The sequence below is a fragment of the Salmonella sp. NW1250 genome, assembly GCF_051812965.1.
Classification (GTDB): Bacteria; Pseudomonadota; Gammaproteobacteria; order Enterobacterales; family Enterobacteriaceae; genus Salmonella; species Salmonella enterica.
Genome location: NZ_JAMNDD010000004.1, coordinates 1 through 51,481, shown reverse-complemented (window position 1 = coordinate 51,481; position 51,481 = coordinate 1). Strand labels below are relative to the sequence as shown.

The window sequence follows — 51,481 nt, the reverse complement described above, 5'->3', positions numbered from 1 at the left end:
TCGCATTCGGTACAGTGACCGTGTCCGCCGTCAGCGAGGCGGCCGCCCCGGTCACCGGGTTGTCCTGCCCGTCCTTCAGCGTCACCGTCACTGCCATATCAGAACCGGACACATAGGTAGTGGCATCGGTGCTGATAGCCGATTTCGCCCCGTCCGGCGTGGCCGCCGTGATGGCATACGCCCCGGACTGTGCCACCGTGTCCCACCCGCCCAGCCTCACCGTCGCCTTCAGATCTGTGCCCACCGTGGTGGCCGTGTAGGTGGCCGTATAGGTCCCGTCCCCGTTGTCCCGCCAGCGGCTGCCGGCTTTAAGGATCGCATTCGGTACGGTCACCGTATCCGCCGTCAGCGAGGAGGCCGCTCCGGCCACCACATTATTGTTCGTGTCCTTCAGCGTCACCGTCACTGCCATATCAGAACCGGACACATAGGCGGCGGCATCGGTGCTAATGGTCGACCGTGCCCCGTCCGGCGTGACGCTGCTGATAGTTACCACGGCTGAGGACAACGTAGTACCGTTGACTACTGGCGTAAGGGTGACATTCTCAGCATCCCTTCCGGCTGTTACTGTAACCGCATAAACTCCTGCAGATTTTCGTGTCAGGGCCGATATCGTGGCGCTTTTCAGGACGCTGCTGTTCAGGCTGATGTCCTTCACATCCATATCTACCGGCTGGTTATTCTCATCCAACAGCATCAGGGTCAGCACCTGCGTACTCTTCCCGTCCGCCAGCAGGACACTGCTCACCGGCGTGAAGGTCGAGGTCTGTTTGTTCACCTCCGTCGCCTGCACGGTCACCTGAGTGTCACTCCGCGAAGAGCGGTTGCCCTTCGTGTCCACCGCCACACCGCTGACGGTGTACGTGTTCACCCCCTGCGCCGATGACTGGTACGCCGGCAGCACCACCGCATAATCTCTTCCATTCTGCACAATTTTACCGCCGGCTGCGTTCAGGTCTGAAGCATCCCAGTCGATGCGTTCCAGTCCATGCCTGCTGTTCACTGATACCCCCAGAGACTTCTGCTCACCGGTATAGCCCGTCACCAGGTCTGCCGTCTTCAGGCGGACAATCTCTTTCTTTCGGTACTCGAGCACAATATTATTGTTACGCTCCACCAGGTCATACTGGCTGCCAGCCAGGCTTCGCATCGCCGCCACCGCGGTCGGGTCCACCTGGGCGCGCCACGGCACCCCGAGGTGGTAATTTATATTCAACGTCAGCCGGGTGTCGTTTTTCCCTGACTGGCCCTGACGCTGTTCCGCCCCCAGGGTGATCAGCGGCACCGGGGTATAGTTAATCCCGACCGTGATGGCATGCGGGTTCCTCTGGCGACTGTCCACCCCGAACAAGGCGACTTCTTTGCCATAGTACTGCTCATACGTGAGCTTGCCGCCCAGCTGCGGCAGCGACGGTACCCAGGCCTGCCCCCGGACATCCCAGCCGTTTGCTGGCCGCTCCTGATAATCCTCCAGATCCGGAGAGTCTTTCCATCCAGACAAACGCAGGTAACTATTGACACCCAACTTCAGGAAGTTTCGCCAGTACTCAAGACCGGCGCCGGCACGCGCATGGTCCCGGGACAGGTCGAAATCCCCGAACAGGTTGCCGCCCAGCATGTATGTGGAGGTGGAGTGACGCCAGCCGGCGCCGAGGCTGGCCTGGGTACGACTGTCGGTACGGTGCAGGCTACCCTGGGTGAACACAAAGTTATCGCCCTGGTCATACAGCGGCAGCAGCAGGTCAAACTGCGAGTTTTTCAGGGAGAAGTTTTTGTCCGCGTCCAGCTGCACGCGGGCGGTGCCGAAGTGGCTCAGCCACTGCTGAAATGCTCCGCCGGCCTCGACGGTGACCATATTGCGGGCCATGGACGCGGCGGCGTCACTTTTTGCACTGCTGGCCAGGAAGCTGCCAGCCTGTGAGGCATACCCGGCCACTTTCTGCGCCTGCTCATTGCCCTCTTCTGCGGAAGCGGACCTGCCGGGGGCGGCTGCATCTGACGCGTTTTTATTATCCTTTGCTGCCATCAGCGGCACATCCACGTCATCCCCAGACTGCAGACCATTGAGTCCGTGCGCGAAGGTGCGCAACTGATTGAGCTCGCGCAGCTGGTTCAGGGTGAGATCGAATTTTTTTGCAACCGAGATGGCCGTCTCACCGGGACCCAGCGTGTAGACCTGCGTGCGCTGCGTGGACAGCGGCGCAGGCTGCGGCAGGAAATGCTGTTCGCCGGCCATCGCCGGGGGGAACGCCACCGCCAGCGGAAAGGCCACCTGCACGGCAATGTTAAACCAGGCCAGTCGGCGCAAAGCCGGAGAGGCAACGGCATCCCCGGACGGATGCGGGAGAGATACAAACTTCATTAAATAGATTCCCTGCTGATACTGTCGTCCACGCCCCTGTAGCCACGGGGTAATGAGGGGGAACACATCACTCTGTGGCTGCAGATAGCGGCTCAAAATTACTGCTACTGGACTTGCAATCCATCTGACAGACATGCAGTCCAGAACCGCTGACTCACATTAGACGCCTGCTTTCTATCATCTCAGGGGAACCGTGGAACTCGACATCATGCGCTCGGGTGCTCAGGTCAAGGTCGGGGTGTTGCACCTGTAGCGAAACCCGTGTTGGTTGTCGGCCCTGAAAATGAACGGTATGGTTGGCGGCTTCACTCTGTCCGTCCAGAATGTGGCGCGACAATCCTGCTAATTGTTTTGCGTGCTGGTCGAATACATGGCCCATCTTGCCAGGCTGGTCCAGAAGCGACATGCTGGCGCCTGCCTCGAAGAACTTGCTGTTTTTAACTGTCAGTTTCTGAGCGTCGGACAAGGTTATTCCTTGTGGGTCACTCCTGGATATTGCTTCCGGCTTACCTTGCTCATTCATGCCGAAAATAGCGTTTAGAGTACTGCCTAATCTGGATACAAACATGGGTAACCTTACCTGGAGATATTCAAGTCACTTCTATGCCATGGGCTGTAATTGGAAACTTTCATAAAATGACTATTGAATTAAAAGTGTTAGTACAGCAGGGCAACTGATTAAAGTTTATGGTGACGCCAAAACGAAAATATTAGGAAGAGTATTACTCCAGAATTATTTTCTGCTTATGTCAAATTGGTGTATACCCTAACCTGACGTCAGACCTGATAATGAAAAACTGTGTCGTGGCAGTTACCACGACGGTTCATACTGCTCTCCAGTCCGTGTGATTTCAGGATAACGCTTACTACTCATGTGCACATCTGCCTAAGCCATTTTTGACGCTGAGGTGTCTGTTAATCCTGTGGTGATTCAGCGCTTTCTTTCGGCTCATTTTCAACGCGATAATAGGTGTCTACATCATAATTCTGTTTACGAAGATCATCGTCACTGTAAACACTCAGCCGTTTTTTTTAAGCCTGTTATCTTAAATACCCATTTTAAGGCATCTTTAATATAGCAAGCATCATCATAAGCATTCTCATCCGGAAACTCTTTATAACCCATACGCAACGCAACAGCACTACCATGCTTACTAGCATAGTTATAACTCATAGCTCCCACTAATATATTATCTTTAATATCTCATATATAAATCATGAAAAAATATATCCTGACAATCTATATCATATGAAAGACAGGGTTTTATTGAACGTGTTCTCTATAATGGCTTGTAATATCCAAAAAAGCAGCACTCGTCATGTAGGGATAGTTTTCAAGTTATTAAGAGTTACAGTAGCCATACTTAATGTCAGCACGCTTCCCACTTAATATTTAAGCTACGCTTTATGTTATTTAAATATAAATAAATTAACTCTTAATTGAACTATTTCAAATTTATACTAAATAAGTTTAAAACTATCTATAAGAAACAATTTGTAGAGATATAGCCTGTTTTTTCAATAAATAATCCTCTCTGCCATGTAAAATAGAAACATTTATTCATAATATGAATATTGTTGTGATAACAGATTCGCGTGAAAGTAAATCGACTGAAGGTGATGCCGATGAATATTCCTTCAGAAAGAACTCAATAAGGTAATCCAGAATCGGCAACGGATTACTGTCATCAACTTAAAAACGGAAATCGCCCCGGCGATTAATGACTTTAACACTGATAGTGACTATCAGTGAAAGGCAACAACAAGGAATGAATTATGTCTACACCCGCGAATTTTAACGGTCAACGCCCTGCCATTGATGCTAACGACGCAGTAATGCTGCTGATTGACCACCAAAGTGGCCTGTTTCAGACCGTCGGCGACATGCCGATGCCGGAATTACGCGCGCGCGCCGCGGCGCTGGCTAAGATCGCTACCTTATGCAATATGCCGGTCATTACTACCGCATCCGTACCACAGGGACCGAATGGTCCGCTGATTCCGGAAATCCATGCGAATGCGCCCCACGCGCAATATGTCGCGCGTAAAGGGGAAATTAATGCCTGGGATAATGCCGATTTTGTACAAGCGGTAAAAGCGACAGGCCGTAAAACGCTGATCATCGCCGGTACTATTACCAGTGTCTGCATGGCTTTTCCAGCCATCAGCGCCGTCGCGGAAGGGTACAAGGTATTTGCGGTAATTGATGCCTCCGGTACGTACAGTAAAATGGCGCAGGAAATTACGATGGCCCGTGTGGTGCAGGCGGGTGTAGTACCAATGGATACCGCGGCGGTAGCCTCTGAGCTGCAACGTACCTGGAATCGGGAAGATGCCGCAGAATGGGCGGATGTATATACCAAAATATTCCCGGCCTATCAGCTACTGATTGAAAGTTATACCAAAGCGCAGGAAGTAGTAAAAAATAATGAACTGCTGGATTCTCAACGCGCATAAATAACGCCCTGAAGAGACTAAATAGCCCCATTAAATGGGGCTATTTTACTTGCCATTTTGGACCTGGGCAGTGCTCGCCAAAACGCGTTAGCGTTTTGAACGCCGCTTGCGGCGGCCCGAAGGGCGAGCGTAGCGAGTCAAACCTCACGTACTACGTGTACGCTCCGGTTTTTGCGCGCTGTCCGTGTCCAAACTGGCTGCGCCAATAACGCCTGGTGGGATAGGCTCTTAATCAAATACGCCATTAATAATCGCCGTGACCACCGCGGTACTGAGCGCGATCAGCACCAGATTATCCCCAACGATTTTCCACTCATAGCCCGGATAATAAGGTAATTGTCCCAGCATAGACGCCGGCACCGTTTTTTTAGCGATTCCCGGCGGCAGCGGTTTTCCTCTCGCCAGATTTTTCGCAATCCCCGGAGGTAAAGACTGATAACCCGTCAGCCCTAAATTCACTGCCAGTTGCCTGGCGACAGCGTAGCTAATGTCCGACTCGACGTGATCCGGTTTACCGCCATTTTTACGGTGTTCCGTTTTTTGCCCGGCATTTCCTTTATGTCCGTTACCGTTATTACCCTGATTAGCCGCGTTATTACCATGACCGCCGCCATTGCCATTTCCCGGATTCGCCAGCACAGGCGTAGCGCTCAGGGAAAACGTAATCAACGTCGCCAGGACGGCGGTTAAACCACGACGATTATTCATGATATTGCCCTTCTGATGTGGGATACCATGAAAATAGCGCCCCGCCATAAAAAGAACAACTACATCGATTCTTATTTTAAGCGGGGCTCGCCAACAGCAGCTTATCGTATCCAGATAGTCAGTAAAATCAGAATGATTGCTATCAGGACAACCTGATAAAAAATTTTGTCCAACCCTCTTTTTTGCATGGCGTCACCTCGTTAGAAAACGATTTGCCAGAGGGCTAAACACAACACCAACAGGCTAATCAGTAAAAATATCAGCGCGATGATTTTATCGGGTGAGCGATTCATCTGGGTGATCCTCAAACATCATTAAAACCACTGGCCAAAGCGTTTGATATAAAAGCGCTTCATGCCTTGCGCCACCAGACAGTAGCTCAATAATGTCGCCACCAACCACGGGAAGTAGCTCAGTGGCAGCGGCTCCAGTCCAACCATCGCGCCCAGAGGTGAGAATGGAATATAAATGCCTATCGCCATAATCAAGCCGGTCGTCAATAATACCGGCAACGTCGCCCGACTTTGGATAAACGGTATTTTCTGCGTCCTTAGCATATGCACGACCAGTGTCTGCGAGAGCAGACCCTCAATAAACCAGCCGGACTGAAAGAGCGCCTGCGCCTCTACGTTATTAGCCGCAAAAACGTACCACATCAGCGCAAAGGTTGTGATATCGAAAATAGAAGACGTTGGGCCAATCCATAGCATAAAACGACCAATATTTTTCGCGTCCCATTTCCGCGGCTTACGCAGGAACTCTTTATCCATTTTGTCCCACGGCAACGACAACTGCGAAATATCGTACATCAAATTCTGGATCAACAGATGAATCGCCAGCATCGGCAGAAACGGAATAAACGCGCTGGCTACCAGTACCGAAAAAACATTGCCGAAATTAGAGCTGGCGGTCATATTCAGATATTTAATGATATTGCCAAAGGTTTCCCGCCCTTTGATAACGCCTTCCTCAAGCACCATGAGATCTTTTTCCAGCAGAATAATATCTGATGACTCTTTAGCAATATCGGCGGCGCTATCGACGGAAATCCCCACATCCGCATCACGAAGCGCGGGCGCGTCGTTGATCCCATCCCCAAGAAAACCAACGGTATGACCATTTTTCTGTAGCGCTTGCAAAATACGCGTTTTTTGTAACGGCGTCAGCCGGGCGAATACTGCGCGTTTCTCCACCTCAGACGCCAGTTCGGCATCTGACATCGCCTCAACCTGGGTTCCGGTCAGGATATCGTGCGTATCAATACCCACTTCCAGACAGATACGCGCCGTCACGACCGGATTATCGCCGGTGAGGACTTTGACCGCCACGCCGTTATCCCGCAACGCGGCAATCGCTTTTCCGGCGCTCTCTTTCGGCGGATCGAGAAAAGTGAGCATCCCTTCGATGGTAAGTTCGGTCTCATCCTCCACACTTAATGTCGGATTGTTCCCGGAACCATCCAGCTTACGTGTCGCTATCAGCAATACACGGAATCCCTGCGCATTGTAATCTTCGGTTTTCGCCAGCAGCAGCTCGCGGCGTGTTTCCGTCAGCGCCACTACACGATCGCCTTCGCGAAGATGGGTGGCTACCATCATCATCTCTTCAACGGCGCCTTTACAGATCAGGCATCTGTCTCCATGCTGCGTATCCTCTACCAGGACCGATACCCGGCGACGTACAAAGTCGAATGGCAGTTCATCGCGTTTAATGAAGCGCGCTTTTGTCGATGGTGCGATGCGGCCCTCGCCAAAACGCAGTATGGCGCGATCCATCACATTCCGTGCGCCGCTCTGGCTGCTACTATTCAGCCAGGCCAGCATCAATACCCGGCTGCTTTTTACACCGCTCACATCCAGATGATGCTCCAGAAAAATATTGTCCTGGGTTAAGGTGCCAGTTTTATCTGTACACAGCACATCCATCGCGCCGAAGTTTTGAATAGCGTTCAGGCGTTTGACGATCACTTTGCGCCGCGACATCGCAATCGCGCCTTTTGCCAGGTTGGAACTGACAATCATGGGCAACATTTCCGGCGTCAACCCCACCGCAACCGCCAGCGCGAACAGCGAAGCCTCTACCCAATCTCCCTTACTGAAACCATTAATCAGCAGGACAACCGGCACCATGATCAGCATAAAGCGTATCAACAGCCAGCTCACGCTGTTGACTCCGCGATCGAAAGCCGTCTGGGTACGCGTACCCACAATGGATTTCGCCAGCGAGCCGAACCAGGTACGGCTTCCCGTCGCAACCACGACCGCTTGCGCTCTGCCGCTGGTTACATTGGTTCCCATCAGACAGATATTGCCCAAATCTAACAGGCTTTTATCTTTGTCAGGCAATTGCTCGCTGTCTTTACCTGCCACATCAGCCATAACATCGTATTTTTCTACGGGTAATGATTCACCACTAAGAATTGACTGACTGATAAAGAGATCGCGCGACGCCAGCAGACGGACGTCGGCGGGCACCAGATCGCCTGCGGCCAGAAAAACCACATCGCCTGGCACCAGTTCTTCAATGGGAATCTCTTCCTGCACCGCGCCTATATTGCCCGGCCCACGACGCAACACCGTGGCGGTGGTGCGAACCATCTTTTTCAGCGCCTGTGCTGCTCTGTTAGTGCGAAACTCCTGCCAGAAACGCAATAACCCGCTCAAACTGACCATCGTCAGAATAATCAGCACGCCGGTGAGATCGGTCTCTTCGCCACGGCGTAACGGGAGCCAGTAATCCGTGATAAAACTGACCCCTGCCAGTGCCATCAGAACGTAAATAAACGGGTTATTGAATGCCTGCAGAAGCTGAACCAGCACCGGAGGAACTTGCTCATGCGCCACTTCATTGCGCCCATACACTTTCAACCGTTCGCTGGCCTCTTCTATCGTGAGGCCCTGACGATGGCTGTTCAGCCGCGCCAGTGTCTCCTCCGGGCTATGAAAAGCTTCCGCTTCGATCGGAAATACTTTTTTATGCTGCTTATCATTTTCTGACGCCGGGCGATTGAGTTTCCGGTTTTCAATGTTCATGTCAGTCATGATGAATCCCCAAAATTAAGGTGTAGTGTTTCCTGCATATCACGCCCAGGGAATAGTAAACTCACGATTTGAAGGTGAATGCCCCGGGAGAATTATCTATGCATAAAAAAGGTTATTGCTTACTCACTATTTTGAGTGGGTTTTATTTTATCGACTCGGGAATATCCATCATTCCCTCCTTATACGCCTGGCGTAATGTTGAAATTGAATAAAAAACTATTATTGACTATCAATGCTCCAGTGAATTGCGGTGATATTATCGTTATCACCTATTCTGGATATAATCAGTTCTCGCGTTTTACGATAATCAGCATGACCCACGAGCTCGGCACGAATTTCTTTATAGCCCTGTTCCTGAGCGGGGACCGAACCTAACCCTTGTAAACAGATCGCGGCCTCTTTTACGATATTCAGTAACCACTGACGAACCGCGCTCTCATCTTCTTTATTACAGGTTACTTTCAGGATATAACGTTTTTCTCCCTCGGCGGATACCGGGAGTTGATTTATACGCTGCGCCGCTTCACGCAATAAAATATTGGCACAAAGAATAATGATCGTCGCCGCCAGCGCATTTTTGAACTGCCCTAAGCCGCATAACACGCCGATGCCCGCTGAACACCATAGCGTTGCCGCAGTGTTCAGTCCGCGCACATTCATCCCTTCGCGCATGATGACGCCCGCCCCCAGAAAGCCAATACCAGAGACAATCTGCGCCGCAATTCTCCCGGGGCTATCTGGCGATGTCGTCATGGAGCTCAGAATAAAAACGGCGGCGCCTGTCGCCACCAGCGCATTAGTGCGTAATCCCGCCATACGTTGACGCCATTGTCTTTCCGCGCCAATCAGCGCGCCCAACAGCATAGCGGCCAGTAAATTCAAAATATAAGGAAACATTAACATACGTTCCTCCATTTTTTCTGGAAGAATAAGTACGTGCTATATTTAGCACACGACAAATTTCTGCCCTGAGGCAATTAGCGTCGTGTTAACGGCGGAGGAAATAAAGCGTGTTTAAACATGAACATGACGATTACCTCGCGACAATGCGCGTGTTGTAACATTATTGGGATGACAATCGTCACAAGGGGAGATTGCTGCCCACCGGTTCGGCAAGCAGCGCAGGAATAGCGTGCGTTAACTTGCCAGATGATTTACGTAAAAGTGACTGTCCAACATATTACTCCTGCATGAATTTGCGCTTATTATAGTCAGTCAATATGTTCTGTAAAGTGCAAAGGCGGGGATAGTGACGATTTGTTTAAGTTTGTTTGATATTTTCCTATGACAAAAAAATGACAATATTATGTCAATAACAGGCTCGTCTGAAATCATTAAACAATAAATTCCTGCTTAATGCTGGCGATAGCTCTGTTATGATGCCTGCACGTAAAAAAATAAAACAACATGACGAGGAAAAAATGGGTTCCACCAGAAAAGGGATGCTAAACGTCCTGATTGCCGCCGTATTGTGGGGGAGTTCAGGCGTTTGCGCGCAGTACATCATGGAGCAAAGCCGTATGTCGTCACAGTTCCTGACGATGATACGTTTGTTATTCGCCGGGCTGATACTGGTGACCTTCTCCTTTATGCACGGCGATAAGATATTTTCGATTCTTAAAAACCGCAAAGATGCACTGAGTCTGCTGATTTTCTCCGTGGTGGGCGCGCTCACCGTTCAGCTAACCTTCCTGCTTACGATTGAAAAATCCAATGCCGCCACCGCGACAGTGCTGCAATTTTTATCGCCGACCATTATTGTGGCGTGGTTTGCATTAGCGCGAAGAACACGACCAGGCATTCTGGTCTTAACCGCCATTCTTACATCGCTTATCGGCACCTTTTTACTGGTGACTCACGGCAATCCAACATCGCTGTCGATCTCTTCAGGCGCGCTGTTCTGGGGTATCGCCTCCGCATTTGCCGCCGCCTTTTATACGACCTGGCCTTCCAGGCTAATCGCCCAATACGGCACGCTGCCAGTGGTCGGCTGGAGTATGTCCTTTGGCGGCCTTATTCTGCTGCCCTTCTACGCTAAAGAAGGAACGCACTTTGCGGTGAGCGGCAGCCTGATTCTGGCCTTTTTCTACCTTGTGGTGATCGGTACGTCGCTGACGTTCAGCCTGTATTTGAAAGGCGCGCAACTGATTGGTGGCCCCAAAGCCAGCATTTTAAGCTGCGCGGAACCGTTAAGCAGCGCCCTGCTGTCGCTACTGCTGTTGGGGATTAGTTTTACCTTGCCGGACTGGCTGGGCACGCTGCTCATTCTCTCGTCAGTGATTCTGATCTCCCTCGATTCCCGTCGACGCGCGCGGGCCGCTTAACGCCGTTGATAATCACGATGACCGGGCGGAAGAGGGAAAAGTTTAATGGCGCTTTGCCTTAATCTCTTCGTCAGAAAGCCCGGTAATCATCAGCACCATCTCTCGCTCGATCCCCTGTTCCAGCATCGTATGCGCAATACGCAAGGCTTCCTCCTGCTTACCTTGATGTATACCTTGCTGTATGCCTTGTTGCACGCCTTCACGCTTACCTTTTCTGCGCCCCGATTCACGTATTCTGTCTACGATCGTCATTAATCTCTCCTTGTGTTGGGGAACACGACGCGTCACCTCGCGAATAAACTTGCCAAAACGAGGCGTGCTGCCATGCTGTATTAGCAAATAATTAAACAGCGCTTTTAGCTGACTGTCATTAGCGTTTCCCGTAATCAGAAGTACCGCTAAGCGCTCGACCAATCCCATCAGGTCGCGCTGACGTATATGCTTTTGTACCAGCTCCAGCATCGCGATACGTCGATGCTGCATAATCTCGTTATCCGGCACCACCGTAATGTCTACCAGTGGAAATGCCGTCGCATAAAGCTGACGCGCCAGTGCAGGATCGTCAAACTCATCCAGCCAGCACAGCGAAAAGGGATACGGGCTTTTCGCGCCATGGTAAAACAGCATGGGAATCACCAGCGGTAACGTTTTATGGCCAGCATCCAGATGGCGCTGCATCGCGGCAGTCGCGTAACGCATTAACCGAAACGCCATATGCGCGTCCGGCGTACTCTGATGCTCTATAACGACATAGATATAACCGTCGCCTTCACACGTTTTTAGCGACCAAAGGACGTCGGAATAAAACGCGCGTAAATTTTTCTCGATAAAACTGTCCGGCGCCAGTTTTAACGTCGTCAGATCGCAACGTATTCTTAGCGAATGGGGAAGATGAATATTGAGAAAATCCCGCGCGGTATCCGGATGGCGTAAAAACGTTTTGAATACCGCATCATGAGGCGTGGACGTGGGGCTTTTTTTCATGGCGATCCGTCACCTGAGGAATAAGATGACGCCACTGTACTCGCCAAAAATACAGACAGCATTCAGGAAAATTTAACCCTGCGAGGAGGCTCGAAAGGGAATCACTGACGGCTGCAATACGTACATTTTTTGCCCAGCCTGCTACGCATTATCGCCCGGTAGCGTAACGCTAACCGGGCCTACAAATACACGTCATCTGTAGGCCCGGTAAACGTAGCGCTCTTCGGCGATAAATCTCACACCAGCGCTTTGACTATCTCCATCAACCGAATGACGTCTTCGGGGCGCGTATTGCCGGTTTGCGGATCGATAATCGAGCTGTAAACATGCGGCATAACGCGCGGCACGCCTGCTTCCAGGCAGGTTTGCAGGATAATACCGAAATTATCCAGTGAGATACCGCCGGTCGGCTCGATAAGCGTCATGCCGTGGCGGGCGGCGGTTGTCGCCAGCGCATAGAGTTCCGGTAACGACTTTTCGCCGCCCATCGGGAAAAACTTCGCCGCATGTGCGCCCATATCCTGCATCATGCGTACCGCCGCTTCACAGGAAACGCGGGCTGGCGTTCCCTGGCTGCTGCTGACGCCGGTAGAAATCAACACCTCGCCAGGCGTTCCCGTCGGGCTGACCAGGGCGTTGATATGCGTTTGCTCGCCGCCCGTCGCCGCCAGCGCGCCCGCCGCGAAGCCGCTGCCGGTAAAGGTCTGGTTGACATGGGCCGGGTGAGTATGGGCGGCAATCATCGCCGCTTTGTAGTACTGCGCCGGGTCGCCTGCGCCCAGACCCACTGAGATAGACGGCACCTCCGCCATCCAGCGTTTCACCTCCGGCACGCCCTCTTCTACCGTAGCGAACTGCGCGGAAAGTACGCCAATGACCGCATGGCCTTCGGCGGCTTCATAGATAGCCTTCGCGTTGGCGATATCCTTTGCCAGTACGTTAATCGCTACCCGCTGACGATAAAAATTAATCTGCTGCATGTTCTGCAATCTCCCTGAGTCGCGCCACAATCAATGCCATTTCCCCTTCAGCTACCGTGCGTGGATCGAGGCTAAAAACCCCCTGATGAAGCTGATATTTGCGGGCGTAAATCGCTATCTCGCCGCCGCGCAACTGCGCTTCGACGTCCTGCGCGTTCAGCCCCAATTCAGATGCGTTCACCCGCACACGAATACGCCAGATTGCACGCCCGGCCTCATCCTGTTCGATATCGGCATAAAGTCCATGGATGGCGGAAATCGCTTCCGCGACCGGCTGTAACTGTGCGGCGGTCACGGTCGTCTGGCCCTGGTGGTAATTCTCCAGCGCATACACCAGCCCAACCATGTTTTCCTTGCCGATTTTCATCGCCCTGGCAATCCCCTGGTGCTGCGCTTTGCAGGCGGCAATCCACGTTTTCTTACCAGTGATAAACCCGGAGGTTGGCGCATTAAAGGCTTTCGCGCCGCTATAGATAACCATATCCGCGCCGCTCGCCACCCAGCCGTGCAAATCCTCTTCCGCCGCGGCATCGACAATCAATGGCAGGTGGTTGGCCTGCGCCACCTGTACAAAATCGTCAATGCTCAACATGCCTTTCTGTACGCAATGGTGTGATTTCACATACAGTAGCGCGGCGGTCTTTTCGTTAATGGCGCTTTCCAGTTGCCAGCGGGCCGCCAGATTGCTCGCCCCCACTTCCACTATGCGCCCGCCGCCAAGACGAATGGCGCTGGCGACTGGCGCGCCGTAGTCCACATTATGCCCGCGCAGCATCACTACCTCATTGGCCATACCGGTACTGTCCGGCATCAGGGCGACGCGCGCCCGATCGCCGTGGGTGATAGCGGCAGCGACGGCAATGGCAATACCCGCCGAGGCGCACGAGGTGATATAGCTATCTTCAGCACCCGTATAGCGCGATACCAGTTCGCCGGTTTTTTCCACCAGCGCGTCAATCTCGACGAAAGCGGAAGCCGCGCGCGCGGTGGCCTGCATGACCTCCGGCGCGACGCTTGAGACGCCCAGAATGGTCATTTTGCCGCAGGCGTTAATGACCTTTTTCAACCCCAGTTGTTGATAGATATTCGGCGTCATGATTTACAGCACTCCCAACAACGAACAGACTATGCTCAGTGCGACAATCGACAGCAAAATGGTGGTGTAGCGCGGCCCTTTTTTTACCAGATAGAAGTAGATGGCGAATACCGCCGCCAGTGGCAGTAAGCCCGGCGCGATAGAGTCGAGGATCTGCTGAACCACCACTTCAGATCCTTTCAAGGCGCTAATTTTTAACGGCGTGGTGATTTTGACGTAGCTGGCGGAAAGCGCGCCCATCATGATCAAACCCAGCACGTTGGCCCCGTAGATCAGTTCTTTGATTCGCCCCCCTTGCAGCAGGCCGATAATCGAATCACGCCCCAGCGTATATCCCTTGTGGACCATGCCGTAGCTGATCGCCAGGGTGATCGCCGGGTAGAGAATCAGCGGGATAATACCGCCCATCGCGCTGCCATTTGCCGCGAACGGAATAAAGATCGCTATCAACAGCGGCATCACCGCCGCCCAGATAATCGAGTCGCCCATCCCGGCAAGCGGCCCCATCAGGCCCGTTTTAATGCCGGTGATAGACGAGTCGTTAATCGGCTCGCCGCGCGTTTTTTGTTCTTCCATGGCAATAGAGATGCCCTGAATCACCGCGCCGAAGGTCTGCTCGGAGTTAAAGAAGTTAAGGTGGCGTTTTAGCGCTTCTACCTGCTCCTCTTTTTGTGGGTAAAGTTTTTTGATGATCGGCGTCATCGAGGCGCAGAAAATCAGGCTTTGTAAGCGCTCATAGGAGCTGGAAACCTCGGCGCCCAGCCAGTAGATAAACCAGGCTTTGGTGATATCTGCTTTGGTCAGCGCCCCGCTTTCCCGCGCGCGCTCAACCAGTTCATGTTGCATTACGTCACTGCTCATCATGCTGCTCCTTCATTTTTCGCCAGGCCTTTAATCAGGAAGGCGACACAGGTGCCGAAGATGGCCATCGCCATGATGTCGACCTTGAGGTATAACACCGCGAAGAACCCGCCGATAAACCACGGCAACAGGCTCTTTTTACCGATCACCATAATGGTGATGGCAAAGCCCAGCGCCGGCAGAATGCCGCCCATGATTTCAAAGGAGTGGGTTAACCAGTGCGGCATCAGTTTAAGGAAACTTTCCACCACATCCTGGCCAAAGTAGTTAGCGGCAAAGACCACCGGGAAGCGCAGCACCAACCCCAGCAATGCCGGGTAAAGAAAGGCGCAACGCATGATGCCCGCCATGTTTGCCGTTTCCGCGTGTTTATCCGCCATATGCACCCAGGCGGCATTCAGCGTGCGCCTCAGCTGATCGAGAAACACGCCAATCACGCCAAACGGGATTGCCAGCGCGATCGCCAGGTTTGGGTCCATACCGGCCTTCACCGCGATAGGAATGGAGATACAGGCCGCCAGCGCCGGGTCCGACGGCACGTTGCCGCCCGGCGTTGAGGTCACGCCCAAATAAACGAGCTGCATCCCTGCGCCGATAATCATCGCGGTCTGCATATTGCCAAGCAAAAGCCCGACAAATACCGCGATCACCACCGGTTGTAACAGCATCGCGGAGAAGGTGTAGCCGAGGCGTAAACGGGCAAACCAGTAATACAACCCCATCAGGCTTGCAAAGAGTAAGGTATCCATAGTGTTATCCTATACACTTCATCCTTCAGGCTGCCTCTTTGTTGGCTGCCTTCGCTCACCCCAGTCACTTACTTTAGTAAGCTCCAGGGGATTCACTCAGTTGCCGCCTCGATGCATCCAGAATGATTTTGTGTCTATTAGAGGGTTAGAATTTTTTCAGGATATCGTCGAGCGGCTGCGGCTTATCTTCCGGAATGGTCTGGAAAAATACCTGAACGCCACGGTTTTTCAGGTCGTTAAGAATGCCGACGTCTTTTTCATCCAGCGTAATATTCTGAAAAACCGCCTTGCGGTTTGGCCCGCCGCCGAGACCGCCAACCTGAATGCGGGTGACGTCAAAGCCCAATTGTATGGCGTCCTGCACCGCCGCCAGTGAGGGAAAAAGCACCAGCACGTTACCGTCGCCAAGCTGATTTTCTTTCCATGCAGCGGCAAAACTCTGGTTGCCGAAGCAATCCACTTTGATATTTGGCGGCGCCGCCATCAGGTAGATATTTTTCATAAACGGATCGGCGTCCAGTTCATCACTCACAACGGCTATCCGGTTCGCCTGAGATTGTCCGACCCACTTCGTGACAACCTGTCCATGAATGAGACGGCTGTCGATGCGGCATAAAACGATATTGGCCATGATGTTTTCCTTAGAGTGATTGTTGTAGCTGACGTACATGGGCGACCACATCCAGGCAGCTACTACGCCCGACCTCAACTAACTCATCCACGCAGGCGGTTAGCATCCCTTGTTCGCGCCTGTCCAGCGCCTCCAGCAGTAGCGACGCATTCAATCCGGCAATCACCGCCACCGGATAATCGGCGCTTAGCCGCGCCGCGACGTTGGACGTCGTGCCGCCGACAAAATCCGTCAGGATCAGCGAGCCTTCCGGCAGCGTTTTCACCACGGCCTCGACGCGTTGATAAAACTCGCCCAGCGTATCGACAGGCATTAGCGCGATTTCCGTCACGCCTTTAATTTCGCCCGTGACCATACGCAGGCTGTTGCAAAGCGGTTGTCCCCAGCCGCCATGCGTCAGCAGCAGGATGTGGGGCAACGGTTGTGTGGTAGTCAAAATAATGGCCTCCTGGCGCAATTACATGAGAACACCGGCATATATTGCCCGGTGGCACTGCGCTTACCGGGCCTACAGGACGCTCCCGGTAGGCCGGATAAGGCGTTTACGCCGCTATCCGGCATAACGCATCATCAGAAGAGCAAAGGTTGTGCCAGAATTTGTGTCACGCGAGGAAGAAGAAAGGTCTGGCGAGGCGCGAAGCCCCGCCAGTAAAAGGATTAGCTATAGAGCAGTTCGTAGATATAAAAATATTCCGCATCCGATAAACGGATGGCGTAGGCGTCTTTGATCGGCAGAAAAGCGGATTTGATGACACTAAACGCGCGCGCGTCCAGATTCGGCTGACTTTCCAGCGCCATCTGTAACGGTTTTCGGTTAATCACAATACGCTCTACCATACAGCAGCAGTGGATCAGGAAGCGCAGTGTCACCTGGCGGCTTGGTTTCAGGGAAAGCGAAGACGTCAGATGGTTAAAAACGCCCTCCATCTCTTTCAGAATACGCTGCGGGTTAAGCACGGAAATATGGTTGATGATGCTCTCCATCGTTAGCGCGCTGATAAAGCGCATGGCGCTGCGCTCCATCTCCAGACGGCGTTCAGCGTTGGACAGATCGGGCGTTAACAGGCTCAACACCAGTTCAGGCCCTTGTTCGGAGAAAAGCTCTTCCAGCGAAATAAACGGAATATCCGGCAACCCCGGCTGGAAAGTGCCGACAATCCCCGCCAGCCGCTCGCTGGCATTCAATGCCTGCTGAACGCGCTCCAGACTTCGTACCTCGTTATAATCAAGGATCACCATCCTGGTATCTTGCGACATCAGTTCGCCAAAGCTCTCCTCCAGCACCTTTTTGATTTTTTCCGCCGTTCCCATGCCGGTAATACAGGAGATGACCAGCACTTTGCCGCCGTTCTCCTGCTGCGGCGTACAAAGCTGGCAGGGGATATTTTTACTCTGCAGGAGCGCCGTCAACTGTGGTAAGTCGCTGGTTTCATAGCTTAAATCCAGCCCGACTTCCAGCAGACTGGTCAGCGTGATGTTCGGCATGAGCAAAACATCTATCTGGAATAACTTACTGATCGTACTGCCGAAATGGATCAATGAACCGATGTCCACCAACAGGATAAGCCGCCGATATTGGCGGGTTTGAATCATTTGAGTCAGCGTTTCCAGCGTGTCATGCACCGACTGTTCAAACGGCATGTCGATGGCGCTGAACAGCTCGCGCTCCAGCACACGATTGACATATTGCGCCTGACTGGTGGCGGTGGTCGCGCCGTGGGCGATCAAAATGACCCCGCAGTCGGGGCTGGCATCGATGCGCTGACGATAATGGCGGCACTCTTTCAGGAACAGGCATAGCCAGACCACTTCCGTCGCCGGACACTGAATATGCAGCAGTTCGTTGATTTTCCGACACAGCAGCGCGGCGTTGTCATATTCGTCTTTGCAGCGATCCAGGATCAAACTGGAAGAGTAAAGCTGCGGGATCAGGCCGCGCTGCACGTAGCCTATCAGCGCCAGGAAGTGTTTACGCAGTGGGTTAACCAGATTTTCCGGCAGCGAAAAGCCCAACACCTGCTCTACGCAGCCAATCAGCAGCGTCACGCGCTCTTCAATCTGGTCGCCATAGCGCGGCGGATGCGCCACGCTGTCGCGGCTGTAGAGACCGTATTCAAAAATCGAGCTGAGTTTATTTTTCAGGATCGCCAGCGTCTCCGCCGGGGGGACGTTACTGTTGCGCAAATTAACATACTCGCGCGTCAGGAAGCTGTAAAAGAGGTCGCTCTCTTCAATTTCCGCCCCGGTCGCCAGCGACGTCTTCAATGCGGGCAGCGTGCGCGCGTCTATATTTAGCCGCGCTTTACCGTCAAACAGCGTATCCACCAATAGACGCTGTTCCGGCGTCGGGTTAACCGACATCTCCGCCAGCCGTTTATCCAGCTGTAGCGTGTCGTTATGCTCGGTCATTCCCGATGCCCACGCCTGAGCGCAAAGAAACTGAATATCGCTTTTTAGCTGACCGATATTGCCTTCCAGGGGTTTATTCAGCAACCAGAGCAACAACGGTTTATCAATGCTGACTGTGCGTTCTATTTTGCGGCTTTCCCGCTGTAAGAACCCCACGATCAGTTCGATCTGTTCTTCAACGGAGCGCTGGCGAATGCCCGGCAAATCAATGCATACCTGAATACGCCGCTGGAAAGTACGTAACAGCGCCGACCCGACCGGCTCGGTAGTGGCGCAAATCAGGCGTACCGAAATTGATCGCGGCTGGCTGCTCACGCCAAGCGGACGGTACTCGCCTTTATCCAGAATAGAGAACAGCTTTTCCTGCCCTTCATAAGACAGACGGTGCACCTCGTCCAGCAGCAGATAACCACCGTCCGCCTGCTCCACGAGGCCTGTTTTATGTTCATTCGCGCCGGTAAACGCCCCCTGCCGATGACCAAACAGATGCGAGGAGAGCAGTTCCGGGTTATGGGCGTATTCCGCGCAGTTAAAGTAGACCAGCGGCGGGATAGCGCCGCTCGCCTGTTCACAGGCGAAACGGTGCATCAGTTCCGCAAAAAAGGTTTTACCGACGCCGGACGGTCCGGTAAGCAGAACGTGTAAACCGTGCGGATAGAGCACCGCCGCACGGCCTTTTTCTACCGCATCGCGCAGGCTGCGATCGTAACCAATCAGGCTGGTAAACGGATCGTCGGGCGCGTAATGCTCTTCATGCGGCAGCACATCCGCCACCGACCGCACCTCGCGTTCAGACTCTTCCAGCTGTCGTCCCAGCAACGTTTCCAGCGCCTGGCGATGCAGAAAATAGACCGGGCGGCCACGGCTTTTGATTGCCAGGCCGTCATTCCATAACTGATTGAGATCTTTGCTGACGGAGTTACGCGCCAGCCCAAGATTGAAACCTATCGCCTCCGCCGTAAACGCCGTCTCCTGCGCCAAATCGGCAAGACATAGCCCGCGCGTCAGCCGTTCCAGCTCTCCCAGTACGATCTCAATACGTCTCATTACACTACCGCTTACGAAATAAAAGAGTAGTCAGAACATACACTATTCTGCCACGCAAGAAAGTGAAGGCGCAGCGAGAAACCGCCTTCCCACTTTTGCCTGACTTCAACGCCAACGGATAGCACGCCCCGATGAGTGAACGTCGCACGGTCTACACTTACTCTTGAAAAAGTGCAAACCGATAAGGATACCGTTTATGAAACGAAAAACGCTTCTGCTTATTGCCTCGCTTGTCGCGCTACCTGGCGTCACGTATGCCGACTCTCCGTTTAGCTCACTCCAGTCGGCGCATGAAAAAACCACGATTTTAAAGGATTTGCGCAAAATGTGTACGCCCAAAGGCGCGCTAACCGATGAAGCCTGGGAGAAAAAAATCATGGCGAGCGAGGGGAACCAGCAGCATATTCGGGAGGCGATGATCGCGATAGAGCGCAACAATCAGCATAACTACTGGCAGGCTCTCGGCAAGGTGGAATGCCCGGAGATGTAGCACCGCTTTTCCGCTTTTTGGTCGCGAAAATGCGGACTGTAACCGGTTTCTGTTCGCTAAAAACGCGTATTCTGGAGCGAATTTACGCGATCAAGGAGTACGACAATGCGATACCGTTTTCCCGATAACTTCTGGTGGGGCAGCGCCTGCTCAGCGTTGCAAACCGAAGGGGATAGTCTGAATGGCGGTAAAAGCCAGACCACGTGGGATGTGTGGTTCGAGCGCCAGCCGGGTCGTTTTCATCAGGGCATCGGTCCAGCGGAAACCTCAACGTTCTATCGCCACTGGAAGCAAGACATCGCGCTACTGAAACAGTTAAAACACAACAGTTTTCGCACCTCGCTAAGCTGGGCGCGGCTCATTCCAGACGGTGTAGGCGAGGTGAATCCACAAGCGGTGAGCTTCTACAATCACGTCATCGACGAGCTACTGGCGCAGGGCATCACGCCGTTTATTACGCTGTTCCATTTTGATATGCCGATGGTCATGCAGGAGAAAGGCGGCTGGGAAAATCGCGACGTCGTAGAGGCGTTTGGTCGGTACGCGCAAACGTGTTTTACCTTGTTTGGCGACCGCGTGAAGCACTGGTTTACTTTTAACGAGCCGATTGTGCCGGTGGAAGGCGGCTATTTGTACGACTTCCACTATCCCAATGTGGTGGATTTTAAACGTGCGGCCACCGTGGCGTACCATACCGTGCTGGCGCACTCGACCGCCGTGCGCGCCTGGCGCGCCGGGCGCTACGACGGTGAAATCGGCGTGGTGCTGAATCTGACGCCGTCCTACCCACGCTCGCAGCATCCCGCCGATGTGCAAGCCGCGCATCATGCGGATCTGTTATTCAACCGCAGTTTTCTTGACCCGGTATTAAAGGGAGAATACCCGGCGGACTTGGTGGCGCTGCTGAAAACCTATGACCAGCTGCCTGCCTGTCAGCCAGGCGACCGTCAGCTTATTGCCGACGGCAAAATCGATTTACTGGGGATTAACTATTATCAGCCGCGCCGCGTGAAATGCCGTGATACGGCGGTGAATCCGCAAGCGCCGTTTATGCCGGAGTGGTTATTTGACTATTACGACATGCCGGGGCGCAAGATGAACCCTTACCGCGGCTGGGAAATTTACGCGCCAGGAATTTACGACATCATCACCAACCTGCGGGATAATTACGGCAATCCGCGCTGTTTTATCTCCGAAAACGGGATGGGCGTTGAGAACGAGCAGCGTTTTGTGCAAGCGGGACAGATTCACGATGATTACCGGATTGACTTTATTTCTGAGCATCTTAAATGGCTGCATAAAGGCATTAGCGAGGGCTGTCACTGTCTTGGCTACCACATGTGGACCTTTATCGATAACTGGTCATGGCTGAACGGCTATAAAAATCGCTATGGTTTTGTACAACTGGATTTAGCCACCCAAACGCGCACGGTGAAAAAAAGCGGAGAATGGTTTGCCGCCACCGCAGAGCATAACGGTTTTGATTAAGCATTTATTATTGCCGGATAACGACTAACGTCGTATCCGGCCTACAAATGGCAGCAATATCAACTCATTGGCGTAATACGGACTTTCGCCGCCACGACTAACGCCGTCAACAGCATCAGACCACCGGAAAGCGCCAGCGGCGAAAGCAGCCCGAAATTGTCGAGCGCATAACCGCCCACCGCCGCGCCACAGGTATTTGCCAGTTGAATCACCGCGACCTGGATGGAACCGGCTTTTTCCGCCTGATCGGCAAGGGAACGAGTGATCCACGTTGACCATCCCACCGGCACCAGCGCAAACGCCAGTCCCCAGATAATCGCTATTGCCGCCGCCACGGTTTTGTCGCTTCCCCACACAATGAGCGTCAGCGCGCTCAGCGCCAGTAGCAGCGGCGCACCGGCCAGCGCCAGTTTTACCGAACGTTTCAGGACATAAGATGAGAAAGAAGTGCCAACGAAGCTGGCAATACCAAAACTGAGCAACACCAGCGTCAGACCATCAACGTCAAAGCCCGCCAGATTCATATAGACCGGGCGAATATAGGTAAAGAAAGCGAACTGCCCGGCAAAAGACATAAAGATGGCGATCATCCCGGCCATCACGCCAGGGCGTTGCAACAGGCTAAACATATTCTGTTTCTGGTGAGAAGGTTCGCCCGGCAGCGACGGCAGTGATTTCACCACCCAGATGACGCACAGTACGCCCATCACCGCAGCGGCGTTAAAGACATTACGCCAGCCAATAATACCGCCCAAAAAACTGCCCAGCGGCGCGGCGATCACTAACGCGATGGAAACCGCGCCAAAAATCACCGACAGCGCTTTCGGCACGGTACGCGCGGGAACCAGTCGCATGGTCAGCGACGCCGACATCGCCCAGAATCCGCCCAGCGCCAACCCAAGACAGGCGCGGCCCAGCAACAGCAGCGTAAAGCTGTTGGCAAAGGAGACCATCAGACAAGAAGCCGTCAGCAAAACGGCGAACAGAATAACGATATAACGCCTGTCGGTCGCCTGAATAATCTGGGTAATGAACAGGCTGGAAAACATCGCGACAAACGCCGTAACGGTGACCGACTGACCGGCGACGCCCTCGGAGATCCCCAGATCCTGCGCCATCGGCGTCAACAGACTAACGGGCAAAAACTCAACGGTAATCAGGCAGGCGACACAAAACGCCACGGCAAAAACGGCTGACCAGTTAGGCCTGGCAACCCCATCAGCGCGGAATTTTTCTGCGATATTTTCATTCATTGTGGTTACCTGCGTCGTTTTAGTGCGGAAAATTCATGCAGTGTAACATTACAAAATGTGATCTGATTAACGTTTTAGCAACTGACATTGTTGCGCTGCATTTTGCGAGGCTGGTCGAGCGTTGAGAATTATCTTCTCTCGCTGCGTGTAAAATCAAAAGGTAAGACATAGTGTATCACCTGGTGCTATACTTTAGATTACAGGATGTCAACCTGATGCGAATCTTCAAAACCAGGTGGTTTAACAGAGAAGCGAAGTCCCACACGATAAAAGATGACGAGTTAAGCGAGGCCATCAACGCCGTACTGCAAGGAAAAGCAGATAATCTTGGCGGCGGAGTTTATAAAAAACGTCTCAATCAAAACCGCGATCGCGCAATCGTGTTGGCAAAGGGAGGCGAACATTGGTTTTACACCTTCCTGTATGCCAAACAGGATATGGCCAACATTAGCTATCGCGAACTCGCGGGTTTCTGTGAGTTAGCAAAACACTATGCTTGCCTGACCGAAGATCAGATAACGGCACTCATTAATAACAAAGAACTGGTAGAGGTGCACCATGTCAGCAAAAACTAAATTCAAAAGCCCTGCCTTTGAAGCGATTCATAGCGCGGCATCTGGATTATTTAGCGTGGATGCCATTCCCCAGGAGACAATGCGCAGTTTTGACACGGCCTGCTTAAGCAGCATCAAAGACCTGCAGCCACTTGAAATAAAAGCGTTACGAGAAGAACTCAATGTTAGCCAGTCGGTTTTCGCTCGGTACCTGAATACCAGCGTATCAACGGTTCAAAAGTGGGAAAGCGGCGCCAAGCGTCCCAGCGGGATGTCACTGAAACTACTTAATGTTGTCCAAAAACACGGGCTAAAGGTGCTGGTATGAGGGTTTTACCGATGGTCTGTTAAGGCTAAGTCGGATGTCTGGGGGTGGGCAAATTCAGTGTGCCACTACAATGTTTTCATGGTGCGCGCCTAAACATTTAGAGTTGTCTATAGACAATCATGTACAACTTCGAGTTTATGATAAGAAATTTTGAGACAGGAGGTATGGCAAGGAGTCACAGTTTTAGTGTTCAAAACAAGATCACATTTCTGTGATATATGTCACGGAAATGATGAGCTACAAGTCTCTGACGTTTTGGCGTCGTTAGCGGTTATTCGGTGCGTTACTTCTGTGGTTCACCCTTAGCAAATACGATGGCGGCTACGCTTTATTTAGTTAACGATGAATCGCGCTATCCGACCGTTAATCGTGGCTCTCCGCCCTTGCCAGCCTCATTCATCTCGTCTTTTGTTATCGAGATAGTGAAGAGTATCAATGCAGCCAGTGGACACCCTCTTCCGGCTGAAAAAAGGCGTTATAGCGCAGTTGAAACGCGTTGATCTCCTGCATATCGGGTTCCATTTCGCGCAAAAAGCCCAGCGCCAGCCGTACCTGTGTATCGGTGATCGGCGCGGCTAAACGCGCTTTTTGCAGCAACCGATGCCACCGCTGCAAATTCTGATCGCCGCCATCGACAATCACCATTTGCCAGATCAGTAACACCTGAGCGGCATTTTGCAAATGCGACTCATCAGGGCGATGCAGATACTGTAAAAATTCACCGCCCGCCGTTTTACCCATCTGATCAATCATCGATTCTATCGGCACTACATCAATATTCAGACGTTCGCTCAGGCGGCGAATCGCCCGGCGGGTATCCGATGTCAGTACCCGAAACCCCACAATAAACACCACCACAAACGTGGCCAGAATCAACCAAATCATGCGCACATCCGTCACCAAACAGGATGCCCATCATAACGGTAAATTTATAACTGTCGACGTTCTGGCCTGTCAGGATGTGATTTATTAACGCCTGTCTTCATTTACGCCAGACGCCGGATGTCCTGTCTGACGAACGCAAGGCATAAAAAAGCCCGGCGTTAAGCCGGGCAAAACGTTACCAAATGCACACATTTAAGCGATATTAACTTGCTGAATTTTTTTCTCACGGCGGATTTTGCGCTCTTCCATCACGGCGACCATCGCCATCAGGCAGATACAGCCGATCGCGGCGGCGTCCAGCGCAGCGAAGGTACCCGCCCAGCCGGTCAGACCAAAAACGGGGGTGCCGTCGGCAATCATGCCCAGACCCAGCTTGGCAAAGCTATCGCCGATAAGATAAGCGAAGGTTCCTTTGATACCGTCCGCAGCGCCGATGGCTTTTTTCGGTACGAAACCGACAGCCGCCACGCCAATTAATAGCTGCGGCCCAAACACCAGGAAACCGAGCGCGAACAGCGAGGCCAGATAGACATACTGGTTGCTGGCGTGCTGGTAGACGCCGAGGGTGGCGATGATTAACGCCAGCGCCACACAGGCTACCAGCGCACGACGACCGTTCGCCAGGTCAGAGAGCCAGCCCCACAGCAACGTGCCGACCAGCGCGCCCACTTCAAACAAGGTAAAGCCCTGAATCGCCACCTCTTTAGAAAGTTTCAGTTCCTGGAAGGCGTAGACGGTTGACCACTGGTCGATACCAATACGTACCACATACAGGAAGATATTGGAGAAGCACAGCAGCCAGATCACTTTGTTTTTCAACACATATTCAACAAAGATCTGCCACTTGGTCATTTCATTTTCTTCAGTCTCTTTGTCCTCTTCGCTGATCTCTTCGCCGAACAGCTCTTCAGCTTTGCCCAGACCGTAAGATTCCGGGGAGTCGCTGCCAAAACGCAGACCGATAAAGCCAACGATCAGCGCGATAATCGACGGGAAGATAAACATGCCGATGACGTGACCGTCGAACAGGTAGTTGGCGCCGAACAGCGCCACGCCTGCCGCGCCCGCGCCGCCGAGGTTGTGGGAGATATTCCAGAAGCCGAGAAAGGTGCCGCGTTTACGACGCGGAGTCCATTTGGTGATGGTCGAGTAGCTGCACGATCCGCCGGTACTCTGGAAGAAACCGCTCAGGGCATAGAAAGCGATCATCAGAAACAGACTGGTTGACCCCGCGCCCATGCTGGCGCTGAAGCCGAGCATACAGATAGCGGAGAGGATCAACATAAACGGTAGAAACTGCTTGGTATTTTTACCGTCAGCGTAGTAGGAAACCAGCGTTTTCCCCACGCCATAGGTGATCGAGAAGCCCAGGCCAATCATCCCCAGCTCGGTCATGCTCAACCCGTAGGTAGAGATCATGTCGTTCTGCGCGATATTAAAGTTTTTGCGGATCAGGTACATGGTCAGGTAGCCGATAAAAACCACCAGATAGGACTGCATGAACGGCTTGAACCACATTTTACGCCGCACATCGAGCGGCAGATCCAGGGTCGGCTTGCGCACCTGGTTTAAGAAGGCCAGCATGGATTACTCCTGAGCTAATTTTTATACCTGCGAATGGTAGGCATTGTAAAAATCCACAGGAAAAGGGGCCTGCGACAGCGTCCAGGCAAAACCGGGAAAATTTCTTAGTTTTGCCCCATTCAGCGCAAAAAGGTGAGGTGCATCACGCTTCGTGGGTCTCGCGTGGGGCCTGGGCGTTCAGAAATGGCAGCAGCAATAGCGCGGAGATCCCCGCCGCGATGGCGATGACCACAAAAAAACCGGTCCAGTGCCAGATCTCCAGCACTTTCGCTAACGGCCAGCCGGAAAGCGACGCGCCGAGATAGGCGAACAGGCCGACAAAGCCGGTGGCCGCGCCCGCCGCCTCTTTATGCGAGCACTCCGCCGCCGCCATGCCAATGAGCATCTGCGGGCCGAAGACAAAGAAACCGGTGGTGAAGAAACAGGCCGCCTGCATGACGTAGCTGGCGAACGGCATCAGCCACAGCGAACCCACAGAGAGCAAAATCCCGGCAGCGAAGATTAAATTCATCGGTCCGCGGTTACCGTTGAAGAGTTTGTCCGAGCCCCAGCCCGCCACCAGCGCGCCGATAAATCCCCCCAGCTCAAACATCGATACTGCCGTGTTGGCCGTGACCAAATCCACGCCCAGCGTCTCAGACATATACAGGTTGCCCCAGTCGTTGATCGCCGCGCGCACCACGTACACTAAGACATAACATAGCGAAAGCAGCCAGATATAGGGATTCAACAGCACATATTTAGCGAGGATTTCTTTGCGACTTAGCCCCGCGCCCTCTTGCTGTTGGGCGACCTCCAGCGCATCGTGCCGCCAGTCGCCTACCGGCGGTAAACCAATCGCCTGCGGACGGTCGCGCAGCCGCCAGCAGAGGACCATGCCCACCCCGATGGCAAGCAACCCGGCCACCATCATTCCGACGCGCCAGCCATAATGCAGGGCGACAGCGGCCATAACGAGAGGGATCAGCGCCCCGCCGACATTATGCGCGGTGTTCCATAACGCCCACCAGCCGCCGCGCTCGGTACGCGAGTACCAGGCGGTCAGCAAACGGGCGCAAACCGGCGATCCAAACCCCTGGAAAAAGGCGTTCAGCGCCCATAGCAGAGCAAAGGCCCACAGCGAGGTCGAGAAGCCGAACAGAATATTCACTACGCCGGTCGCAATCAGCCCGATGCCCATAAAATAGCGAGCGTTAGAGCGATCGCTAACGATGCCGGAGACAAATTTCGACACCCCGTAGGTGATATAAAACAGCGTCGCCAGCAGGCCGATATCGCTGCGACTCAGTATGCCGCTGGCAAGGATTTCCGGCGCGGCGGCGTTAAAGCTTTTACGGGTGAAATAGAACAGCGCGTAACCCAACCAAATGGTGATCAGGATATGCCGCCGCCAGTAGCGATAGCGGGCATCAACCTCGTGCTTATCGGTGATGAGCGGCGCGTTGGCCGGGGCTTTTAAAAACGAAAGCATTATCCTTCCTTAAACGTAACGCTGGGGCAACGAGACGCTCACCCGCGTACCGTGGGTACAAGAGATGGTTAGCGTCCCGCCGAGCGCCGACACGCGTTCGCGCATTCCGGTCAGGCCGAAGCCCTGCTGCTGAGAGCCCGGCGGCAGGCCGCTGCCGTCATCCTCAATCACCAGCATCAGCCGCTCATCCTGCTGCCAGCCCTGGAGCGTCACCGCGCTGGCATTGGCATGTTTTACGATGTTATTCAGCCCTTCCTGACAGACGCGAAACAGCGTCACGCGCTGACTTTCACTCAACGCCGTTTCGTCAATTCGCCAGTCGAGGTGACTGACAATACCGCGGCTTTCCAGCTCCATTTCGCGCAGCAGCGAACGGATGGCTTGCGCCAGCGTTAAGTCGTCTAGCTGGCGCGGGCGCAAGCGCCCCAGCAGGCGACGCACGGCGTCATACACGCCCAGCGAAAGCTGCTCGATAAGTTGCCCGCTCTGCTTCACGCCGCCGTTATCCGCCGCCAGTCGTTGCACAATGCCCGCCTGGGTTCGAATCGCGGTGATGGTCTGCCCGATGTCATCGTGCAGCTCACGCGCAACATCGCGCCGCACGCTCTCTTCGGTCTCCAGAAGACGCTCCGCCAGCCGATGGTTGCGCGCCAGCTCCTTTTGCAACGACTGGTTCAGCTCGCGCAGACGCTGAATGCCCGCGCCAAGCAGTAGCCCGGTCAGGCTTTGCGCCAACAGCGAAAGTAATAAATCGACGGGATGATCGTGCCAGGTCTGGCTGGCGATCAGCGCGATAGCATTCATCAGCGTGGCAATGAGCGCGCCCTGCCAGCCATAATGCCAGGCGAGCGCGATAATCGGCAACGCCAGGCAGAACGGCGTAAAGCGCGAAAGTTCAGCAGGTAAACCCAGTTGCAGCCACAGACTGACGATAAACAGCAGCAGATACCAGATCAGATGCCGCCCGCGCCAGTTTACCGGCTGCGATACCAGCGATGGTCCCAGCGGCAGCCAGGTAGTGCTGGTGAGATAGTGCCAGAAAACCAGGCAGATGGGGGCCAGCGTCAGACCACCCGTGAGGGTCAGCAGTAGCGCGTTCCATGCCGCTTCCCCCTGCCCCAGCCAGGGCAGGGATTGCAGTAGCGCCGCGGCGGTGAGGGCCGCGCCCTGAAGCAATAACGTGCGCCAGTCGCGCTGATGGCGGTAACGCGAAGTCAGCGCCACGGGCAGTAGCGTCAACACACTACCGATCATCAAAAGCGGCAGATGGGCCAGCGCAACTTCCTGCGCTAACCAGTACACCAGCAGCCACTCCGCGCCCAGCAATACTGGCCAGTATCCGCGCGGACATTGCAGCATAAGTCCCAGGCGCAGGCCGAAGGGAAAGAGCAGCGCCGCCAGCTCCGGGCGCTCTACCAGATGCAGGCTGATGCTCCACAGGCAGAACCACGCGGCGGAGAAAATAAAAAAGCAGGCAACAACGGTGATTAAACGGGAAAAAAAGGTGTTCATTACCAACCGTCAAACATGCGATGCGCCAGTTCAACGTCATTGCTGACGCCTAATTTTTCCAGCAGATTCGCGCGATGGACATGCACCGTTTTTGGCGACAGCCCCAGCTCGGCGGCAATCTCTTTTACCGCCATACCCTGGGCGAGTTTTTCCGCCACTTGACGCTCGCGTTTGGTCAGCGGATCTTGCCGACCCGCCGCCAGTTTCACGGCAATATCGGGGGTCAAATAGCAGCCGCCCGTCGCCACCGTATGCACCGCGGCGATCAGTTCATCCGGACTACAGCGTTTAGAGAGGAAACCGCGCGCGCCGGCGTTCAACGCCTGTTCCACCAGCGCCGGGCTATCGTGAACCGAGAGCATGATCGTCGCCATCCCTTTTGGCAGTTGGCTTAGCAGCTCCAGTCCGGAAATATCCGGCATCGAGATATCGCAGATACACACCTGTACGCCGCGCCCCGGTAAGCCTGCCAACGCTTCGCGCCCGGAACCAAACTCAGCGACCACCTGCAAATCGGGTTCCAGCCCCAGTAGCTGTGCAAAGCCGGAGCGGACGATAAGGTGGTCGTCGATAAGGGCAACGGTAATCATGGGTTCATCCTGGCGCTAAGGCATGCCTGATGGCGCTGCGCTTATTAGGCCTACGGGCAGGTGCCGTTGTAGGCCGGATAAGGCATTAATGCCGCCATCCGGCAAAAGCACTTACCTTAACGATAAGTGCCTGGGTGTTCAAGCCTTGAGCGGTCAGACAATGCCTGTCGTGACGGTGAACGTCCGGGTTTGCTGCGGTTCCAGTTGAAGCAAGGTTCCATTTCGCTGCGCCGCGAGAAAACCTTCAGGCCGACAGGTCGCGGGCAGGGCAAAGGCGGCTACCTGCTGATCGCCGTTATAAAGAATCCAGCGGGTCACGTAATTCAGCTCCGCGCTGGCGAAACGTGTCACGAACGTGGTGCCATCCGGGGCGATCATACTAAATTCCGGGGTATCCGTATACCTGTCCAGTTCATCGGCGAAGAACACGATTTCCGGGTCGTAAAAGCCAGGCTCGTTGAGCGTTGCCAGCGAGGCTTCACCCTGCAAAAGTCGTTGATTAAACGCCAGCCACTGCGCCGTGGGTTTGACATGCGCCGGCACCGACTCGCGTAGCTTCAGCGCGGTATCCGGGATATTCTGGCGGAACGTGGCGTTCGGCACATAGGCATAGTTCATGTGGCACATGTACTGTAGCGGCATGGCGACTGAAGCCAGGTTAGTCACGGTCATCTGAATATCAAACAGCGCGCTTGCTTTACGCATTACCACCGCAGGTTGCGCCTGATAATGATGACCGAACCCCATCACATACTCGTAGCGCCCGGTCACGCGCAGACTGTCGCCCTCTAACTCCAGCCAGGCGTCGTCCATAGCAGCGCAGGGCATCTCGCCGTGCAGCGGATGTGTATCTTCCGGCGACGGGCAGCCATTCGCCAATAGTCCGGAATGGAAAGCAAAGCAACCATACGTTGCCACCACTTCCGCAGCCGGCTTCGGCTGGCGGAACATGTTGCGCATAGTCAGATCATGACCGTCAAACTGCGCGTCCCAAATCATCTGCCCCATCCAGGGCAGAATCACCAGATGACCGCGGCTGTTTTGTATTTTCAGTCCTTCCACGCCGCTGGCGTAACGAAACGCCGTAACCGTAAAATCATCATTTTCCAGCAAGATACGCGGCTGCTCGCTAAAAAGCTCCCGCCATAATGTAATACGTGTTGTCATGGTTGATCTCCTCAGGACGCGGCGACTTCAGCCAGGTTGCCGCGTACTTTGCTTTCGCGCCAGAAGTAAACGCCAACGTAAACAAAGCACAGCATGGAAACCAGGAATGAGAGCTGTAGCGAGTGGAACATGTCCGCCACGTAGCCCTGAATCGCGGGAACCACCGCCGCGCCGACAATCGCCATCACGATGACCGCCCCCGCCATTTCGGTATGTTCGTTATCGACGGTATCGAGCGTTCCGGCATAAATGGTCGCCCAGCAGGGGCCAAACAGAACACTGACCAGCACCGCCACGTATACCGCGCTAAAGCTGGGCGCCAGCGCCACATAGGCCAGGAACAGCGCGCCGATCACAGAGTAAAGGATCAGGACTTTTTCCGGGTTAAAGCGTGTCATCAGAATGTTGGCGATAAACTTGCCGATAAAAAAGCAGGCGAAGCTGTAGACCATAAAGGTTGAGGCATCGCGCTCATTGATATCGCCTAACTCCAGCGCCAGACGGATAGTGAACGACCAGACCGCCACCTGCATTCCCACATACAGGAACTGCGCCACAATACCGCGACGGAAGCGGGCGTTGCTGGCGAGATAGCGTAGCGTATCCAGCGCCGAGGGGCGTTTATGACTCGCGGTTTGCGCGACTTTACAGGTCGGGAAACGCGTCAGCAGGAACAGTACCATCACCACTACCAGAACCATAATCATGTACTTATAGGGTTCCAGAGTGTTTTCCAGCATCAGCACCTTGAAGTTGTGGACTTGCTCGGCATTCATGCCCGCCATCTGTTTTTCCAGGCTTTCCCCTTCGGAAAAGACCAGATACTTACCCAATAAAATGCCTGCCGCCGCGCCGATCGGATAAAAGGTCTGGCTGATATTCAGCCGCAACGTGGCGTAGGCTTTCGGCCCGATCATCGAACTGTAGGTGTTCGCCGCCGTTTCCAGGAAACTCAGGCCAATCGCAATGGCGAAAATCGCCGCGAGGAACATGGTGTAGGTCGCCATGTGCGACGCCGGGAAAAAGAGCGTACAGCCGACAATGTATAGCGTCAGGCCGATAAGTATCGCCACTTTATAACTGGTTTTTTTAATGACCAGCGAGGCCGGAATAGCAATTAAAAAATAACCGCCATAAAAGGCGCTTTGTACTAATGCCGAAGCAAAGTTGCTCAGCGAAAATACACTTTTAAATTGCGTAATCAGAATATCATTTAACGCGGCTGCGCATCCCCATAATGGGAATAAACAGGATAACAAAATAAACTGGAACAGAGGTGTCTTATTCAGATACCCGTCGGGCATCTGAACGATGTTTTTATCGTTCATAGTGCTACCTTTAACAGTGCAGGGTGATTGTTATTCGTTCAACGAAAGATACTCATTAAATTGCTCAATGCTTGGATAAGAGGATTGGGTGCCTTTCCCGGTGACGCTGAAAGCGGCAAAGAGGACGGCTTTTTTCATGGCGGCTTCCACATCCCCGCTCTGGACGTAGTAATGCGCGAAACAGCCGATAAAGGCATCGCCCGCGCCACTGGTATCAACAGCGTTCACTCTAAACGCCGGGACATGGACTTCCTGGTCACGCGTCATCCACAGCGCGCCTTTCTCACCCATGGTGACGATAATATTGTTCAGCCCTTTATCCACCAGCGAACGTGCCGCTGCGCGAATATGGTCATAGGTATCCACTGGCATACCGGTTAATATTTCCAGCTCGGTTTCATTGGGTACAAAGAAATCGCATTTACAGGCATAAGACATATCTAATTCCCGTAATGCTGGCGCAGGGTTTAATAACACTTCAATCCCGTGTTTCTTGCCAAATTCTATTGCGTGATAAACCGTTTCAAGCTGAACTTCCAGTTGCAGAACAATAAGCTGGCATTTTTTTAAATCTTCCGCCGCGCGATCGATATCTTCCGGCGAGAGAAACTTGTTGGCGCCTTTGATGATCAGAATGCTGTTGCTGGAGTTGGCGTTGACGAAAATCGGCGCTACGCCGCTGCTGGTACACGGTACTTTTTCTACATACGTCGTATTGATCCCCCAGGATTCGAGATTACGAATGGTGTTGTCGGCAAAAATATCGTCGCCCACTTTGGTCAACATCAATACTTTTGAATTGAGCTTAGCGGCCGCCACGGCCTGGTTCGCCCCTTTCCCGCCGCAGCCGATTTTAAACGCCGGCGCTTCCAGAGTTTCCCCTTCTTTGGGCATCTGGTTGGTGTAGGTGATAAGGTCCACCATGTTAGAGCCAATAACCGCGATATCCATTTTACTCCCTCTCAGAAATCGTCACACGACAATGATATTAAAATAACATTATCATGTTACTTCCGTATCATTTGTGACTATGATCGCGATTAGAGGATCATTTTGCCATTTACTTCGTGAACAACCCCTGGCGGAACATACGCGCATTAAATCATTTTTAGGGTTACAATTTACTGAAAATTAACTATTTATTGTTATAAAACGCGAATAAACCCACTTTTATTTCCTGACGGCCGGACGTATAGTAGTGCCACACTGTAATGTTCTCAGAAACACATAAATGTTACTGATGGAACATAACAACATGATTTGCGGAGAGGGTGAATGGAGACCAAGCAAAAAGAACGTATCCGACGCTTGATGGAGTTACTGAAAAAGACCGATCGAATCCATCTGAAAGACGCCGCGCGGATGCTGGAAGTTTCGGTGATGACCATTCGCCGCGATCTCAGCCAGGATGATGACCCTTTACCGCTGACGCTGCTCGGCGGCTATATCGTCATGGTAAATAAGCCTGCGTCTTCAACCAATATGCCGCTGCCGGCGAAAAAGACGCATCATCGGGACGACCTTCCCGTTGCGATCCTGGCCGCAGGGCTGGTGCGTGAAAACGATCTGGTTTTTTTTGATAACGGTCCGGAAATGCCATTAGTTATCAGCATGATACCGGATGATATTACCTTTACCGGGATTTGCTACTCGCATCGGGTATTTATCGCGCTGAATGAAAAGCCTAATGCCACGGCGATTTTGTGCGGCGGCACCTATCGGGCCAAGAGCGATGCCTTTTATGATGCCAATAATCCTTCGGCGCTGGATTCGCTCAATCCGCGCAAAGTGTTTATTTCCGCCAGCGGCGTACATGAACATTTTGGCGTGAGCTGGTTTAACCCGGATGATCTTGCCGCCAAACGTAAAGCGATGGAGCGCGGTCTGCGCAAAATTTTGCTGGCGCGTCACGCCCTGTTTGATGAGGTCGCGCCTGCCAGCATTGGTCCGCTTTCTGCCTTTGATGTCCTGATTAGCGATCGCCCATTACCGACAGATTATGCCGTTCACTGTCGGAATGGTTCCGTCAAAGTCATCACGCCTGATTCGGAAAGTGAATAACTTACTCAAAAAAGACGGCAATTTTATTGAACATGGTGGGATCGGACTGGTTTCGTACCACCTTCGCCACGTCTTCCAGTTTATCGATCTGACTGATCATCTGTTCAAGCCGCTGATCGTCATTGACCAGAAGCCAGATGCGGCTCTGATCGCTACCCTGAATCGGTAAACAGAGAATACCCTCAACGTTGAAAGCGCGTCGGGCGAACAGCCCGCAGACGTGGGTCATCACGCCAGGATGGTTGCGAACGGTCAGCTCCAGAATAACGTTATCATGTGATTGTTTCTGCATGGCTTATTCCCCCACCATCTCTGTATTTGCCGCGCCCGGCGGCACCATCGGATACACTTTTTCTTCCGCATCAATGCGCACGTGGATCAACGCCGGTCCAGGACGACGAATGATAGCCTGCAACGCCGCCTGCGGATCGGCTTCGTTATTCAAATCACAGGTGTCCAGACCAAACCCGGCGGCAATCTGCATAAAATTGATGCTTCCCGGATAGGTTGCCGCAAAAACGCCCTGTTTATAGAACAGACTCTGTTGCTGATGTACCAGTCCCAGCGCGTCGTTATTCATCAGGATGATTTTCACATCCAACTGGTTTTCGCTGGCGGTAGCCATCTCCTGAATATTCATCATCAAACTACCGTCACCGGAAAAACACAGCACCTTGTTGCCCGGATTCGCCAGCGCCGCGCCAATCGCCGCGGGCAGACCAAACCCCATGGTGCCCAGCCCGCCGGAAGTCAGCCACTGACGCGGACGGTTGAGCGGATAAGCCTGCGCGGTCCACATCTGATGCTGACCTACGTCAGTGGTAATAATCGCGTTGTCGTCCACACAGGCGGCGACCGCATTAATCAGCCCATAGTGACTAAGCGGGTTATTTTCCTGGGGAATACTGCAAGGGAATTCTTGCTGCAAGTCCGCCACCAACTGATGCCATGCTTCCCGCGGCTGTGCCTCGATATGGGGAATTAACTGTGCCAGTACATCATCGACATCCGCCTGAATAGCCACATGCGGCTGCTTGATTTTGCCTAACTCGGCGCGATCGATATCCACATGGATGATTTTGGCGTTCGGACAAAACTGCTCCGTTTTGCCAATCGCCCGGTCATCAAAACGCGCGCCCAGGACAATCAGTAAATCGGCCTCTTGCAGAATAAAATTGGTACTGCGCGCGCCGTGCATCCCCAGCATTCCTAACGACAGCGGATGCGCCTTAGGCAGCATTCCCAGCGCCATTAAGGTCATTGTCGTCGGCAGTTGCGCTTTTTCCGCCAGTTCGCGCACGCGTGTCGGCGCATTGATCACGCCGCCGCCCAGATACAGCACCGGACGCTTCGCCGCGTTAATCATTGCGGCGGCCTCGCGGATACTCTCCGCGCTAAACTCCGGCGGGGGTGATTTTTCCGCCGGCGACGGCAACGCATCCAGCTCAATTGTCGCCGTCTGCACATCTTTAGGAACGTCTATCCACACCGGGCCAGGACGCCCCGACTGCGCCAGACGAAAAGCATCGCTCATCACCTGAGGCAGCTCGTTGATATTTCTGACCAGATAGTTGTGCTTGGTGATGGGGATAGAGATACCGTAGGTATCCACTTCCTGAAACGCGTCAGTACCGATCATGGACGCCGGAACCTGCCCGGTAATACAGATTAACGGAATAGAATCCAGGCGCGCATCGGCAATGGCCGTGACCAGATTGGTCGCGCCCGGCCCGCTACAGGCCATACAAACAGCAGGTTTACCCTCCGTCCGCGCCATCCCCTGCGCAATAAACCCCGCGCCTTGTTCATGGCGCGCCAGAATATGACGGATTTGCGTGCTTTGGCTTAACGCGTCGTAAACGGGGAGGATCGAACCGCCGGGAATGCCGGTGACGATACGAATCCCCTGGCGCTCCAGAAAATGAACAATAAATTCCGCGCCCGTAAAGCGCTGAGGTGTAGATGTTGTGCCCGAACTTGCCATGCTCCATTCCTTTTATTCTGAGCCGACGTTCCGGGAAGGTGTCTTAAACAAAAAACCCCGCCCGGTTTGCGCCGGCGGGGTTTTGGAATCGTGTGTGTTCCGGACCCTACGGCGCATTGCCGACGACGACCACCACACGCACGACGACCACTGCGCGAGATGGCGCAGTTGTTAGTAGGGTCGCGTTCAGCATGGAAGGGTTCATTAGGGGCCTTGTCTGTTTGTTATTAACACGTTTTATACAAGCACAGCGCTTTCAGCATGACAACGGAAAAATTTTCATCTGCACAAAAATGCGTCAGCGATCACATTTTTCTACGAATTTACACGCTTTGAGTATAGGCGTGATAAGCGTAGCGCCCTCCGGTAATCGCCGGGATTGATGATCACGCATTTCACAATGCCGGAAAACAAAAAACCTCGCCGAAGCGAGGTTCTTACAGCGTAATGCGGGTGGTAGCCGCGAAGCACACTGTGTTATGTCAACAACAGAAGTATACGCGTTCTGTGCAGAACGCGCAATTTCGGCGCGAATTTTGATGAATTTGAGTATGGATCAGAAGCTCCGTTCTGTCTATAAATTACTGTTCATTTATACAGTACTTAACTATAATGTCTTTGACACAATGTGTTATGCGGGGGCCGCATCGTAAACCGGCGCAACGAAGTCCTGGCTGAAACGGGTGGTGCCGTCAGCGCCTTAACCCCCTCGTGAGCACACTGTGTTATGTCAACACGCACACTATTCCTCGCAAAAGGGATCGCGTGCGCAACAGCTGGCAACAGGCAGCGGAAAGGTACGTCGGCTGGCAGTGCTCCTTAACCACAGGAGACGCGTATGAGCGTAGTGGATATCACCATTCTTATCCTGAAACTCATTGTTGCAGCACTGCAACTGCTTGATGCTGTTCTGAAATACCTTAAGTAATTCAGATTCAAGCCGCACCGAAGGGGAGCGGGCAACCGCTCCCCTTTCACCTTATCCGCTGGTCTTTCGCTTCTCGGGTATGTTACGTTTTTATGACACCCTCAACGACGCCTGACGCTATGACCCTTTCCGTTTTCTGCATTTTGCTGTTCGCCGCGCTGCTACATGCCAGCTGGAACGCCATTGTCAAAGCGGGAAACGATAAGCTCTACGCCGCGATCGGCGTCAGCGGTTCCGCGGCGGTCATGGCATTGATCCTTTTGCCCTTCTCGCCGCAGCCAGCTCACGCCAGTATCCCTTTTTTAGCGGCCTCTACCGCGCTCCAGGTGGTGTATACCGTCCTGGTGGCGAAAACCTATCAGGTCTCGGACATGAGCCAGACCTATCCTCTTATGCGCGGCACCGCGCCGCTGCTGGTGGCGCTCATTAGCGTTCTGTTTCTTGGCGACAGCCTGTCGTCGATGGCCTGGGTCGGCATCGCAGTGATCTGCATGGCGATACTTGGGATGGCCTGTAATGGCCGCGCCAGCTCTCAACGTGGTGTCGTGCTGGCATTAACTAACGCCTGTTTTATTGCCGGATATACGCTGGTGGACGGGACCGGCGTAAGACTCTCCGAAACGGCGCTGGGCTATACGCTATGGTCATTTTTTCTCAACGGCGCCTGCCTGTTAACCTGGGCGATGATTGCGCGGCGGCGGGAAGCGTCGCGTTATCTGGCGCAACAGTGGAAAAAAGGCATTTTTGGCGGGATTGGCACTATGGGATCTTATGGGCTGGCGCTATGGGCCATGACTCAGGCGCCGCTGGCGGTGGTCGCCGCGCTGCGTGAGACGTCGATTTTATTCGGCGCGCTGATAGCCTGGCTGTTGCTTAAAGAGAAAGTGGCCGGGCTACGTCTGGTGGCGGCAGGCGGGATTGCCCTCGGGGCGATTTTACTCCGTCTGTCATGATCGCCCAATAACAGCCGCAGACGTAACACATTCTCGGCAACATTTGTTGCCGCTTTTGTTTACATATCCTGCCGTTCCTTCGTCTGCCATTGCTGGTTGCTGTCTGGCCTTCTTTTTCTGGTGTGATAGATTCCTCTCGCATTTATGGGAATGCGCAGCAAGTTATTCTTATTTTTTCTTTTTTTGAAAAGTAATCAGCGAAATGAAAAGGCAGAGAAACGTCAATTTGTTGTTGATGTTGGTGTTACTGGTGGCCGTAGGGCAGATGGCGCAAACCATTTATATTCCCGCCATCGCCGATATGGCACAAGCGCTAAACGTCCGGGAAGGCGCCGTCCAGAGCGTAATGGCTGCTTACCTCCTGACCTACGGCGTCTCGCAACTGTTTTACGGCCCGCTTTCCGACCGGGTTGGGCGCCGCCCGGTAATCCTCGTCGGCATGTCTATTTTTATGGTAGCGACCCTGATCGCCATGACCACGCATAGTTTGACGGTGTTGATTGCCGCCAGCGCCATGCAAGGGATGGGAACCGGCGTTGGCGGAGTAATGGCGAGAACGCTCCCGCGCGATCTGTATGAAGGAACGCAACTTCGTCACGCCAATAGCCTGTTAAATATGGGGATTCTGGTCAGCCCGCTGTTAGCGCCGCTGATTGGCGGTCTGCTGGACACCCTGTGGAACTGGCGCGCGTGTTACGCTTTCCTGCTGGTGCTTTGCGCTGGCGTCACCTTCAGCATGGCGCGCTGGATGCCGGAAACCCGCCCCGCCGGCGCGCCGCGCACACGGCTGATCGCCAGCTATAAAACGCTGTTTGGCAACGGCGCATTTAACTGTTACCTGCTGATGCTAATCGGCGGGCTGGCTGGCATTGCGGTCTTTGAAGCCTGTTCCGGCGTGCTGATGGGGGCAGTATTAGGTCTCAGCAGTATGGTGGTAAGCATTCTGTTTATTCTGCCGATTCCGGCGGCGTTCTTCGGCGCCTGGTTTGCCGGACGCCCGAATAAACGCTTCTCAAACCTGATGTGGCAGTCAGTTATTTGCTGTCTGCTGGCAGGCCTTATGATGTGGATTCCCGGCTGGTTTGGCGTGATGAACGTCTGGACGCTACTCATCCCCGCTGCGCTGTTTTTCTTCGGCGCCGGGATGTTATTTCCACTGGCCACCAGCGGCGCGATGGAGCCGTTTCCGTTCCTCGCAGGCACCGCTGGCGCGCTGGTCGGCGGGCTGCAAAATATTGGTTCCGGCGTACTGGCGTGGCTTTCGGCAATGCTGCCGCAAACCGGTCAGGGCAGTCTGGGATTGCTGATGACCCTTATGGGATTGCTGATCCTGGCGTGCTGGCTGCCGCTGGCGTCACGGATATCGCATCAGGGACAGACGGTTTAACGTTCCCCTCGCCCGGCTTTTTGCCGGGCGTTTCACATTCCGGCGCGATCATCGCATTGAGCAGGGGCTCCTGCGCCGGACGCCACGCTCCTTCTTCGCCGTCATAAAACTGAGTGTCCGCGTTTATCGCATACGGAATATGCGCTTTTTTCAGCTCGCAGGCCATAAAATGGGCAAACGCGAACTGTGAAGCGACCGGCGTGATTTTTATCGACTCTCCCGGCGCCCATCCTCCCACCCAGCTTGCATGGCCGGTCTTATGCTGCCAGCGAACCGCAGCGTTAATCCGAGCCCGAATTGCCGCTTTTTCCGCCGCCGTGCCTGATGTCCACGGATATTTACCGCCGCTTTTCAGGGGGCCCCACGGAAAGATGTGCCACTCCGCCAGTACATAGTTCTGGCTTTGCGCCGGCAGTTTAAGCGCCGACAAATCCTCCGGCGCGGCGCGCATTCGGGGGGCAACGAAAATCATCCGCTGTGGGTCAATGGCGTGAATCAGGCGGATGGTTTTGTCATATACGCGATTCAGCGACGCCATATTATGATTGAGTTTGTCGGCAGGCTCATAAATGAGATCGAACCCCAGAAGCGGGGATGTCTGACCAAAATAGCGCGCGACCACGCTCCACCAGTTGATCAGCTCCTTTTCATGGCTGGCGCTGGGATCGGTTTTATACGCATCCGCCTGATAGGCAATAATGGGTATGACGCCATAGTATTCGCAGGCCTCTACCAGCTTACGCAAATGGATGAGGCGCGCTTCCGTCGGCGCGCCTGCCACACGAATACGGACATGCGTTAACCCTTTTGCCTTAAAATCCCGCACGACCAGCGGATCAAACTCGCGGATACCCCGTTCCGTTCGCGCCCAGTCAACATCCATCCCAACGCCAAGCTGCTGCGCATAGCGCGCCGCCGTCAAAGGCATCGGTTTCGCATAGACGACCGCGCTGGTCAGCATGAGAGAGGCAATAAGCGGTTTAAACACGACGCCCCCTAAAATTTTTACCACGGTGATAGCACGTATTTAGCATATTCACTCCCGGCAGGTGTAGCGGCAAAGCGTAATAAATCTTCACACCTGTTCCTGCAACCAGCGAATAAATGCCTCGATTTTCGGCCACTGCCTGCCAGGCAGAGTGGTGACATAATAATGCTGATGACATTTCAGCCTCATGTCACCAAAAGGCGCAATCAGTTCACCGCTGTCGAGACGCTTTTGCACCAGCCGTTTACGCCCCATCGCCACGCCAATGTGGTTCATCGCAGCAATCACCGCTAAATCAGAACGATCGAAGCCAATGCCGGATGAATCCGGCAAATTTACCGCAAAATGCTGCGCCCAACTGTGCCACTCATCAGTGCCAGAATCGTTACTCCACGCCTGTCTGTCGTGTAAGAGCGTACAGTGCCGCAAGTTATTCAGGTTGTCCTGCAAGGCGAAACGACGGGCGTAATCCGGGCTGCAAACGGGCAAAATTGCCTCATCCATTAAAAAATGGTGCGTGAGCTGCGCCGACGGCGCATCGTCAAAATAGATAGCCAGGTCAATGCCGGCACGCTGTAGGTTAACGTTATCGTTGCCGGTCAGCATAGTGAGAGAAATTGACGGATAGCGACGGGTAAAGTCCCCCAGCGCGGGCACCAGCCAGCACTGGGCGATAGAGGGACGTGAATACACGGTTAGCGTGCCAGACAGTTCCTGATTTTTGATATCGAGGATTTCCTGATTCAACGTATCCAGCGACGATTTCAGCGCCCAGAATACCCGTTTGCCTTCATGGGTAAGCTCCACTTTACGGTGAGAGCGGACAAATAGCTGGATTCCCAACTCGGCTTCCAGTTGATTGATACGATGGCTTACCGCACTTGGGCTTAACGACAGCTCATCTGCCGCCAGAGCAAAGGACTGGTGTCTGGCCGCGACTTCAAAAGTATAGAGTTTGGATAACTGCCAGCCGTTGAGTAAGCGGTTTCGGGTATCGCGAAGGGGTTCCATGGCAACCTCAGTCATCTTTTAATTTCCCGAAGTGTAAAAAAACACGCTGAAAAAATCCGCACATAGATGAAGCAAAATGAACCATATCGCAAAATAAAGGCAATATTAGATGGAAATCACATAGTTGATTCAATTTACATCATGTGAATGGCAAATTATATCGTTTGTCAGGAGGTGCTGTTTTTCTGTCCAATAAGAACAGATTAATCACAGGGTAGGTGAGATATGCACGCTCAAATCTGGGTAGTGAGCACGCTGCTGATCAGCATCGTGTTAATCGTATTGACCATCGTGAAGTTTAAATTCCACCCCTTCCTGGCGTTACTGCTCGCCAGTTTCTTTGTCGGCGCGATGATGGGCATGGGGCCGCTGGAGATGGTCACGGCGATAGAAAACGGAATAGGCGGTACGCTCGGTTTTCTGGCCGCCGTTATCGGTCTTGGCACCATCCTCGGCAAAATGATGGAAGTTTCCGGCGCGGCGGAACGCATCGGGCTTACGCTCCAGCGCTGCCGCTGGCTCTCTGCTGACGTGATCATGGTACTGGTGGGGCTGATTTGCGGTATCACGTTGTTCGTGGAAGTGGGCGTCGTGTTGCTCATCCCACTGGCGTTTTCTATCGCTAAAAAGACCCATACCTCGCTGCTGAAGCTGGCCATTCCGCTGTGTACCGCGCTGATGGCCGTCCATTGCGTGGTACCGCCGCATCCGGCTGCGCTGTTTGTCGCAAATAAACTGGGGGCGGATATCGGCTCGGTGATTGTCTACGGTCTACTGGTCGGGCTGATGGCCTCATTGGTCGGCGGCCCGCTGTTCTTAAAGTTTCTGGGTAATCGTCTGCCGTTCAAGCCCGTACCGACAGAGTTTGCGGATCTTGAAGTGCGCGCCGAAAACACCCTGCCGTCGCTGGGCGCAACGCTGTTTACCGTTCTGCTGCCGATTGGCCTGATGCTGGTGAAAACCGTCGCTGAACTGAATATGGCGAAAGACGGCACGTTGTATACGCTGCTGGAGTTTATCGGTAATCCGATCACCGCGATGTTTATCGCTGTCTTTGTGGCGTATTACATACTCGGTCTGCGCCAGCATATGGGGATGAGCGCGCTACTTACCCACACCGAAAACGGCTTTGGCGCCATTGCGAACATCCTGCTGATTATCGGCGCGGGCGGCGCGTTCAACGCCATTCTCAAAAGTAGCGGGCTGGCGGACACGCTGGCGGTGATCCTCTCAAATATGCATATGCACCCGATTCTGCTGGCATGGCTGGTAGCGCTGATTCTGCACGCGGCGGTCGGCTCTGCGACGGTGGCGATGATGGGTGCCACCGCGATTGTTGCGCCCATGCTGCCGCTCTATCCTGACGTCAGCCCGGAGATCATTGCGATTGCCATTGGTTCCGGCGCCATTGGCTGCACGATCGTGACCGATTCCCTATTCTGGCTGGTCAAGCAGTATTGCGGCGCTACGCTGAATGAAACGTTTAAATACTATACGACGGCCACGTTTATCGCATCTGTCGTTGCACTGGCTGGCACATTCCTGCTTTCCTTTATCATCTGATCGTAAAGAGACGTACTATGGAAAACATACAAAAGCTCATCGCCCGGTATCCTTTGGTCGAGGATCTGGTCGCCCTCAAAGAAACCACCTGGTTTAACCCGGGCGCCACCTCTCTTGCACAAGGTCTACCGTATGTCGGCCTGACGGAGCAGGACGTAAACGCCGCCCATGACCGTCTGGCGCGCTTTGCGCCATATCTGGCGAAAGCGTTTCCGCAAACCGCTGCCGCTGGCGGCATGATCGAATCTGACGTGGTCGCTATTCCGGCCATGCAAAAGCGGCTGGAAAAAGAGTATGGGCAAACGATCGACGGTGAAATGCTGTTAAAAAAAGACAGTCACCTGGCAATCTCTGGTTCCATTAAAGCGCGCGGCGGCATCTACGAGGTGCTAACGCACGCGGAAAAACTGGCGCTGGAGGCGGGTCTGTTAACCACCGACGATGACTATAGCGTGTTGCTTTCGCCGGAATTTAAACAATTCTTCAGCCAGTACAGTATCGCCGTCGGTTCAACCGGCAATCTGGGGCTATCGATCGGTATCATGAGCGCCTGCATCGGTTTTAAAGTGACGGTACATATGTCTGCCGACGCCCGCGCCTGGAAAAAAGCGAAGCTGCGTAGCCACGGCGTGACGGTCGTAGAATACGAAGATGATTACGGCGTGGCGGTTGAGCAGGGCCGAAAAGCAGCGCAATCCGATCCAAACTGTTTCTTTATCGATGATGAAAACTCCCGCACGCTATTTCTGGGCTATGCGGTAGCGGGTCAGCGTCTGAAAGCGCAATTCGCGCAGCAGGGACGCGTCGTCGACGCCAGTCACCCACTGTTTGTTTATCTACCGTGCGGCGTTGGCGGCGGCCCTGGCGGCGTCGCCTTTGGCCTGAAACTGGCGTTTGGCGATAACGTCCACTGTTTCTTTGCCGAACCGACCCATTCACCCTGCATGTTACTCGGCGTTTATACCGGTCTGCACGATGCCATCTCAGTACAAGATATCGGTATTGATAACCTGACGGCGGCTGACGGCCTGGCGGTAGGTCGCGCTTCGGGCTTTGTTGGTCGGGCAATGGAGCGTCTGCTTGACGGCCTCTATACCTTAGACGATCAAACAATGTATGACATGCTGGGCTGGCTGGCGCAGGAGGAAGGAATTCGACTGGAGCCATCAGCTCTGGCGGGGATGGCCGGGCCACAGCGCATTTGCGCCGCCGCCGCGTATCAGCAAAGGCATGGATTCAGTCAGACGCAGCTCGGCAACGCGACGCATCTGGTATGGGCAACCGGGGGCGGCATGGTGCCGGAGGATGAAATGGAACAATACCTGGCGAAAGGACGCTAATACTCGCTCAGTGCCGGAAAGACGGCAGCGCCATCCGGCACGCCATCGCCTGATGGCGCTACGCTTATCAGGCCTGTGACGTTAACGCAGCATCGCCATCAATTCCTCCGGCGAGCGATGCTGTTTCAGTAAATCCCGCATCACCCGCATATGCGGCGAGGAGTAGTTAAAAAAGGTCTGGTAGCCCTCGCAAAGCTGATTTTTCCCCTGGCTATCCCGATGCTCAGGGCATCCGCCGCCGCAAAATCGTAATAAAGAACACTTCTGACATTCAGCGCTTAGCGGCGCCTTGTCCGGCGTTTTAGCACCATTCCTGCCGCCGCACCACTGCTGTAGCGTCTCATCAAAAAGGCGAACCGAGATACGCTGAATATCTTCACGTACCCAAATATCAAATACGCTATTTAAAAACCGCCCCCAGTCTGCTGAACACAATGAATCCTCGGTCAACATTCCGTTCCGGTCATGTTCCAACAATGGGATAAAATGGACATTGCGAATGCCGAGCCGTTGTAAGTTACGGTACAGTTGCTGAGGGCGCTGGCTATTCTGGCGATTTACGACGACCTGAATCTGGTCATCACTCACGACAATGTCCTGACGTCCTGTCATATAAAATTCCCGATAAATGCAATAAGTTGGCGAATATGGGTAACAGCAAACAGGATTGCGAGCGACAACACCGCGAGGGAGATCAAAAATTTGTCACGCACGACATGAGTTTCGGAAAAATCGCTATGCGCGACATCCATCAAATTACGACTCAGGGTATAACGCCAAAGAATCACCGCCACTATCGCCAGAACGCTGATTGACACCCAGAGCAAGAACCCCGCCTGATGCCAGTGGTGCCTGACGGCTAACGCCATTAACGCCCCGTATCCCAGCAGCGTGCGAAACCAGGCCAGCGACGTACGCTCCGGTTGCAGTCCCGGATCGTTCTGCCGACGGGCTTTACGACTATCCGGCATACAGTACCAGCCCCATCACTATCACCGCGACAATCATCAAAATAACGCTGATGATCAACAGGCTATGGGTATAGGGCAAATCCTCTTTCAGACGCATCGCTTTTTCATTACGTAACCAGCGTAGATAGCCATAAATCGCCAGGCCGCCCGCAAACAGACACAACAGTAGCGCCAGCAGTTCACGGATCACCGGCGTGGCAAAATCCGGGGCGAGCTGATCAAGACCGACGCCTGCCGCCAGAAATCCCAGCGAGGTGCGAATCCACGCCAGAAAGGTACGCTCATTTGCCAGCGAGAAGCGATAATCCGGCGCTTCTCCGAGGCGGGAAATCTTCATGACGACTCCTTTTACGTTCTTATGTATTCCCGTTCGTTTTCAGAATACCACTCACGTTGTTGCTGATATGCTTCACATTATCCCGCAGCAAGGGAATCTTATTGCAAAATAACTGTAGTTCACTGGTGATGCGTTTCGGCGCAACCGCGCTCATTGCCGCTATTTTTCATTTCAGTTGCGACCTTTTTCAACGCCACCGCCAGGAAAGGCATTATTGCCGAATTAAAAGCTGAAAAACCACCCGTCGCGACGAAAAAAAAGGCGATGAAGATTGATAACAAACTGAAATAAAATGGAATTATGCTCGTTGCCATTACGCTGATTAGCACGTTCATTGAGGAAGGAGATAAGAAGAAGAGCAGAAGTGTGACCGGTGCGGCGCGCGTTATCCAGCCTGGATTTAACACAGTGCGTAGGCTGGATAAGCAACGCGCCATCAGGCGCTAACCCATTCCCCAAAAAATCACCGCCAGCAGTTGTGGCGTGATAATACGCAGGAACATCACTAACGGATAGACGGTCGCGTAAGAGAGCGCCGCCGCGCCGCTGGTGGCATGAAGATTGTTGGCAAATGCCAGCGCTGGCGGATCGGTCATCGAACCGGCCAGCATCCCGCACAGCGTCAGATAGTTCATTTTGGCAAAAATCCGCGCCAGCAGACCGACGGTAATCAGCGGAATAGCGGTGATGAAAATACCATAGCCAATCCAGCTTAATCCTTCGCCCTGCGTCAGCGTATCGACAAAATCGCCGCCGGATTTCAGCCCAACGACCGCCAGAAACAAAACGATGCCTAACTCACGCAGCGCGAGGTTGGCGCTCGGCGGCATAAACCAGTACAGCTTACCGATGCTGCCGATACGCCCCAAAATTAGCGCCATGATCAGCGGCCCGCCGGCCAGCCCCAGTTTTAACGCGACCGGGAATCCCGGCACAAACAACGGGATTGACCCAAGCAGAACCCCTAATCCGATGCCGATAAACACCGGCAGCATCTGCACCTGCTGGAGTTTTTGCTGCGCGTTGCCGACCACATTGGCTACCGCATCAATCGAGGCTGGACGCCCCACCAGATTGAGAATGTCGCCAAACTGCAGGCTGGCGTCGCTACTGGCGACCAGCTCAACACCCGCGCGGTTAAGACGGGAGATAACCACGTCATAACGCTCTTTAAAGTGCAAATCGCGGATACGTTTGCCGAGCACTTTTTCGTTGGTGACGACCACACGCTCGACACGTAAATCCGTGCCACGCGTCGACAACGAGGTGTCCACTTCCTTACCGATCACCAGTTGCGCGTTATGCAGGTCGGTAGATTGGCCGACGAGGTGCAGCAGGTCGCCTGCCTGGATAATCGTCCCCGGCGACGGCACCATCAGCGTGTCGTCGCGTTTCAGGCGTGAGCAAATGATTTTATCGCTGTTCAGGATCGGCACATCCTGGATAGCCATATTATTGAGGTTCGGATTCTCGACACGGATATTCATTGTCTGAATTAATGAATGGCCGTTAGCGAGAGAGGATTCGTGCTTCTGCGCCTCCGCCTCGACGTTAACGCGAAAAATCAGCCGCATCAGCCACATGGTGAGCAAAATACCGCAGATGCCAAACGGATACGCCATCGCATAGCTCATCCCCATCTGATCCACCAGATCCACTGGCGTTCCCAGATCGCGCAGGATTTGCTGACCCGCCCCTAACGCAGGCGTATTGGTGACTGCGCCGGAGAAAATCCCCAGCACCACCGGCAGCGGAATAGCGAAAATTTTATGCAGAATCGCGGTGACCAACCCGCCCATAATCACAATCAGAATGGCAAATAGATTCAGACGTAGCCCGGAGACGCGCAGCGAGGCGAAAAACCCCGGCCCCACCTGTATGCCGATGGTATAAACAAAAAGGATCAGGCCGAATTCCTGGATAAAGTGCAGCATATCGCCGCTCAGCGTCACCCCAGCCTGATCGACGAAGTGGCCGACGATAATACCGCCGAACAGAACGCCGCCAATACCAAAGCCGACACCGCGCACTTTAATGTTGCCGATCCATAAACCGACAACCGCCACCAACGCCAGAACGCTGACCGTCAATGCGATATCACTCATCTTCTCTTCCCTGTGAGTAACATTTCAATTTATAGGGATTATGACTGAACCGTTAAGGCATATATACAGCATGGCGCACATTCTCATGTTACAAAACCGCCCAGACGTCCTGACTTCGGCAGCGTCTTACCCTTTTTCGTGGCACAAAAAAGCCCCGCCATCTCTGGCGGGGCAAGGCAAGGAGCTCATTAGCTATTTAATGCGGAGCGTTCGTTAATGGCGATACGCTGCGGCGCAATGGTTTCCGGCTCGTTACGGGTTAAATCAATATGCAGCAGGCCGTTGGTAAAGGTCGCGCCGGAAACTTCCATATTTTCAGCCAGCGTAAAGCTCAGGCTAAAAGGCTGCATGACCAGGCCCTGATGTAACCATTTGGGCTCGTTTTCCGGCTGTTCCGGCGTGCCTTTCACCGTCAGGCGCGTGCCTTCCAGTTGAATATCCAGATCTTCCTGACGGAAACCGGCTAACGCTAAGGTAATGCGATAATGGTTATCGTCGCTTTTTTCGATGTTATAGGGCGGGAAGCTCTGGCTTTCGCCGCTGTTTTGCAGCGCATTGGCCAGCTTGTCAAAACCGATCCATTGACGCAGCAGTGGGGATAAATCGTAGTTACGCATAATCATTTCTCCTTCTAAGAAGCGAGTTTTTACCTTCACACTTTACGTGCGAATATGCTCCCTGACGGCGAGCATGGGATGACAGGCCGCGCAACGCGACCCGACGGAATCAGTTAATTTCGATACGGCGCGGTTTGTTCGCTTCCGGAATCACGCGCTCCAGTTCGATATACAGCAGCCCGTTGACCAGGTTTGCGCCGCGAACGTGAATGTTCTCCGCTAACTGGAACTTACGCTCAAAGTTACGCTCGGCAATGCCCTGATACAGGTAAGTACGTTCTTTCTGCTCGTCCGCATGAGCGCCTTTTACCACCAGTAAATTATCCTGGGCGGTAATCTCCAGTTCGCTTTCCGCGAAACCGGCAACGGCAATGGCGATGCGGTAGTGGTTTTCGTCTACCAGCTCAACGTTGTACGGAGGGTAGCCGCCATTACTTTGGCTTTGGTTATTTTCAAGCAGGTTAAACAGACGGTCAAAACCAATGGCAGAACGGTACAGCGGGGATAAATCAAAGTTACGCATAATCATAAACTCCTGAAATCAGCGAGAATGTCAGACCTTCCATCATGGACAGGCCAGGATTGCCAGAACACCCATCAGGCGTGCCCTTCTATTCACTACGTCTTATAAATGGGTCTGAATACGTACTTTTCAAGTATTTTAATCCGACTTTTTTTTGCAGTTTATTGGCTATTGCATAGACTGGTTGGGACAGCACTGATTGTTAAAGTGCGATTACCGCCACAGTGCCACGTACTGGTGATGTTATTTTTAGCAACGGATCGCTATAACTCATCATGCAAATAACGACAACCAACAGATGAATGAGTGATGATAAAAAACGTGTGGTTAACGCTGATAATATGGAATGGGATGCTTTTATTAAGCGGTTGTTCAAGCGTCATGTCGCACACCGGCGGTAAAGAGGGTACTTATCCTGGCACGCGCGCCAGCGCTACGATGATCGGTAACGATGAGACAAACTGGGGCACAAAATCGTTGGCCATCCTGGATATGCCGTTTACCGCCGTGATGGATACGATCCTTCTGCCGTGGGACATCTTCCGCAAAGACAGTTCGGTAAGATCGCGCGTCGAGAAAAGCGAGGAGGAGACGAAAATGACCAATGCCGTCATCCCCCCGGCGAAGATGCCTCCTCCCTGATTTATCGCCCGGTTTCCGTCACCCATAGCTGACGGAACCCTTTCACCTCTTCCATCCATGCGACGTGTCGCCCATCCGGTGAAAAAACGACGGCGTCCGCAGACGGCGGGTTGTCGTGCCTGGCGGTTAAGAAGTCGATCCTCCCACTTTGTGCGTCGCAGCAGGCAATCCGGTTTTCCAGCACCAGTCCCAGCCATTTACCCGACGGATGCCAGTTAAACGCTGACTGTACGCCGGTCGCATGATGCGTTAACTGCCGGGGCTCGCCTCCCTGAGGCGATATCAGCCACAGTTGCGCTACGCCGTTATCGTCCCGCATCAAAAAGGCGATCGCCGTCGCCTGCGGATTACTGCGGACCCAGTGGCGTGGTTCGTTAGTGAGTCCAGGATAAACACGCTGGTGAGTAAAGGTAAGACGCCGCTGAACGACGCCCAACGGCGGCGATGGCATTGTTGATTCGGTTCCCGTCAGCGGCGTGTCGCCTGCCTGTTTCCAGCCGTTTTCATGACACGGTAAATCGACAATAAACAACTCCGGGACTTTTTGGCCCGTCAGCGACAGCGTATCGCCAATAAAGGCGATCTGGCGGTTGCCCACCCAGCCCTCTTCATAGGCGCGGTTAATGTCATCGCTGCCAGGTCTCGGCGCCGGCGTCGTGCGGCTAACCAGTACGCACCAGTAGCTACCGCTGTATTCGCGCGGATGCTGAACCGGCACCGTTACCGGCCCATACGGCACGGCCACGCCGACATTACGTAGATCCAGCGCCGGATCTCGCTCATGCAGAACGTGGTCATTATAGGTAAAACTCACCAGCTCGCCGTTCGGGCTAAACACATGGACGTGGCTGCCGCCGCGCAGCGCGCCGGGAGTATACGGCGCAGTAATATCCATCGCATCGAGGTTAGTCACGCCCCCCGGCGTTGCAATAACGCCCCGACGGTGGTGGAAATCGTAATGCCACGTCTCATCAGGGTTTTCAGGGCCATGAATAAACACATAGTGATTGTCGGCAGGATGCACCGTCACCACACCGACATGCGCGCCCTGCACGGCGCGATAAATCACCGCCACGTCGCCGGTATGCACATTGACACGCTCAATAGTCTTGCCCGTAAATGACGCGCCTGAAGGCCGCACATCAAAGACCAGCCACTGGCTGTCAGGTGTCCAGGTATTGGTGTTGGTAAGCTGGTGATGGCGCGGCGTAAAGGTGATTTGTTTCATAGGATGTCCTGATAAGAGACGATGCTCGTCATCATACTTCACACGGGCTTCACTTTCAGGCTTTAGCGTATCGTTGGGATAGCCAGGCCCGATGGCGTCACGCCACCGGGCCGTCAGGGTCTTATTTCTCCTGCGCCAGCCGGATACTGCGCTCTATCACCGCCCGCCGGGCGTCACCCGCCGGCAGCAGTTTCAGCATCATCTCCCAGGCCGCCACCGCCTCGCCAAAGCGCTGCTGCTCAAAGGCGTTAAACGCATACAGGCTTAACACCCGGATATCCGTGTGGTCGCGGCTCACCAGCCGGCGCAGCAGCTCCCCGCCACGGCGGTTATCCTCCGGGTCGGACGAGCGCGTCAGCGCCTCCGCATAGCCCAGCGCCGCATCGCTGTTTTTCGGGTCCAGGCGGTAGGCGTTCGCATAGGCCCCGGTGGCGGTACCGGCATTACCCAGTACCATACCGGTGCGCCCCAGCATGAGCCAGCCCTCAACATTGCCGGCATCATTCTGCAGGCGGGTGCGCAGCCCCAGCGCCAGCCGCGCCAT

51 protein-coding genes, 3 pseudogenes and 1 other annotated feature are annotated in these 51,481 nt (G+C 53.7%); of the genes and pseudogenes, 15 read left to right on the top strand and 39 right to left on the bottom strand.

Annotated features, from left to right (window positions below; all coding sequences use genetic code 11):
- The 3 genes and pseudogenes from NBA72_RS08170 to NBA72_RS08160 all read right to left on the bottom strand — a co-directional run.
- The coding region (locus NBA72_RS08170) for an inverse autotransporter beta domain-containing protein (protein ID WP_439004988.1) at positions 1-2,362 on the bottom strand (2,362 nt) is incomplete at its 3' end.
- A gap of 154 nt (positions 2,363-2,516) precedes the next feature.
- On the bottom strand, positions 2,517-2,930 hold the full coding sequence (locus NBA72_RS08165) for a hypothetical protein (protein ID WP_023202917.1): 414 nt from the start codon (positions 2,928-2,930) through the stop codon (positions 2,517-2,519).
- 362 nt (positions 2,931-3,292) lie between these two features.
- Positions 3,293-3,536 (bottom strand): annotated as a pseudogene (locus NBA72_RS08160) (hypothetical protein); the annotation flags it as partial.
- Between the two features lie 602 nt (positions 3,537-4,138).
- Here NBA72_RS08160 and NBA72_RS08155 point away from each other — a divergent pair.
- Positions 4,139-4,819 (top strand): isochorismatase family protein, encoded by a 681-nt coding sequence (locus tag NBA72_RS08155; protein WP_000106461.1) that lies wholly within the window; start codon positions 4,139-4,141, stop codon positions 4,817-4,819.
- 228 nt (positions 4,820-5,047) lie between these two features.
- Here NBA72_RS08155 and cigR read toward each other — a convergent pair whose 3' ends face one another.
- From cigR to NBA72_RS08130, 5 genes are all read right to left on the bottom strand, one after another.
- Positions 5,048-5,527: an anti-virulence regulatory inner membrane protein CigR gene (gene cigR / locus NBA72_RS08150; protein ID WP_001065324.1), complete on the bottom strand. Its 480-nt coding sequence runs from the start codon at positions 5,525-5,527 to the stop codon at positions 5,048-5,050.
- A gap of 101 nt (positions 5,528-5,628) precedes the next feature.
- Positions 5,629-5,715, bottom strand: a complete 87-nt coding sequence (mgtU, locus tag NBA72_RS08145) for a magnesium transporter protection protein MgtU (protein ID WP_252515021.1) — start codon at positions 5,713-5,715, stop codon at positions 5,629-5,631.
- 12 nt (positions 5,716-5,727) lie between these two features.
- Positions 5,728-5,820 (bottom strand): protein MgtR, encoded by a 93-nt coding sequence (gene mgtR, locus NBA72_RS08140; RefSeq protein ID WP_001082117.1) that lies wholly within the window; start codon positions 5,818-5,820, stop codon positions 5,728-5,730.
- A 21-nt stretch (positions 5,821-5,841) separates the two neighbouring features.
- Complete coding sequence (gene mgtA, locus NBA72_RS08135; RefSeq protein WP_023205353.1) at positions 5,842-8,568, bottom strand: magnesium-translocating P-type ATPase; 2,727 nt, start codon at positions 8,566-8,568, stop codon at positions 5,842-5,844.
- A 219-nt stretch (positions 8,569-8,787) separates the two neighbouring features.
- Positions 8,788-9,483, bottom strand: a complete 696-nt coding sequence (locus NBA72_RS08130; protein WP_000392699.1) for an MgtC family protein — start codon at positions 9,481-9,483, stop codon at positions 8,788-8,790.
- A gap of 506 nt (positions 9,484-9,989) precedes the next feature.
- Between NBA72_RS08130 and NBA72_RS08125 the strand changes: the two genes are divergently transcribed.
- The gene (locus NBA72_RS08125) at positions 9,990-10,892 is read left to right on the top strand and encodes an EamA family transporter (protein ID WP_000535970.1); all 903 of its coding nucleotides are present in this window, start codon (positions 9,990-9,992) and stop codon (positions 10,890-10,892) included.
- Between the two features lie 42 nt (positions 10,893-10,934).
- On the opposite strand, the gene NBA72_RS08120 is transcribed toward NBA72_RS08125, so the two are convergent.
- From NBA72_RS08120 to dagR, 8 genes are all read right to left on the bottom strand, one after another.
- Positions 10,935-11,876 carry an Rpn family recombination-promoting nuclease/putative transposase gene (locus NBA72_RS08120; RefSeq protein ID WP_042948587.1) on the bottom strand — a complete coding sequence of 314 codons (942 nt, stop codon included), beginning with the start codon at positions 11,874-11,876 and terminating at the stop codon, positions 10,935-10,937.
- A gap of 236 nt (positions 11,877-12,112) precedes the next feature.
- Entirely contained in the window at positions 12,113-12,856 is a 744-nt protein-coding gene (dagF, locus tag NBA72_RS08115) for a 2-dehydro-3-deoxy-phosphogluconate aldolase (protein ID WP_001186140.1), read from the bottom strand.
- Positions 12,843-13,952, bottom strand: a complete 1,110-nt coding sequence (gene dgaE, locus NBA72_RS08110) for a D-glucosaminate-6-phosphate ammonia lyase (protein ID WP_042948588.1) — start codon at positions 13,950-13,952, stop codon at positions 12,843-12,845. The genes dagF and dgaE overlap by 14 nt, the downstream gene beginning before the upstream one ends.
- 3 nt (positions 13,953-13,955) lie before the next feature.
- Positions 13,956-14,816: a PTS system mannose/fructose/sorbose family transporter subunit IID gene (locus NBA72_RS08105; RefSeq protein WP_001526325.1), complete on the bottom strand. Its 861-nt coding sequence runs from the start codon at positions 14,814-14,816 to the stop codon at positions 13,956-13,958.
- The gene (locus NBA72_RS08100) at positions 14,813-15,562 is read right to left on the bottom strand and encodes a PTS mannose/fructose/sorbose/N-acetylgalactosamine transporter subunit IIC (RefSeq protein ID WP_000380259.1); all 750 of its coding nucleotides are present in this window, start codon (positions 15,560-15,562) and stop codon (positions 14,813-14,815) included. Before NBA72_RS08100 ends, NBA72_RS08105 begins: the two co-directional genes overlap by 4 nt.
- 145 nt (positions 15,563-15,707) lie before the next feature.
- Positions 15,708-16,193, bottom strand: coding sequence for a PTS system mannose/fructose/N-acetylgalactosamine-transporter subunit IIB (locus tag NBA72_RS08095; protein WP_001284295.1), 486 nt, complete (start codon positions 16,191-16,193; stop codon positions 15,708-15,710).
- Positions 16,194-16,203: 10 nt separating this feature from the next.
- Positions 16,204-16,629, bottom strand: a complete 426-nt coding sequence (locus tag NBA72_RS08090; RefSeq protein WP_000214107.1) for a PTS sugar transporter subunit IIA — start codon at positions 16,627-16,629, stop codon at positions 16,204-16,206.
- A gap of 221 nt (positions 16,630-16,850) precedes the next feature.
- The gene (gene dagR / locus NBA72_RS08085) at positions 16,851-19,649 is read right to left on the bottom strand and encodes a transcriptional regulator DagR (protein ID WP_042948591.1); all 2,799 of its coding nucleotides are present in this window, start codon (positions 19,647-19,649) and stop codon (positions 16,851-16,853) included.
- 196 nt (positions 19,650-19,845) lie between these two features.
- Here dagR and NBA72_RS08080 point away from each other — a divergent pair, with 196 nt between their 5' ends.
- Complete coding sequence (locus tag NBA72_RS08080; RefSeq protein ID WP_042948593.1) at positions 19,846-20,139, top strand: YicS family protein; 294 nt, start codon at positions 19,846-19,848, stop codon at positions 20,137-20,139.
- A 105-nt stretch (positions 20,140-20,244) separates the two neighbouring features.
- Entirely contained in the window at positions 20,245-21,627 is a 1,383-nt protein-coding gene (locus NBA72_RS08075; protein WP_001270479.1) for a glycoside hydrolase family 1 protein, read from the top strand.
- A gap of 59 nt (positions 21,628-21,686) precedes the next feature.
- Here NBA72_RS08075 and nepI read toward each other — a convergent pair whose 3' ends face one another.
- Entirely contained in the window at positions 21,687-22,880 is a 1,194-nt protein-coding gene (gene nepI, locus NBA72_RS08070; RefSeq protein WP_001004798.1) for a purine ribonucleoside efflux pump NepI, read from the bottom strand.
- A gap of 215 nt (positions 22,881-23,095) precedes the next feature.
- Between nepI and NBA72_RS08065 the strand changes: the two genes are divergently transcribed.
- Complete coding sequence (locus NBA72_RS08065) at positions 23,096-23,455, top strand: type II toxin-antitoxin system RelE/ParE family toxin (RefSeq protein ID WP_042948595.1); 360 nt, start codon at positions 23,096-23,098, stop codon at positions 23,453-23,455.
- A complete protein-coding gene (locus NBA72_RS08060) occupies positions 23,439-23,762 on the top strand; it encodes a helix-turn-helix domain-containing protein (RefSeq protein WP_001274842.1) in 324 nt (107 codons plus the stop codon). Before NBA72_RS08065 ends, NBA72_RS08060 begins: the two co-directional genes overlap by 17 nt.
- 432 nt (positions 23,763-24,194) lie before the next feature.
- Here NBA72_RS08060 and NBA72_RS08055 read toward each other — a convergent pair whose 3' ends face one another.
- The 5 genes from NBA72_RS08055 to uhpA form a co-directional block, all read right to left on the bottom strand.
- Complete coding sequence (locus NBA72_RS08055) at positions 24,195-24,647, bottom strand: DUF1198 domain-containing protein (RefSeq protein ID WP_001519640.1); 453 nt, start codon at positions 24,645-24,647, stop codon at positions 24,195-24,197.
- A 192-nt stretch (positions 24,648-24,839) separates the two neighbouring features.
- The gene (gene uhpT, locus NBA72_RS08050) at positions 24,840-26,231 is read right to left on the bottom strand and encodes a hexose-6-phosphate:phosphate antiporter (protein WP_000879181.1); all 1,392 of its coding nucleotides are present in this window, start codon (positions 26,229-26,231) and stop codon (positions 24,840-24,842) included.
- 142 nt (positions 26,232-26,373) lie between these two features.
- A complete protein-coding gene (locus tag NBA72_RS08045) occupies positions 26,374-27,702 on the bottom strand; it encodes an MFS transporter (RefSeq protein WP_042948597.1) in 1,329 nt (442 codons plus the stop codon).
- Between the two features lie 9 nt (positions 27,703-27,711).
- The gene (uhpB, locus tag NBA72_RS08040; protein ID WP_001727812.1) at positions 27,712-29,214 is read right to left on the bottom strand and encodes a signal transduction histidine-protein kinase/phosphatase UhpB; all 1,503 of its coding nucleotides are present in this window, start codon (positions 29,212-29,214) and stop codon (positions 27,712-27,714) included.
- Positions 29,214-29,804: a transcriptional regulator UhpA gene (gene uhpA, locus NBA72_RS08035; protein ID WP_000633672.1), complete on the bottom strand. Its 591-nt coding sequence runs from the start codon at positions 29,802-29,804 to the stop codon at positions 29,214-29,216. Before uhpA ends, uhpB begins: the two co-directional genes overlap by 1 nt.
- Before the next feature lie 22 nt (positions 29,805-29,826).
- On the opposite strand from uhpA, the pseudogene NBA72_RS08030 reads away from it, so the two are divergent.
- A pseudogene (locus NBA72_RS08030) lies at positions 29,827-30,012 on the top strand (hypothetical protein); the annotation flags it as partial.
- On the opposite strand, the gene NBA72_RS08025 reads toward NBA72_RS08030, so the two are convergent.
- From NBA72_RS08025 to rbsK, 3 genes are read right to left on the bottom strand one after another with little or no spacing between them, the layout of a single operon-like run.
- The gene (locus NBA72_RS08025; protein WP_000213206.1) at positions 29,958-30,971 is read right to left on the bottom strand and encodes an aldose 1-epimerase family protein; all 1,014 of its coding nucleotides are present in this window, start codon (positions 30,969-30,971) and stop codon (positions 29,958-29,960) included. The pseudogene NBA72_RS08030 and the gene NBA72_RS08025 sit on opposite strands and share 55 nt — an antisense overlap.
- An 11-nt stretch (positions 30,972-30,982) precedes the next feature.
- Entirely contained in the window at positions 30,983-32,299 is a 1,317-nt protein-coding gene (gene fucP / locus NBA72_RS08020) for an L-fucose:H+ symporter permease (protein ID WP_000998359.1), read from the bottom strand.
- Positions 32,300-32,329: 30 nt separating this feature from the next.
- Entirely contained in the window at positions 32,330-33,250 is a 921-nt protein-coding gene (gene rbsK, locus NBA72_RS08015) for a ribokinase (RefSeq protein ID WP_000350272.1), read from the bottom strand.
- Positions 33,251-33,574: 324 nt separating this feature from the next.
- Between rbsK and NBA72_RS08010 the strand changes: the two genes are divergently transcribed.
- Positions 33,575-34,360, top strand: a complete 786-nt coding sequence (locus NBA72_RS08010) for a DeoR family transcriptional regulator (RefSeq protein ID WP_000448638.1) — start codon at positions 33,575-33,577, stop codon at positions 34,358-34,360.
- 1 nt (position 34,361) lies between these two features.
- Here NBA72_RS08010 and ilvN read toward each other — a convergent pair whose 3' ends face one another.
- The 3 genes from ilvN to ivbL form a co-directional block, all read right to left on the bottom strand.
- Complete coding sequence (gene ilvN / locus NBA72_RS08005; RefSeq protein WP_001171826.1) at positions 34,362-34,652, bottom strand: acetolactate synthase small subunit; 291 nt, start codon at positions 34,650-34,652, stop codon at positions 34,362-34,364.
- Between the two features lie 3 nt (positions 34,653-34,655).
- Positions 34,656-36,344, bottom strand: coding sequence for an acetolactate synthase large subunit (gene ilvB, locus NBA72_RS08000; protein ID WP_000168439.1), 1,689 nt, complete (start codon positions 36,342-36,344; stop codon positions 34,656-34,658).
- 106 nt (positions 36,345-36,450) lie between these two features.
- Entirely contained in the window at positions 36,451-36,549 is a 99-nt protein-coding gene (gene ivbL / locus NBA72_RS07995) for an ilvB operon leader peptide IvbL (RefSeq protein ID WP_001541152.1), read from the bottom strand.
- Between the two features lie 522 nt (positions 36,550-37,071).
- On the opposite strand from ivbL, the pseudogene NBA72_RS07990 reads away from it, so the two are divergent.
- From NBA72_RS07990 to emrD, 4 genes and pseudogenes are all read left to right on the top strand, one after another.
- Positions 37,072-37,186 (top strand): annotated as a pseudogene (locus NBA72_RS07990) (hypothetical protein).
- Complete coding sequence (gene tisB, locus NBA72_RS07985; RefSeq protein ID WP_000117642.1) at positions 37,183-37,272, top strand: type I toxin-antitoxin system toxin TisB; 90 nt, start codon at positions 37,183-37,185, stop codon at positions 37,270-37,272. The pseudogene NBA72_RS07990 and the gene tisB overlap by 4 nt, the downstream one beginning before the upstream one ends.
- A 92-nt stretch (positions 37,273-37,364) precedes the next feature.
- Positions 37,365-38,225 (top strand): DMT family transporter, encoded by an 861-nt coding sequence (locus NBA72_RS07980; protein ID WP_001531658.1) that lies wholly within the window; start codon positions 37,365-37,367, stop codon positions 38,223-38,225.
- 202 nt (positions 38,226-38,427) lie between these two features.
- Positions 38,428-39,612 (top strand): multidrug efflux MFS transporter EmrD, encoded by a 1,185-nt coding sequence (emrD, locus tag NBA72_RS07975; protein ID WP_042948603.1) that lies wholly within the window; start codon positions 38,428-38,430, stop codon positions 39,610-39,612.
- Here the strand turns inward: emrD and NBA72_RS07970 are convergent.
- Together NBA72_RS07970 and dsdC are read right to left on the bottom strand one after the other, a co-directional pair.
- A complete protein-coding gene (locus tag NBA72_RS07970) occupies positions 39,539-40,624 on the bottom strand; it encodes a cellulase family glycosylhydrolase (protein WP_042948604.1) in 1,086 nt (361 codons plus the stop codon). The two genes, emrD and NBA72_RS07970, sit on opposite strands and share 74 nt — an antisense overlap.
- A 63-nt stretch (positions 40,625-40,687) precedes the next feature.
- Positions 40,688-41,611: a DNA-binding transcriptional regulator DsdC gene (gene dsdC / locus NBA72_RS07965; RefSeq protein ID WP_001541637.1), complete on the bottom strand. Its 924-nt coding sequence runs from the start codon at positions 41,609-41,611 to the stop codon at positions 40,688-40,690.
- Positions 41,612-41,836: 225 nt separating this feature from the next.
- Here dsdC and dsdX point away from each other — a divergent pair, with 225 nt between their 5' ends.
- Both dsdX and dsdA read left to right on the top strand, forming a co-directional pair.
- On the top strand, positions 41,837-43,174 hold the full coding sequence (gene dsdX / locus NBA72_RS07960) for a D-serine transporter DsdX (protein ID WP_000543317.1): 1,338 nt from the start codon (positions 41,837-41,839) through the stop codon (positions 43,172-43,174).
- A 17-nt stretch (positions 43,175-43,191) separates the two neighbouring features.
- Positions 43,192-44,514, top strand: coding sequence for a D-serine ammonia-lyase (gene dsdA, locus NBA72_RS07955; RefSeq protein ID WP_000427986.1), 1,323 nt, complete (start codon positions 43,192-43,194; stop codon positions 44,512-44,514).
- Between the two features lie 81 nt (positions 44,515-44,595).
- Here the strand turns inward: dsdA and NBA72_RS07950 are convergent, their stop codons facing one another.
- The 7 genes from NBA72_RS07950 to ibpA all read right to left on the bottom strand — a co-directional run bounded on the left by NBA72_RS07950 (position 44,596) and on the right by ibpA (position 49,067).
- Complete coding sequence (locus tag NBA72_RS07950) at positions 44,596-45,126, bottom strand: radical SAM protein (RefSeq protein WP_000147833.1); 531 nt, start codon at positions 45,124-45,126, stop codon at positions 44,596-44,598.
- Entirely contained in the window at positions 45,123-45,485 is a 363-nt protein-coding gene (locus tag NBA72_RS07945) for a DUF202 domain-containing protein (protein ID WP_042948607.1), read from the bottom strand. The genes NBA72_RS07950 and NBA72_RS07945 overlap by 4 nt, the downstream gene beginning before the upstream one ends.
- A complete protein-coding gene (locus NBA72_RS07940) occupies positions 45,475-45,822 on the bottom strand; it encodes a YidH family protein (protein WP_000703964.1) in 348 nt (115 codons plus the stop codon). The genes NBA72_RS07945 and NBA72_RS07940 overlap by 11 nt, the downstream gene beginning before the upstream one ends.
- 119 nt (positions 45,823-45,941) lie before the next feature.
- Positions 45,942-46,259 carry a hypothetical protein gene (locus tag NBA72_RS07935; RefSeq protein ID WP_162888868.1) on the bottom strand — a complete coding sequence of 106 codons (318 nt, stop codon included), beginning with the start codon at positions 46,257-46,259 and terminating at the stop codon, positions 45,942-45,944.
- Between the two features lie 6 nt (positions 46,260-46,265).
- Positions 46,266-47,927, bottom strand: coding sequence for a putative transporter (locus NBA72_RS07930; RefSeq protein WP_001279781.1), 1,662 nt, complete (start codon positions 47,925-47,927; stop codon positions 46,266-46,268).
- 188 nt (positions 47,928-48,115) lie between these two features.
- Complete coding sequence (gene ibpB / locus NBA72_RS07925) at positions 48,116-48,544, bottom strand: small heat shock chaperone IbpB (protein ID WP_001246919.1); 429 nt, start codon at positions 48,542-48,544, stop codon at positions 48,116-48,118.
- Positions 48,545-48,653: 109 nt separating this feature from the next.
- Positions 48,654-49,067: a small heat shock chaperone IbpA gene (ibpA, locus tag NBA72_RS07920; protein ID WP_001532742.1), complete on the bottom strand. Its 414-nt coding sequence runs from the start codon at positions 49,065-49,067 to the stop codon at positions 48,654-48,656.
- Positions 49,061-49,134: a sequence feature (ROSE (Repression Of Heat Shock gene Expression) occurs in the 5'-region of heat shock genes and acts as an RNA thermometer to modulate expression.), on the bottom strand. It overlaps the preceding gene by 7 nt.
- 242 nt (positions 49,135-49,376) lie before the next feature.
- On the opposite strand from ibpA, the gene NBA72_RS07915 reads away from it, so the two are divergent.
- Positions 49,377-49,709, top strand: a complete 333-nt coding sequence (locus NBA72_RS07915; RefSeq protein ID WP_001581211.1) for a YceK/YidQ family lipoprotein — start codon at positions 49,377-49,379, stop codon at positions 49,707-49,709.
- Between the two features lies 1 nt (position 49,710).
- Here NBA72_RS07915 and NBA72_RS07910 read toward each other — a convergent pair whose 3' ends face one another.
- Together NBA72_RS07910 and NBA72_RS07905 are read right to left on the bottom strand one after the other, a co-directional pair.
- Positions 49,711-50,937 (bottom strand): DUF3748 domain-containing protein, encoded by a 1,227-nt coding sequence (locus NBA72_RS07910; RefSeq protein WP_042948610.1) that lies wholly within the window; start codon positions 50,935-50,937, stop codon positions 49,711-49,713.
- Between the two features lie 121 nt (positions 50,938-51,058).
- Positions 51,059-51,481: tetratricopeptide repeat protein (locus NBA72_RS07905; RefSeq protein ID WP_074139781.1), on the bottom strand; the 423-nt coding region annotated here is incomplete at its 5' end.

Coding starts and splice junctions, on each gene's coding strand:
- NBA72_RS08080 (WP_042948593.1), top strand. CDS start 19,846: ATGAAACGAAAAACGCTTCTGCTTATTGCCTCGCTTGTCGCGCTACCT.
- mgtU (WP_252515021.1), bottom strand. CDS start 5,715: ATGCAAAAAAGAGGGTTGGACAAAATTTTTTATCAGGTTGTCCTGATA.
- mgtR (WP_001082117.1), bottom strand. CDS start 5,820: ATGAATCGCTCACCCGATAAAATCATCGCGCTGATATTTTTACTGATT.
- rbsK (WP_000350272.1), bottom strand. CDS start 33,250: ATGGATATCGCGGTTATTGGCTCTAACATGGTGGACCTTATCACCTAC.
- cigR (WP_001065324.1), bottom strand. CDS start 5,527: ATGAATAATCGTCGTGGTTTAACCGCCGTCCTGGCGACGTTGATTACG.
- NBA72_RS07940 (WP_000703964.1), bottom strand. CDS start 45,822: ATGAAGATTTCCCGCCTCGGAGAAGCGCCGGATTATCGCTTCTCGCTG.
- uhpT (WP_000879181.1), bottom strand. CDS start 26,231: ATGCTGGCCTTCTTAAACCAGGTGCGCAAGCCGACCCTGGATCTGCCG.
- tisB (WP_000117642.1), top strand. CDS start 37,183: ATGAGCGTAGTGGATATCACCATTCTTATCCTGAAACTCATTGTTGCA.
- NBA72_RS08120 (WP_042948587.1), bottom strand. CDS start 11,876: ATGAAAAAAAGCCCCACGTCCACGCCTCATGATGCGGTATTCAAAACG.
- NBA72_RS08010 (WP_000448638.1), top strand. CDS start 33,575: ATGGAGACCAAGCAAAAAGAACGTATCCGACGCTTGATGGAGTTACTG.
- NBA72_RS08100 (WP_000380259.1), bottom strand. CDS start 15,562: ATGGATACCTTACTCTTTGCAAGCCTGATGGGGTTGTATTACTGGTTT.
- NBA72_RS08155 (WP_000106461.1), top strand. CDS start 4,139: ATGTCTACACCCGCGAATTTTAACGGTCAACGCCCTGCCATTGATGCT.
- NBA72_RS08060 (WP_001274842.1), top strand. CDS start 23,439: ATGTCAGCAAAAACTAAATTCAAAAGCCCTGCCTTTGAAGCGATTCAT.
- NBA72_RS08125 (WP_000535970.1), top strand. CDS start 9,990: ATGGGTTCCACCAGAAAAGGGATGCTAAACGTCCTGATTGCCGCCGTA.
- NBA72_RS08075 (WP_001270479.1), top strand. CDS start 20,245: ATGCGATACCGTTTTCCCGATAACTTCTGGTGGGGCAGCGCCTGCTCA.
- fucP (WP_000998359.1), bottom strand. CDS start 32,299: ATGAACGATAAAAACATCGTTCAGATGCCCGACGGGTATCTGAATAAG.
- NBA72_RS08025 (WP_000213206.1), bottom strand. CDS start 30,971: ATGACAACACGTATTACATTATGGCGGGAGCTTTTTAGCGAGCAGCCG.
- ibpB (WP_001246919.1), bottom strand. CDS start 48,544: ATGCGTAACTACGATTTATCCCCACTGCTGCGTCAATGGATCGGTTTT.
- NBA72_RS07980 (WP_001531658.1), top strand. CDS start 37,365: ATGACACCCTCAACGACGCCTGACGCTATGACCCTTTCCGTTTTCTGC.
- mgtA (WP_023205353.1), bottom strand. CDS start 8,568: ATGACTGACATGAACATTGAAAACCGGAAACTCAATCGCCCGGCGTCA.
- NBA72_RS07930 (WP_001279781.1), bottom strand. CDS start 47,927: ATGAGTGATATCGCATTGACGGTCAGCGTTCTGGCGTTGGTGGCGGTT.
- NBA72_RS07950 (WP_000147833.1), bottom strand. CDS start 45,126: ATGACAGGACGTCAGGACATTGTCGTGAGTGATGACCAGATTCAGGTC.
- NBA72_RS08165 (WP_023202917.1), bottom strand. CDS start 2,930: ATGTTTGTATCCAGATTAGGCAGTACTCTAAACGCTATTTTCGGCATG.
- NBA72_RS08055 (WP_001519640.1), bottom strand. CDS start 24,647: ATGATTTGGTTGATTCTGGCCACGTTTGTGGTGGTGTTTATTGTGGGG.
- NBA72_RS08130 (WP_000392699.1), bottom strand. CDS start 9,483: ATGGAGGAACGTATGTTAATGTTTCCTTATATTTTGAATTTACTGGCC.
- emrD (WP_042948603.1), top strand. CDS start 38,428: ATGAAAAGGCAGAGAAACGTCAATTTGTTGTTGATGTTGGTGTTACTG.
- ilvB (WP_000168439.1), bottom strand. CDS start 36,344: ATGGCAAGTTCGGGCACAACATCTACACCTCAGCGCTTTACGGGCGCG.
- NBA72_RS07910 (WP_042948610.1), bottom strand. CDS start 50,937: ATGAAACAAATCACCTTTACGCCGCGCCATCACCAGCTTACCAACACC.
- NBA72_RS08045 (WP_042948597.1), bottom strand. CDS start 27,702: ATGCTTTCGTTTTTAAAAGCCCCGGCCAACGCGCCGCTCATCACCGAT.
- NBA72_RS07935 (WP_162888868.1), bottom strand. CDS start 46,259: ATGGCGCGTTGCTTATCCAGCCTACGCACTGTGTTAAATCCAGGCTGG.
- dagR (WP_042948591.1), bottom strand. CDS start 19,649: ATGAGACGTATTGAGATCGTACTGGGAGAGCTGGAACGGCTGACGCGC.
- ivbL (WP_001541152.1), bottom strand. CDS start 36,549: ATGAACCCTTCCATGCTGAACGCGACCCTACTAACAACTGCGCCATCT.
- uhpB (WP_001727812.1), bottom strand. CDS start 29,214: ATGAACACCTTTTTTTCCCGTTTAATCACCGTTGTTGCCTGCTTTTTT.
- NBA72_RS08065 (WP_042948595.1), top strand. CDS start 23,096: ATGCGAATCTTCAAAACCAGGTGGTTTAACAGAGAAGCGAAGTCCCAC.
- nepI (WP_001004798.1), bottom strand. CDS start 22,880: ATGAATGAAAATATCGCAGAAAAATTCCGCGCTGATGGGGTTGCCAGG.
- NBA72_RS07915 (WP_001581211.1), top strand. CDS start 49,377: ATGATAAAAAACGTGTGGTTAACGCTGATAATATGGAATGGGATGCTT.
- ilvN (WP_001171826.1), bottom strand. CDS start 34,652: ATGCAGAAACAATCACATGATAACGTTATTCTGGAGCTGACCGTTCGC.
- dgaE (WP_042948588.1), bottom strand. CDS start 13,952: ATGACGCCGAATATCTATCAACAACTGGGGTTGAAAAAGGTCATTAAC.
- NBA72_RS08095 (WP_001284295.1), bottom strand. CDS start 16,193: ATGGCCAATATCGTTTTATGCCGCATCGACAGCCGTCTCATTCATGGA.
- dsdA (WP_000427986.1), top strand. CDS start 43,192: ATGGAAAACATACAAAAGCTCATCGCCCGGTATCCTTTGGTCGAGGAT.
- dagF (WP_001186140.1), bottom strand. CDS start 12,856: ATGCAGCAGATTAATTTTTATCGTCAGCGGGTAGCGATTAACGTACTG.
- NBA72_RS08105 (WP_001526325.1), bottom strand. CDS start 14,816: ATGATGAGCAGTGACGTAATGCAACATGAACTGGTTGAGCGCGCGCGG.
- NBA72_RS07945 (WP_042948607.1), bottom strand. CDS start 45,485: ATGCCGGATAGTCGTAAAGCCCGTCGGCAGAACGATCCGGGACTGCAA.
- ibpA (WP_001532742.1), bottom strand. CDS start 49,067: ATGCGTAACTTTGATTTATCCCCGCTGTACCGTTCTGCCATTGGTTTT.
- dsdX (WP_000543317.1), top strand. CDS start 41,837: ATGCACGCTCAAATCTGGGTAGTGAGCACGCTGCTGATCAGCATCGTG.
- dsdC (WP_001541637.1), bottom strand. CDS start 41,611: ATGGAACCCCTTCGCGATACCCGAAACCGCTTACTCAACGGCTGGCAG.
- uhpA (WP_000633672.1), bottom strand. CDS start 29,804: ATGATTACCGTTGCCCTTATCGACGACCACCTTATCGTCCGCTCCGGC.